Genomic DNA, 57671 nt, shown 5'->3' on the forward strand with positions numbered 1-57671 from the left:
TGCTTTCTCTCTATTTTGTGGGACAGCAGGAGCCAATGGATGTCACGCCCCTGATTCATGTGGATCGTTTTGCGATGTTCTATACAGCACTTGTGCTGATTGCGAGCCTTGCAACGACGACATTTGCCTACTCATGGCTGGAGAACTACCCCGATAATAAAGAAGAGTTTTATCTACTGGTGCTGATTGCTGCTGTCGGGGGAATTCTGCTCTCTTCGGCTAACCACATGGCATCGTTGTTTATCGGAATTGAATTGATCACTTTGCCGTTGTTTGGCTTAGTAGGCTATGCGTATCGCCAGAAACGTTCGTTGGAAGCGGCTATCAAATATATGCTACTGTCTGCCGCCGCATCTTCATTCCTGTTATTTGGTATTGCACTATTGTATGCAGAATCCGGTGACTTGTCTTTTGCATCATTGGGTAAGAGCCTGAGTGACAGCAAACTGCATGAGCCATTGGTTTTGGCTGGATTGGGCATGATGATAGTGGGACTGGGCTTTAAACTTTCCCTTGTGCCTTTCCAACTGTGGACACCTGATGTTTATCAAGGCGCTCCGGCACCAGTATCAACCTTTCTGGCGACGGCAAGTAAAGTTGCTATCTTCGCCGTGGTCATGCGTTTATTCCTTGAAGCACCAGTGACGGATAGCGCAACGCTGCGTATTGCGCTGACGGTAATTGCTATTGCCTCTATTCTGTTTGGTAACTTGCTGGCATTGACACAAAGTAATATCAAACGCCTGCTGGGTTACTCATCCATAGCACATCTGGGATATTTGCTGGTGGTATTGGTTGCCATCAAAGATCACACTCTGGCAGAAGAGACAGCAGGTGTTTATCTGGTCGGTTATTTACTTGCCAGCATTGGCGCGTTTGGCATTGTCAGCCTGATGTCCAGCCCATACAGAGGGCCGGATGCAGATTCATTGTTCTCATATCGAGGCCTGTTCTGGCATAAACCGATTCTGTCAGCAGTTATGACTATCATGATGCTGTCATTGGCGGGAATACCATTAACCTTTGGTTTCATCGGTAAATTCTACGTTATCGCAACAGGTGTTGAAGCAGAGTTATGGTGGTTGACCGGCGCAGTAGTTTTGGGTAGTGCCATTGGCCTTTATTACTATCTGCGTGTGATGGTGAGTTTGTACCTGCCGGCACCAAAGGCACTGAACCGCGATACACCAAGCAATTGGGCATTCACCTCTGGCGGGATTGTTGTGCTACTCACTGCGTTGTTGGTGTTGATCCTTGGTGTTTGGCCACAGCCATTGATTGATATTGTTCAACAGGCAAAAAGCGCCTTGTAAGACAATAAGCTAAAGAAGCTATTTTGAAGACCCAGTCATTGTTGGCTGGGTTTTTTTATTGGATTCTACGTTGACTCACCTGTAATAATATGGCTGAGAAAAAACAGAAGAAAAATGATAAAACCAATAACAGATAAGAAAACGCAGAGCTTACTAAATTGGTAAAAAGGGTGTGAATTTCCCCATGAATTAGTCAGTTCGCGCATACCTTTTCCCTTAAGTTGATTAGAGAACTTGCGAAACATCCGTATATAAATAAGGCTATAAACAGGCCAGATAATAAAAAGAACTTTAGCTATTTTTTTATCGAAGATAAGAACAACCATCAGAGTGATAGCAATAAATCCTAAAGAGAAACGCTTATCTAGTATGTCCAAATAATCAAAAATTTTCTGGTCATATTTTTTTGTTTTATATTTAGACAAAACAGTGACACCTAACGAGTTTAAGTCAATACAAATATTGAATGGGCAATGTAACTAACTAATTTTTGTAATTCCAGATTCAATACACATTTCTGTGATATCGATAATTACTGTATGTATTTACTTCGTTGTGTAAATAATATTTTTATTGCCAGTCTATATACTCATCTGTAAGTACAGTTACTTTTGCTTTTATGGTAAGGTTGCTTCTTATGCAGGTTGTGTAAATTCTAGACACAAGATGCTTGTGAGGCATGTGATTCTTTATCAGAGTCATATGTAATATTATGAAATCCCTATGAAATATTGCTTATTGGAGTAAATAGGAGATAGTGTCGAACACTAATATTGAAGGATAATTATGAGTCAAGATAATACTGGTCAGGTAAAGACTAAAACTTACATTAACCCACCAGTTTTTTTCTTCTCAGCGTTTTTAGTCATTGCACTGGTGACATTCGCTGGTTTGAAACCCGAACTTGCCGACCGATGGTTTAAGGCCTTACAGCAGGACATATTTGTTAATGCCAGTTGGTTTTATATCCTTACTGTTGCTTTAATTTTACTTGCGGTCACCTATCTGGGCTTGTCCAGATACGGCAATATAAAACTCGGCCCCGACCATGCTGAACCAGATTTCAGTTATTTTTCTTGGTTTGCCATGCTTTTTTCTGCGGGCATGGGGATCGGGCTTATGTTTTTTGGCGTGGCTGAACCTGCCATGCACTATTTATCCCCTCCGGTAGGGACGCCTGAAAGCATTGCTGCTGCCAAACAAGCGATGAAATTGACTTTCTTCCATTGGGGGCTTCATGCCTGGGCAATTTATGCGATTGTGGCCTTAATTCTGGCATTTTTTAGTTATCGACACGGTTTACCTTTGACACTGCGCTCTGCTTTGTATCCGATTATCGGCGATAAAATTTATGGGCCGATTGGTCATGCCGTGGATATCTTTGCTGTTATTGGTACTGTATTTGGTGTTGCCACCTCTTTGGGGTATGGCGTTCTTCAGGTCAATGCGGGCCTTAACCATCTGTTTGATTTGCCTATCAATGAAACAGTGCAGGTGGTATTGATTATTCTGATTACCGCACTGGCTACTCTTTCCGTTGTTTCCGGTCTGGACAAAGGCATTCGCATTTTATCTGAATTGAATTTGGGCCTGGCGTTTTTATTGTTAGTTCTGGTTGTGGCATTGGGGCCAACAGTACTTTTGCTGAAATCCTTTGTGGAAAACACAGGCGGCTACCTTTCGGAAATTGTCAGCAAAACGTTTAATCTTTATGCCTATGAACCTAAATCCAGTAATTGGTTAGGGGGCTGGACATTGCTGTATTGGGGATGGTGGTTATCTTGGTCTCCATTCGTTGGCATGTTTATCGCAAGGGTTTCCCGGGGCCGGACAATCAGAGAATTTGTGACAGGTGTTCTGTTTGTACCCAGTGGGTTCACGCTGATGTGGATGACGGCATTTGGTAATAGCGCCATCGATCTGATTGCCAATAAAGGAGCAAAGGAGTTAGCCCATATCGTGCAGACAGATGTCTCTCTGGCGCTATTTAACTTTTTGGAACATTTCCCGTTTCCTGCTGTTCTGTCATTCATTGCTATGGCCATGGTGGTTATGTTTTTTGTTACCTCAGAGGATTCAGGCGCAATGGTAGTTGATACACTGGCTTCTGGTGGCGCTAAGCATACACCAGTCTGGCAAAGGATCTTTTGGGCAGGGTTGATGGGGGTTGTTGCCATTGCATTATTGGTTGCAGGGGGCTTGTCAGCCTTGCAAACCGTCACGATTGCCAGTGCGCTTCCTTTCTCGGCCATCTTATTGATATCCATCTATGGCTTACTCAAAGCATTACGGATTGACGCATACAAGAAAGATAGCCAACAAATGACCACAATCGCGCCGCCGGCCAGCCGCAATCCGATTCCGTGGCAACGGAGATTGAGAAACATCGTCTATTATCCTAAATGCTCGCAGGTGAAACGTTTTATGAACGAAATCATTAAGAAAGCAATGGAAATGGTCGCCAAAGAGTTGGAGAAGCAGAACAAAGTCGTTGTGATCAATGATGAAATGGACGATCGCATTCATTTTGAAGTGGATTTTGGCGAAAACCTCAATTTTGTGTATGAAGTGCGTCTAAGGGGTTATATCCAGCCTGCATTCGCCCTTGCTGGTTTTGAAGATGGTGAAAGAAGCGAGGAGCAAAAATATTATCGTGCGGAAGTTTACCTTAAAGAAGGTGGGCAGGATTACGATTTGATGAGCTGGACTCAGGAGCAGATCATCCATGATATTTTGGATCAATATGAGAAACATATTCACTTTTTGCATTTGGTTCGTTAATAAAATCGATCATTAATAAAAAAGCCTGCAATCCCCAGACTTTTCAGTCTGGGGATTTTTTATCCGATACTTAACAAAGCATCGGCTTGTCAGATGGGAAAATATCAAAATGTGATTTACCCGCTTTACCGTGCTTTTTATCGCTTTCCATCGGTTCAGTGACTATCCTTTTTATACATTGGGCTATTTCTCTGAGGGAAACTGAGTGCTGAAAACTTTACTGACTTCTGACGTTATCCAATGGGTTTCCTGTGCAAAAGATTGGCGTGAAGCTATTGCGATAGCATGCCAGCCACTAATTGATAACCGTGCGATTGAACCGAGCTATATTGAAGCCATTTACCGTTCCCATGAAGAAATTGGCCCGTATTACGTCGTTGGCCCGAGTATTGCGATCCCACATGCAAGGCCCGAACAGGGGGCTAATCGCCTTGCTTTAAGTTTAACCGTATTTCATCAAGGTGTTGCGTTCGGCTCTGAAAGTAATGACCCCATTAAGTTATTGATCGTATTCGCGACAACAAACAGCAACAGCCACATTGAAGTGTTGGCTGAGCTGGCTGAACTTTTTGATGACCAACAAGAAATCAATCAATTAATTCATTCCAGTAGCCGGGACGAAATTTTTTCTATCGTTCAAGGTTACTGACCCATATCTACCCACATGGTGGACAATATCATGAAAATTACAGTCGTTTGCGGTAATGGTTTAGGCACGAGCTTGATAATGGAAATGAGCATCAAAAATATCCTGCAAGAATTGGGTGTAGAAGCCAGTGTTGAACATGTTGATTTAGGCTCAGCCAAAGGAACCGTGAGTGATATTTTTGTTGGCACGAAAGATATTGCGGAGCAACTGATTATTCAGAATGCGGATAGAAAAATCATTGCGCTGGAAAATATGCTGGATAAATCTGCGATGAGAGTGCGTTTATCTGCGGCATTGGCTGAGTTGGGCAAATTGTAATTGGAGGCAAGTATGGATTTCTTCCGCTTCCTGATGAACGATGTATTGTCAGAGCCTGCTGTTCTGGTCGGATTGATTGCCCTGGTCGGTTTAGCCGTTCAGAAAAAACCGGTGACAGAATGTATCACCGGAACAGTAAAAACGATTCTGGGATTTGTCATTTTAGGTGCAGGTGCGGGGTTAGTTGTTAATGCGTTGGGAGGATTTGCGACTATCTTCCAACATGCTTTTGGGATTCAGGGGGTAATACCTAACAATGAAGCGATTGTATCGATCGCTCAGAAAAGTTTTGGCAGAGAAATGGCGTTGATCATGTTCTTTGCCATGATGATCAATATCCTGATTGCTCGTTTCACACCGTGGAAATTTATTTTCCTGACGGGTCACCATACCTTATTTATGTCGATGATGGTGGCCGTTATCCTTTCCGTAGCCGGAATAAAGGGGATGACGTTAGTCGTTATCGGTTCGCTTGTCGTTGGGATTTCAATGGTCTTTTTTCCCGCCATTATCCATCCTTACATGAAAAAGGTTACAGGCTCTGATGATGTGGCACTTGGGCATTTCTCGACACTCTCTTATGTTTTGGCGGGTTTTATCGGCAGTAAACTGGGGAATAAAGCGCATTCTACAGAAGAAATGAACGTACCGAAAAGTCTATTGTTTCTGCGTGATACGCCTGTTGCGATCTCTTTTACCATGGCGATTATCTTTATCATCACTTGCCTGTTTGCTGGTGATGATTTTGTCCGGCAAGTCAGCGGTGGGAAAAATAGCTTCATGTTTGCGGTAATGCAATCCATCACATTTGCGGCGGGAGTTTATATCATCTTACAAGGTGTCAGAATGGTGATTGCCGAGATTGTACCTGCATTTAAGGGGATCTCTGATAAATTGGTGCCAAATGCCAGGCCCGCATTGGATTGCCCGGTCGTTTTTCCTTATGCACCTAATGCTGTACTGATTGGTTTCTTGAGTAGCTTTGCAGCCGGTATTACTGGCATGTTTATTCTTTACATACTGAACATGACGGTCATTATTCCGGGTGTCGTGCCGCATTTCTTTGTTGGCGCAACCGCAGGTGTTTTTGGCAATGCGATGGGAGGGAAAAGAGGGGCGATACTGGGGGCTTTTACACAAGGCATGTTAATCACTTTTTTGCCCGTATTCCTGTTACCGGTATTAGGAAACATCGGTATTGCCAACACCACATTTAGCGACGCTGATTTTGGGATGGTGGGAATTTTATTGGGCATTATTGTGACTCACTGAATTTCGGGAAAATATCCTGTTTTTTAATTCTGTTTGTCAGGAAAACCAGAGATACTTCTGGTTTTCCTGACGTGTTATGACAACTTATCCCAATAGATTTTTAATCTTTTTTACTGGAATAAGAGCGAACATATTTCATAATGTAGCGGGTTTGAATGAGCGGAAATTAAAAGGGGGATTTCGTGCCATTGTTTTCCGTACTTTCCACCAATATCTGGAAAACGTTTGTATAACTACGGCTGAAGATTTATTGAAGAAAGGAATGAGTGTCATTGAAGTCGCTGTCGCAGTGGGTTATTCTAGCCCAAGTCATTTTTCCAAGCATTTCCGGCAACATTATTTGATCAGCCCCAAAGCATGGCAGTCGAAATATGCTGTCAGCCACACATCACTGGCAGAAAATATTGTAGTGAAAAGTCAGTGAAAGTTTCAGTGATGACAATGGCTTATTGATTGATGAAGTCGGGTAAGCATAGATAGAGGAAAAATGATTCAGGATGGAAAAAACTGAGTCAGAATATTCTGACTTATTTTAAATAAACATCAAAATGAAGGGAATAATATGGCAAAAGGAAATTTTCTGACAGTTGGTGATAAAACAACGTGTGGCGGTGCAATTCTTACTGGAACCGGCAACATTAAATTTTATGGAAAACAAGCAGCTATTGAAGGTTCTACTGTGACTTGTGGCAGGTACTCAGGAAATTATGCCATTGTCGGAGGTGTTGCTTCTTTTCTGGATAAAGGAACAAAATTGGCGGGAACGTTGGATAGTCGGACGACTTGTCCTTGTCATGCCGGTCTTATACATTCCATTCCTGATAGTTATGAAAGTTAAGTAATTCAATTTAATAGCCTCTACTTACCCCACTTTGACGTCACTTGAAATTTCTGGTGATAAATTTGTGTCAAGGGTAGTGGTGGAAGGGCAAAAATGATAAAAAGCACTAAGCGAAAATTATTATTTTTATAATTATCATTAGTGTTTTTTACATATTCTATCTCTTATTTAGAACTGTAGAAATAAATGGCGTCCATAGCCTGAATCCTAAAATTGGACTGAGTTCTCTTCACGTTATTTACTATTTCGAAAACTTATTTATAAATATTTGTAATTTTAATTGTCACGATAATAATCTTGGGTTAATGTCGCAGTCTGTAAGGATTATAAATCCCCTCTTCCTCAACTCATTGATAGTCTAATTGATAATATGTATAGGAAATCGAATCGGGATGGTCATTCCAGAATTAAATATATCCATAGCCCATATAATCCAAGGTATTACTTAACCGATGAAGCTGTTAGGTAAATTTTATTGCATTTGTTAGTATAATATCTTTCTTATTTTTAAATAGTAAGATGATATTATTTGGTGAAAGAATTTTGATTATTCTTGAAGCGCTGATTCTATGCGTTTAAATAAAGCCAAAAATGCCTTTAAATAAGGTGGAAAGGTCAGATTATTTTATGTATTGTTAATTAATATATTGGAAAAGCCAAAGGTAAGTAGTATGGGAAGCTATAAAAAATATACAATGGATAAAGCTGATTTGATATTACATCCTATTATTGGTGGAGAATTGATATTACTAAATTACGTCGGGCTTGCACAAGAAAGCAGGTTTGAATTTTTGAGCAAGATAGACAATTGGGATAAGATGGAGGATTCAGAAATACTGGATCTAATCAATTTCAGGAAATACCTTTCCGGTGATATTTTTATCGTCAATGAAGATTCCTATACAAAAGACCAAGTCTATCTAATGGATACTAATCATATTGATGATTTTGTTGGGAATTACTTAAAGTTAAATTTGAGTTGTTTTTTTGATGGCGATACTTTTTTCATATCTTCTTCCAATAAAATTATGATTGAATTTCAACATGATGGTTATGTGTTTTTACATAAATTGCCAATCATGTTGAATAAACACGGTAATTTATTAACTTCTAATAAAACAGCGTGTTATATTTGATTTTTCATACCATTCAGGATTTGGATAGTTAGTTTTATTTTCGTAAGCTTAAGCCTGATATAAAAAAGTTACTATAGTGGCAATTTTATCGTGAATTTACTATATTATTGTCATAATAGTAACAGAGGCTATTCTCATGTTTTCTCTCTATACTGCCTATGATGTGCAGCATGAATTAAAAGATTTTATCAAGCGGCAACGTAAACAACAAAAAATGTCCGTCGAAGACTTAGCTAAGCGTTCCGGCGTACCCTATAGCACCATTCGGAAATTTGAGCGTACAGGTAATATCTCATTACGGCAGTTTCTTATGTTATTGGAAGCAATGGGTGAGTTACAGCCACTCCATGAACTCACTAAAGAGCGTAAGCGAGAACCCACCACGATTGCTGAGGTATTGAAAAATGCTTAATACTTCGCTGAATGTTAAAAGAAGATTTTCTGATGGAAGCAGTGTATTTGTAGGCCAATTGGCGGAGAATAAAGAGGGGGTTTATTTTCAGTATGATGATTCATATCTTGTAACTCATCCGAAATCACTTTCTCCTTTTCTGATTAAAGCGGATACTTCTTTACAAAAAGCGCCTAAAGAACCTCATTACGGATTACACGGGGTTTTCGGTGACAGTCTGCCTGATGGTTGGGGGCTGTATTTAATGGATCGTATGTTTCGCGCAAATGGCTACAATCCCAAAATGGTGACAGCCTTAGAACGGCTTGCTTATATTGGTGAGCGATGTTCTGGCGCGCTCTACTATGAGCCTGTAATGCCTTTTACCGATACTAATAAGCGAGATATCGATCTCATTACGCTTGGTAAAGAAGCAGTTAAAGAATTTGAAGGCACACAATCTGATTTTCTCAACTCTCTGATGGATGCCAGTGGCTCTGGTGGTGCTCGCCCCAAACTCAATGTGACAAAATGTGCTGATGGGCGATTCTCAACCCGTGCTGATGCTATCGGTGAAAAACTGATTATTAAATTGACGTCTGATCGATTTTCTTTGAAGCATTCTGAAAGCCTCGTTGAATACGCCTATATGACAATGGCCAGAAATGTTGGGATTGAAGTGCCTGATTTTGAGTTAGTGGAGGCGAAAAATGGGCGTTTCTGGCTACAGCAAACGCGGTTTGATTGTTCGGTACAAGGCCGCTACCATATGATTTCTGCTTGTGGGTTGTTGGATGCGCCATTTAGAGAACCTTCCTTGGATTATATTGATTTGGTCAAAGCCACAAGACACTTGTGTGGTGTAAAAGAAGCTCAAAAATTGGTGAAGCGGGCTTTGTTTAACTATCTAACTGTTAATCAGGATGATCACGCTAAAAATTTTGCTTATTTGGCTGATGATGCTGATAACTGGCAGCTTTCCCCATTCTATGATGTGGTATATATGCCATCACCTTATAACGAACATATGACCTCATTTAATGGCAATAGCAAAGTGATTACCTCCATAGCGTTGGAGCAATTAGCCGGTCAGGCGGGGTTCTCCAGCATTACACCTTTATTGAATATGCTAGAAGAAATTTATGACGAAACCCGTCGTTTTCAATCGATTGCCAATGATTTGGGAATTGATAAATCATTAGCGACGACCATTGCTCAGCATATGGAGCAGAAATGGTTGGATCTAAAAATTTGACACAATAATATCAATAATGACGATAAATCGCTAAAAATTGTCACTATAATAACCGTATTTTGAAATCTGAAAGTATTGGAAGATTGTTTTTGCAGGAGAAACCCCCGTTATAGCCATTTCCTGACAAACTCTTCCAACGGCATCGGACGGTCAAAATAGTACCCCTATAAATAATCGACAGAATAGTTTTTGAGTTGATTTAGTTGTGTTTCTGCCTTCTGGGCGCAAATGAAATTGGTTGTTACCACATAATACTTTTTCTGACATGCCAAATAACCAGCCTTCATCGTGCTGTATCAGCGGCGTACCAGCCGCCGCCTCGTTGTTTAATGTGGTACATAGCTGCATCAGCTTCTGACAAAAGTTGTTCCGCTGTTAACTCACCGTTGGATAAGGCAATACCAATACTGAGAGTGATTCGTAGGTGTTGGCCGTTAGGGAGAAGGATGGGGGTGTCCATGGCATGAATGATATTTTTTGCAACGCGTTCTGCATCTTTCAAATCAGCGGAAGGCAATAAGATAGCGAACTCATCCCCGCCAAGTCGGGCGACGGTATCTGTTTTCCTTACCCTTCTTTTTAAAGTGGCTGCGATAGTGACAAGAACGTGATCACCGGCTGCATGCCCATAGATATCGTTGACATATTTAAGTCTGTTGCCATCGATAAACAAGATTGCTGCACTTTCGCGCATGAACTTATCATTCATGACGGTTGAAAGTACGCGTTCAAAGGTGGCCCGGTTTGGTAAGCCGGTCAGGGAATCATGTTGTGCCTGCCAGGTTAAAACCGATTTTTCTGTTTGTAAATGGTGTTGCCACTCTTCTAATTCTTCGAGCAGGTGGTTAAAAACCTGACTTAATTCATGCAGTTCAGCAATGTGGGCAGAAGGCACTCGCTGTGAAAACGCTCTCCGCTGACGAACGTCATGGGCGACGAGGATAATATTCTGCAATGCCCTGACAATACCATCGTGCATGCGTAAGGAGAGGTAAAGGGAAATCACGGCACTGAACAATAGACAGGCGAACAGCACCAACAATGCCTGATAAATAAATTGGATGATATGGTCGCTGTTACCAACTAACCAGATTGATCCTACTTTTTGTTGATGATGATAGATTGGCAGGATAAGAGGTTCAGGAAAAAGCCAACGTTCGACCAACATTTTAAAATTACCCGTGCTGGATTCCTGATCTGCTTGCCAACTGGCCAATACTTGCTGTTTGGCATCAAAAATCTTGGCCTCGGTAAAACCATTATGAACCGCTATCATTTCTAATATTTCTGTTGCGGCAGTTTTATCCTGAAAAACCACGGCAGCTTGTGTTGTATGAGCGATGGTTGTGGCGATCAGTTTCAGGTTGTTTTCGGCATATTTTTGCATGGCAAGCAGTGCCAATAAAGACAGGAATAATCCCACGACCGACAATATGATGAATGTAATGGTCAGGTGGATCCTGTGAAAAGCCTGGCGTAAGGTAGGACGTGATGACATCAGTGAATAGCGCTTTTTCATACCGATTATTCCACCTTACGCGCCAATTGCAGGACATTCGGATTTATGCGCACTCCGCTGCGCGCCAGAATATCAAGGTTAAGGCCGAATGTTGCCTGAGTACTGGTTATATTGAGGCAAAATGCGCTACCGATTTCACAGTGTGGGTTATTTTCAGCAATCGTAAGCAGGGGTTTGTCATTTTTCTTGCTAATCACTTGTTGTTGAAGCTTCGGATCGACCAGACCATAATAAATAATGTCACATTTTTCTATTAATTGTCCTACGTTGAAATTCAGTGTTTCTATTTGTAATTCGGTGTAATCAGAAATCATATTAATGTGAGTTAACACGTTAATGTAATTGGATGGGGGAACCAGACATAAATGCAGCGTCGTCGGTGTAGCAGGCCAGTGTGTATAGCTGATGATTCCAGAAACTACCCGCGCAACATTTTCGTTGATTTTCTCATTGACCTCAGGCATAGCCATTGCGACTGAATTATATATTACGTTAATTAAGAACAAGGTCGTCAGCACCCGTAGAAATAATCTGGAAACACAATGTTTAAAAACAATACGTCGTCTAAAAAAAATACGTCTAAAAACAATACGCTTACAAAGATGATGAGTCCTTTCAATCATTTGCATAACGAGTTCCAGTATTTGCCTTTCATATAGTCTAAATAATAGTGTTGAGAATATTAATAAAGTAACAGCCTGTCCCATCATGGTATTAGTAACACCAGTTGAGACAGGCTGTGAAATCTATTGCTAACCAAATACTGCATTTGGCATTAATTTAATAACTAAAAGGTATAATATCTTTGGTTATTAATAGATTGCTATCTCTATGTTGATGGTTTTTCATTGATACCTATTATATGTCCATGATTGTCATAAGTGATACTGGAAACTTTGCTTTGTCTTAAGACATCTAATAATTTTTGTTTCAAAGTAAGACTTTTTGCCACTTCTGCATGGGTTAGGTAGGGCGAAGGTGGTTAAAAAAACCTCATAAACGATAAGTGCTTTCATAATTTTTGATGGTTCGTATAATTCTTTTTTTATCATGTCGTTAATGGGGAAAGGTGTGAATCAAACTGCTGATGTCATCGCGGGTGTATGCGAATATCTTAATGCCGGAAATGTTAGTGAAACTGGCATTCAATCATTTTCCTTCACATTGCCGGCTGGCAGTAGCGTTCACTGGCTGGCATGGCTCTCTGTCCAGCCCCATTATCCGCAGTTTTATTGGCAACACCGGGATGGTCATGAAGAGGTTGTCGCATGTGGGAAAATTCGTTCGTTCAGCAATATTGCTGGTGCCGAAAAATTTCTACAGCAATATCACCCAGTTTCGCAAATGCGGCTGTGGGGGCTGAATGCGTGGGATAAGATGGATTCTGAACATTGTCACCATAGTTATTTTTGTCATGACAATGTATGGCAGGGTAAGTGCGAAAATCAGGATCACCACGAAAATATCGCTGGTGGAGAAAGCTATCTGTTTTTGCCGAGGCTGGAATTGCGTCGCCATCGCGGTGAAAATCGGTTATACATTAATGTTGATGGAAGAGCCGATATTAAAAATGCCTGCCGGTTTCTCCGCCAACTTCTTCCGCACCAACCTTTCCTGCCGCTACAAACGACCATTTTAAAGGCAAAACATGTGCCTGAAAGTGAGCAGTGGAATATTCTGTTGAAACAGGCACTGGAGGCCATCACCAAGAGTAAAATGGAAAAAGTGGTCATTGCACGAAAAACTGAACTGACGTTAAATTCTCCATTGCAGGCAGCACAATTCATGGCTGCCAGTCGTGGAGTAAACCATCGTTGTTATCATTTCATGCTTGCATTTAGTGCCAACCATGCTTTTCTTGCTTCGACACCTGAGCGGCTCTACTACCGAAATCAATTGCAGTTTTGTACCGAAGCATTGGCAGGGACCGTTGCAAATTCTGAAGATGATCAGGAAGCCGCTAAATTGGCGCAATGGTTATTGGAAGATAAAAAAAACCAGCACGAAAATTTGATTGTTGTTGATGATATTTGTCAGCGCCTGCAAGGCGGCGTTGCTTTAGTGGATGTCACTCCGCCTGATGTGATCCGCTTAAGAAAAGTCCAACATCTGCGCAGGCACATTCGTGGCGTATTGAGCCATGTATGTGATAGTGATTGCCTGCGTCGTTTGCAGCCAACAGCCGCGGTTGCAGGTTTACCCCGTGAAGCAGCCCGGCAATTTCTGTCAGACAATGAACCTTTCAATCGTGGCTGGTACGCTGGATCTGCGGGATATTTATGTCTGGAACAGAGTGAATTTGCCGTTTCGTTACGTTGCGCGCATATTTATGACAATCTGCTGTCGTTATATGCAGGTGCGGGTATTGTTGCTGGTTCTGATCCGGAACAGGAATGGATCGAAATAGAAAACAAGGCCGCTGGATTACGTACATTGTTGGTCAATTGAAATCCATCGTGCACATCGACAAATCTTGGATTTATTTTAATCAAACGGAGCCAGATTCTTAGCAAAAGAATTTGGTTTCCAGCGTTATTGCAATCACTGATTTAATCAATTAAGAAATGAATTATTTGATATCCAATCATCCAGAAAATATTTTTCTGATGATTTTTAAATCAAATAATTGGTTTGTTTTTATGTATAGAGTTCTTTCTTCTTGTTAATACTTGGTTGAATTAAAAGGAACAAATTAATTTTGAAGGTATTTTGTAATATGTGTTAAATATAACTATGTAAATTATTCCGGCTTGAAAAATAAATCATAGTCAAAATCGATAGAATGATAATAATTATTAGTTTGCTAATTATATATTATTTTTTAATTTCTTAATTTTTAGCATGATATTCATTAATTTCATCTATATATAATGTCAATTAGTAAACATTTGGGAAAATTACAGAATAAAACTCCGAATCAATATGCAATTTAGTTTATTATGTTGATCTATATCAGATAACCGCTATTATGATCTCGTCTTATCCAAAATGTGCGAACAAACCTTACAAGGCCACGTAAGGGGGTAAAGCCTGTTTTATTTGGATACAAGACAATTGCTGTAGATGCGTGATGTATCGCATTGAAACGGTCTATCAAGTAAGTGAACTTATTTCCATATCGTCTGTAATCAGTCGAGGGGATTTTTTTGTATATTGACTAATGGGGTTTAATTTAAATGAAATCTAAGCTGCTTATTTCTTCTCTTTTTGTATCTTCATTATTTGCTGCAACCGCAAATGCAGCTAATGGGACAATTAAATTTGAAGGAGAAGTAATACAGAATGCTTGTAAGGTTCATGGTGATTCTGCTGATCAAACTGTTGAGATGGGCGTCGTTAGTGCAGATGCCTTTAAAAAGGTAAATGACACTGCTGCACCAACAAGCTTCCAGATTAAATTGGTTGATTGTCCGGCAGATATGAAAGAAAAGAATGTCACTATTAAGTTTGATGGCCCAAGTGATAGTGATAACAGGGATCTGTTATCTTTGACTAAAGTAGATAACGCTGCAACGGGTGTCGCTATTGGTATTTATGAAGCTGATACTCAAGCTCGTGTTTCTGTTGCGGGAGCTTCTGAGCAAAATCTCCTTCATAAAGGCGCTGATCAAGAATTAAGATTTATTGCTAAGTATGTTGCTACTAAAGAAAAAGTAGGCCCGGGATCTGCTAATGCAGTGACTAACTTTACCGTAGTTTATAATTAATAGTCCGATATTCTTAATATTATTTATCCACAATATTTCAAGTCGCGGAACTGTCAATGAATCTGCAACCTGGAAAATGAAGAGTATAAAAACCTAGCAAGGATGCTCGGTTATTTAATTGAATATGACTAATCATGATTGGGCGGAGAAAAGACCGTGTCGTGTTATCGTTTGTTTTTTTATGTTTTTTTATATTTTCTTGGTTGTAATGTTTCTGGTTATAATGTTGCAATGGCAGGCGTCATTGTTGGTGGAACCCGCATTGTTTATTTAAGTGATAAAAAAGAAGTTTCTATTTCTATTAATAACCCTGAAAAAGAAGCTGCTTATCTCATTCAAAGCTGGATACAAGATGAGAATGATAAAACAAAAACTCCTTTTGTTGTGACACCGCCTCTATTTCAACTTCCGGCAAATAATGAAAATATTTTACGTATTGTCAAAGTTGGCAATCAATTGCCGATGGATAGGGAATCTGTATTTTGGCTTAATATTAAGTCTATTCCTGAAACGTCTATTCCCGAAACGAAAAGCTCCGATCCAACCGTAAACCAGTTGCAGATTGTCGTTAACTCACGTTTAAAGCTGTTTTATCGCCCCGCAGAACTGAAAGAAAAGGCAGCAACTGCCTATAAAGAAATAAAATTCAGGCAAGAAAATGGCTTATTATTGGCCGAAAATCCGACCCCTTATTTTATCTCTCTTTCATCTCTTAATGTGGATAACCATGATATCAAGCATGCAGGCATGATTAAGCCGTTCAGCCAATCAAGTTGGCCTTTGTCATTCAAAAATGCCAAAAAAGTGAGCTGGAAAGTTATCAATGATTATGGCGGCATAACGCAGGCTGAGTTTGCTGATCTTTAGTTTGTTAATGACCTCTTCATATTGTTAGAAAATAAAATATGTCAAAGAATATTAATCGTAATCCTGCGAGAATATTATATTGTGGCAGGAAGGGTAAATTTTTACTTTTCATGTTGGTAATAGCCGGGAATTTTCTTTGTTATTTCACTGCGTATGCAGAACATAAATTTAATATCCATGCTCTGAAAATTGGTGGAAACTTGCCTGATGATGTTGATCTCTCAGTTTTCCAATCTGGTTTCCAGCCATCTGGTATTTATTGGGTGAATATCTTTCTGAATAAAAAAGAGGTAAGTGAAGAACATATTGATTTTATTTTACAAGATGGCAGGCTACAACCAAAAATCACACTCAGGCAATGGAAGGACATGGGAATTAAGGTTGATTCTTTCCCTGAATTAGCTGAGTTATCCCCGGATACAGTGATTACAGATATCGGTAAATACATTCCGTCGGCCAGTACAGATTTTGATTTTAATCGACAGAGGTTGAATATCAGTATTCCCCAGGCAGCATTGAATTATCGCTACAGAGATTATGTTTCCCCTGAATTGTGGGATCAGGGGTTAACTACGTTGTTGATTAATTACAGTTATAGTGGTTCTACAAGTTGGCAGGGTCAACGCAATTCAGCACAGAATAATTATCTGAATTTAAGATCAGGAATTAATTGGGGAGCCTGGCGTTTACGTAATAATTCGACTTATTCTGATCCAAACCAGAGCTGGAAAAGCCTCAGCACATATTTGCAGCGTGATATTCATCCTCTTAAAGGGCAATTGACGATGGGTGATAGTTTCACCTCTGGTGATCTGTTTGATAATGTTGAGTTTCGTGGTTTTTTACTTACGTCTGATGAGAATATGTTGCCGGATAGCCAGAGAGGTTTTGCTCCTATTATACGGGGTATTGCGCAAAGTAATGCGCAAGTGACGGTTAAACAAAATGGTTATGTCATTTACCAGACCTATGTCCCTTCTGGAGCATTTGAAATTAGCGATCTCTATCCAACCGTTTCCAGTGGTGATCTGGACGTTATCATCAAAGAAGCTGATGGTCGGGAGCGTAAGTTTATTCAGGCAATTACAACTGCACCTATTATGTTACGGGAAGGGAACGTCAGGTATTCACTGGCAATGGGACGCTATCGCTCTGCCGGTCGTCACAGCCGCAAACCTCATTTTTCTCAGGGTACGTTGACCTATGGCCTTCACAATAGGCTCACGGCTTACGGTGGTACTATTTTATCCCCTGATTATCAATCGGCTTTGTTAGGTTCTGGTGTGGATTTGGGAAATATCGGGGCGGTTTCTTTTGATATTACCCATGCCAAAGCTGAATTGGCATCCGGCAAACAGTCCACCGGGAAATCTTATCGCTTGCGGTATGAGAAAGATTTTTCACTGACCGGGACACATTTGACGTTGACGAGTTATCGCTATTCAACGGAAGGGTTTTATGATTTTGCTGATGCTAATCGCTTTGGGGATGCCCGCCGATTGTCTGCGCGTTTTAATCCCAGAAGTAAGTTGCAGCTGCAATTTAACCAAACATTAGGCCATTTGGGTGAGATTTATGTTATGGCGTTGCAGCAGGATTATTGGCAACAAAATGGTCGTGAGCGTTCACTGAATGCGGCTTATTACGTTAGTCATCAAGGGATCAATTATGGGCTGAATTATTCTTATAGCTTGCGGCCACATGCTGATGAACGTGATCAAATATTCGCATTCAGTATCCATGTGCCTCTTGATCGTTGGCTGAAAAACAGCTGGGCTAATTATAGCGTCAATCTCAACAGGAATGACCGTGTTTCCCAGCAAGTCAGCCTGAATGGGGCAGCGCTTGAAGATAATAACTTGTTTTACAGTTTGCAACAGAGCCATATCAATAAAGGAGAAGGCGGAAGTGGCAATATTCATGGGGAATATAAGGGAGCTTATGGCCGGATTAATGCTGGCTATAATTATCAATATGCTAACAAGCAGCAATATGATAGCAAACAGCTAAACTACGGCATTCATGGGGGCATTGTCGTTCACCCTTATGGGGTGACCCTATCGCAAGAATTCGGTGATGCTGCGGTATTGGTTCAGGCAGAAGGGGCAAAAGGCATCAAAGTTACTAACAATACTGCGGTAGCCACCGACTGGAATGGTTATGCGATTGTACCGTATGTGAGTAGTTATCGTAAAAACCGGGTCGCACTGGAACCACACTCATTTGCCGATGATGTTGATATTGATGTGAATACACAATCTGTCGTGCCAACAAAAGGCGCTCTTGTGCTCGCCCGCTTTCAGACACGAATGGGAAATAGGGCATTGATGTACCTGACTTATCGTGGCAGGCCAGTACCTTTTGGTGCTAAGGCCACTCTGGGAAAATCAAATGAAGGTGGTGAAGACAATAGCGCGATTGTCAGCAATGAAGGGCAGGTTTATCTCACGGCACTGCCGGATAGTGGCAGGTTACGGGTCAAATGGGGCGTGTTGGATACCAAAATCTGTACGGTCAATTACACTTTGCCGAAAGAAAGACCCCAATCTGGCGTGTACACCTTGAACATGAATTGCGAGTAGGATCAGGCTTATCTATGCTTATCACCCATAAAACATTCACCTATAAAACATTAACTTATAAAATATTCACCCATAAAAAATATCGGTTGCTATTGGCAGTCAGCAGTATGCTGATAATTCTGTCAACTAATGCTTACAGTCACGCAAATTCCTGTCGTTTTGACATTAAACCTGTGGCTGAAAGTATTCCCATCAGTGAAGGCCAATTCCTGGTGAACCGGGAAATTAGGATTGGTGAGGTCATTGGCGCTTATCCCGTCAGGCAAGTGAACAGGAGTGAATTCCATTGTGATAACTCGGAGAAGATAGAATGGGAGTTCACGGGATATCCCTTTAGCTTGACGAGTATCAGCGGGGGTATTCATGATTCGGGCGTACCCGGTATAGGAATCAGGTTCAATGACCAACCGAATGAAACCAAGATAGAGTTTGTGAAAACAAAATCTGAAACGGGTTCTGGCATGATAAAAAATGGTGTGATCACGGCACGTCTGGCAGGAACAGCGATATATTCCTATTCTCTCAGTAAAATACGCTTTATTACGCCCGCTTGTTCTCTGCAAGAAAAGAATATTCGTATTTCAATGGGCAAGATAGGAAGCTCACAGTTTTCAGGGATTAACAGCACGGCGGGAGAACGTCATTTTGATATCGATTTGGCATGCAATGCCAATGTCCCTATTGAATTGGTCTGGAGCCCGATTATTCAGGGCAAGGCGGGTGATGTTTTGGGACTTGACCACGACAGAAACTCAGCGAGTGGGATTGGCCTTCAGGTTTTGTATCAGGATCAACCTATCGTATTCAACACATCAGTCAAATTAGGTAACAGTATGAATGGAATTTACTCTATTCCTTTCAAGGCGCGTTATATCCAGACCGATAATCACATTACGGCTGGTAAGGCCAATGCAACTGCAACATTGAATCTCGTCTACCCTTAAATCTTCCCAATCAGAAAACCAGTCATAATTTTTTTATGGCTGGCTTTATCTTTTTTGTTACGCAATTGCACTTTTAATGCGGAAATCTCTTTCCCTGTTGCCAGCTAAATGACAATTCCTTGAACTAAGATAAGGAAATCGTTTTTACAGGCATTAGTATTAAAGAATACTTATATAATATCTTTTAATTATTACATTTTTTGAAAAGACGTTCTTGAGCATCATATGTCAAACAGCGCACTGAACCGCCGTTGGGCGGAACTTTTATTGGAAGCATTGACCCGCCACGGATTACGTCATGTTTGTATCGCCCCTGGTTCCCGTTCAACACCATTGACATTGGCCGCTGCAAAAAATCATAAGTTGATCCACCATACGCATTTCGATGAACGTGGGTTGGGGCATTTGGCTTTGGGATTAGCAAAAGCAAGTAAAGAACCCGTAGCCGTGATTGTCACATCGGGAACAGCGGTGGCTAATTTGTATCCTTCCTTGATTGAAGCTGGATTGACGGGAGAACGATTGGTGTTTCTCACTGCGGATCGACCGCCAGAATTGATCGATTGTGGCGCGAATCAGGCGATTCGTCAGATAGGCATTTTTGCTTCCTATCCTGACCAAACCCTTGCATTGCCACGCCCAACTACAGAAATTCCCGCCAATTGGCTGGTTTCTGCCATCGATAATGGGATGTCAAATCTGAAACAAGGGGTACTGCATATTAATTGCCCGTTTGCTGAACCCTTGTATGGTAATGATATGACGGCATATCAGGATTGGCAGCAAACATTGGGGAAATGGTGGCAGGGACATGAACCTTGGCTGACCCAGACAGAGATGCTTACTACAGCACAGGTAGCAGATTGGGATCACTGGCGACAAAAGAAAGGAATTATACTGGCTGGCAGGATGAGCGCTGAAGAGGGCGAATTTGTCGCACAGTGGGCAAAAGAAATGGGCTGGCCATTGATTGGCGATGTGCTGTCTCAAACAGGGCAACCTTTACCGTGCGCTGATTTGTGGTTGAATCATCAACGAGCACAGGAGATTTTGTCTCAGGGGCAATTGGTGATTCAATTTGGTGCCAGCCTGACAGGAAAACGGCTGTTGCAATGGCAGAGTCACTGCCAACCGGAACAGTATTGGATTGTTGATCCGGTCGCAGGCCGGCTTGATCCGGCAAATCACCAAGGCCGTAAATTTAATTGCCACGTGGCTGATTGGTTGCGGGAGCATCCGGCATATTGCCGAACACCTTGGGCTGATGAATTAAATTTATGGTCAAAAAAAGCGCTTAAATGTGTTGAAACAAAATTAGCAGGAAAATTCAGTGAGGCGGCAGTGGCGCATCAACTGCATCAATTATTACCGGAGCAGGGACAATTATTTGTCGGCAATAGTTTGGTTGTCCGCTTGATTGATGCCCTGGGGCAGCTACCAGCGGGTTACCCTGTTTACAGTAACCGTGGTGCAAGTGGGATTGATGGGTTAATCGCGACCGCAGCAGGGGTACAACGGGCGGCCAACAAACCGACACTGGCAATTGTCGGCGATCTTTCCGCTCTCTATGATCTGAATAGCCTGGCCTTATTGCGCCATCTTTCCGCTCCCATGCTGTTAATTATCGTGAATAATAATGGCGGGCAGATTTTTTCATTGCTACCAACACCACAGGAAGAACACCAGCGTTTCTATTGTATGCCGCAAAATGTTAATTTTGACCATGCTGCTGCCATGTTTGGCCTGAACTATGCTGCGCCAGAAAATTGGTCGGAATTAAAGCAATACGCTAAGCAGGCATGGGAGAGTGAAGGAACAACATTGATTGAATTAAAAGTCGCGGGTAGTGATGGAGCGCTGAATTTACAAGCGCTGCTGGAACAGGTGGCTATGCTGTGAAACTGAATTGTCAGACGTTTCATTCAGATAATCAGGGAACATGGTTGGTTTGGTTGCATGGTCTATTGGGTAAAGGTGACGATTGGTTACCTACAGTGGATGCTTGTGAGCACTATCCTTCATTGATTATTGATCTACCGGGCCACGGTCATTCTGCCGGTATTACGGTGGCGGGAGGTTTTACTGAGATGGAGGAATTGCTGAGTGCAACCTTATCTGAGTATCAGATTGATGATTATTGCCTGATAGGTTACTCGTTGGGAGGACGTATTGCTATGTATCATGCGACTCACGGTAACCATAACGGGTTGAGGGGATTGCTGGTGGAAGGGGGAAACCCCGGATTACTTTCCCAAAAAGATCGCGATGTGAGGTTACAGCATGATCAGTATTGGGCACAACGTTTTCGTCAGGAACCGATAGAGGCTGTCTTGGCGGATTGGTATCAACAACCCGTATTCGCTGATTTAACGGTGGCACAACGTAAGCAACTTATTCATCGTCGCAGTAAAAACAGAGGAAAAAACATTGCTGACATGCTGGAAAATACTTCTTTGGGTGTTCAACCTTACTTGATTCCTGATTTACAGCAAATGACAATACCTTTCTCCTATTTGTGTGGGGAAAATGATCATAAATTTCAGAGCATAGCCAGACAATATACATTGCCAGTAAAAATCATCCCACAGGTTGGACATAATGCCCATTATGGCAACCCTGCGGCTTTTTCTGCCGCAGTGAACCATTTTTTATCACTCTTTGGTTAAGGAAATTCAATAATGCGTTATCCAAGCGAAGAAAAACTATACGCTCCGGTTGAATGGCGAGATTGTTCTCAAGGGCTTGAAGATATTCTCTACCATAAATCTACAGATGGGATTGCTAAGATTACAATTAATCGCCCGCAGGTACGCAATGCGTTCCGTCCTCTGACTGTCAAAGAGATGATGCAGGCGCTGGCAGATGCCCGTTATGATGAGGAAATTGGCACTATCATTCTGACGGGAATGGGAGAAAAGGCTTTTTGTGCCGGAGGGGATCAGAAAATTCGCGGTGATTACGGTGGTTATCAAGATGACAGCGGAGTTCATCACCTGAACGTATTGGATTTTCAGCGCCAAATCCGTACCTGTCCAAAACCGGTTGTTGCTATGGTCGCAGGTTATGCCATTGGCGGTGGGCATGTGCTGCATTTGATGTGTGACCTGACTATTGCAGCGGATAATGCCATTTTCGGCCAAACCGGCCCTAAAGTCGGCTCCTTTGATGGCGGTTGGGGCGCCTCTTATATGGCGCGGATCGTAGGCCAGAAAAAAGCCCGCGAAATTTGGTTCCTTTGCCGTCAGTACAATGCCGAGGAAGCATTAAATATGGGGCTGGTTAACACGGTTGTGCCTTATGCCGAGTTGGAAAAAGAGACAGTGCGCTGGTGCCGTGAAATGCTTGAAAACAGCCCAATGGCATTGCGTTGCCTGAAAGCGGCACTGAATGCCGATTGTGATGGTCAGGCTGGTTTGCAGGAATTGGCGGGGAACGCCACCATGTTGTTCTACATGACAGAAGAAGGGCAGGAAGGGCGCAATGCCTTCAACGAAAAACGCCACCCTGATTTTGGTAAATTCAAGCGTAATCCATAATGCGTAAAGCGACTTTATATCGATTCAGCCTGCCAATGGAGGCAGGTGTTATCTTGCGTTATCAACGCCTAAAGACCCGTGATGGATTTCTGGTTCATTTACAGGAAAACGGGCGGGATGGTTGGGGGGAAATATCCCCGTTACCAGAATTTAGCCATGAAACCCTCGAACAGGCGAAAACCGCTGTCGTAGAATGGTTGCAACAATGGTGCCTGAATCGGTGCCTGAACCAGAGCCAAAGTGCGCAGCCAGAAGAAAGCGTACTTCCATCCGTTGCTTTTGGTCTCAGTTGTGCATTAGCTGAATTGCGGGGAGAATTGCCAGAGGAAGCCGATTATCGTAAGGCGCCGTTATGCACAGGCGATCCCGACGATGTGATTCTACGACTGGGAAATATGGCAGGTCAAAAGATTGCCAAAATCAAGGTTGGCTTATATGAAGCGGTACGCGATGGCATGGTAGTGAATGTGATGCTGGAAGCGGTTCCCGAACTTCAGCTACGGCTGGATGCTAATCGCAGTTGGACACCGGCCAAAGCAGAGGGTTTCGCTAAATATGTCAATCCCGATTATCGTCAGAGGATTGCTTTCCTTGAAGAGCCTTGCAAAACCCGTGAAGAATCTTTGGCGTTTGCCCGTGAAACCGGTATCGCTATTGCATGGGATGAAAGTGTACGGGAAGACAATTTCATCGTGGAGGCACAAGAAGGTGTTTCTGCCATCATCATTAAACCGACATTGGTAGGTAGTATCGCCCGCTGTCGGCAGTTGATCTCTGAAGCGCATCGGCTCGGTTTAGACGCAGTGATTAGCTCCAGTATTGAAACCAGTTTTGGTTTGACGCAGTTGGCTCGTCTGGCGCATTGGCTGACGCCAGATACACTTCCGGGTTTGGATACATTGGATCTGATCCAATCACAACTCATTCGTTGTTGGCCTGATAGCGCAATTCCTTGTGTGACGCTGGATAAGCTGGAAACAGTGTGGAGTCATGAATGTCAGTCATAGAATGGACTCGGTGGCCGTGGCAGCATTGGGCGGCTATCCATCCCCAAAAGCAAGCTATTCAGTTATATGATGAGCAATTAAACTGGCAGCAATTAACCAAGAGAATCAATGCCATTGCTACCCGTTTTCACCAACAGGGGCTTTCTGAAAGCAGTGGTGTGATCCTGAGGGGAAAAAACAGTGGCGGGCTTCTTTTGTGTTATCTGGCCGCCTTACAATGTGGGGCAAGGGTCTTGCCCCTTAATCCTCAACTTCCCGATCGGTTGTTGGCAGAATTATTGCCTCACCTCAACATCTCTTATGGCGTGGATTTTACAGGCTTACCTTCTCCGGTTATTCAGGCTCCGGTTATTCAGATCAAGGAACTCGATTGGCAACAAAAACGGTCACCCATACCCGAACAACCGATATTATGGGAAACCGTATCATGGAAAATTGAACGTCCCGCCAGCATGATTCTGACCTCAGGGTCGTCCGGATTGCCCAAAGCCGCAGTACATTCCATCGGTGCTAATCTTGCCAGCGCACAAGGTATTCTTTCCTGCATGGATTTTCAGCCAGATGATAGCTGGTTACTTTCTCTACCCTTATTTCATGTTTCCGGTCAGGGAATTCTTTGGCGTTGGTTGCAGAAAGGGGCAAAACTGGTGGTGCGGGACTTACATCCATTGGAGCGTGCGCTATCTGGTTGTACCCATGCCTCACTTGTCCCGACTCAGCTTTGGCGTTTATTGGAACAGCCTCTTAAGCATCCATTAACATTAAAAGAAGTCCTGTTGGGAGGCGCTGTGATACCAACAACCCTGACCCAACGAGCTGAACAGTTAGGCATACGCTGTTGGTGTGGTTATGGGCTGACCGAAATGGCTTCAACTGTCTGCGTAAAACGAGCTGATGGTTTGTCTGGTGTCGGGAATCCGCTTCCGGGAAAATCTGTTCGTCTGGTGGATGAAGAAATACAGATCCGTGCTGACAGTATTGCAAGTGGTTATTGGTTTGATGGGAAATTGAATCCACTGACAAATAAAGAAGGATGGTTTTCTACTCGTGACAGAGGCGTATTTGAGCAGGGAGAGTTACGGATCCTGGGACGTCTCGACAACCAATTTTTCAGTGGCGGTGAAGGCATCCAGCCAGAAGATATTGAGAAGATCATTAATCAGCATCCAAAAATAGAACAAAGCTTTGTTGTTCCCATTCCTGATGTTGAATTCGGTCATCGCCCTGTGGCTGTTATTGAAACAAAATATCCTGAACTGACAGAAACTCTGAGTGGCTGGCTTTCGGATAAACTCGCTGCTTTCCAAATCCCTGTAGCTTACTATTTGTTACCGTCACAGTTAAAAGATGGCGGGATAAAAATTTCACGCCAACAGGTTAAACAATGGATAGCGGAAAAAATCACTACCTTCAATAATGCAAATAATAAATAGTCGCAATGTTTACATATCTTGATAAATCTAGAGATTTCATTGCTTCCGCTATCTATAGGCGTCTCTCTGATTTCAGTAAAATATCTTAAGTGGTATTGGCATTCACCAATTGAGAAGAGAGAAGAAAAATATGAAAGGTCTTATTGCTATCAGCGCAGCCAGTTTGCTCTTTTTGACTGGTGCAGCAAACGCTATTTCCATGGATGTACAAATGGGAAAGCACAACACCAGTACATCTGTAGGGATTGGTGATAAAAATGCGGGTCTATCTTTTAATGGCAACTGGACTCGCAGTGACCATAATGGTCAACTTGGTAGTTTAGGTGCCGCTTTCGGCTTACCGGTTGGGCCATTTACGGCAAGTGTTGGTGGTAAGGCACTCTATCTGTCGCCAAAAGAGGGCAAAGATGGGGCCGCATTGGCTGGTGGTGTTGGCCTCAGCTGGGCGGTAATACCTTCTTTGTCCCTGTATGGTGAGGCGTATGGTGCTCCATCAAGCTTAACGTCGGGAGTGGACTCTTACACTGAGGCCGCAGGGGGAGCGCGTGTTACGCTTATTAAGCCATTGACGGTTGATGTAGGTTATCGTGTCATTGATATAAAAGGAAAAAATGGTAACCGTAGTAATAAAGTCTCTGATGGTTTTTACATTGGGGCAGGTTTAAGCTTCTAAATCAGTATCATCAAGATTATCCGCCTCTGCTATATTGAGGCGGATAATCTTAAACAGGATAGAAGTTATCCGACTTTGGGCAATATTCCTGCCACAATGCCAATTTGAATTGCAATGACCGCAATCCCACACAAGAAGACAAGGACTAAAGCCGGTTTCCCTCCCCTGACACGATATCCCCCCTCATTTTCCTGACGACTACGCCAAACCAGCAGGCAAGGTAATAACAGCGCCAGAATGGAAAGGGCAACGGCAGCATACGTCAGTGCCATAACAAAATTAGGGTAATACAGCGCGCATAGCAATGGAGGAACAAACGTTATCAATCCTGTTTGTAACCGCCCTTTTGCATGATTGCTGCGTTTCAGAAGGTCAGCAAGGTAATCAAACAGACCTAAAGCAACCCCGAGGAATGAAGTTGCCAGTGCGAGATCTGCGAAAAGATGGACGGCAAGGACGATTTTGGGGGATACGACAACTTCTTTGACTGCTGCCAACAGGCCATTGAGCCCAGACTGCTGTGCAAGAATACCAACAAAGGTATTTGAAGAAATTGCACCAAGAGTCACTAATTGCCACAGGATATAGGCGCTCAGAGGAATAGCGCTGCCGATAATAAAGATCTTCCGTAGCTTGTTGGTATCTCCCCCCATATAGGCAACAATGCTTGGTATACTTCCGTGAAAGCCGAATGAAGTAAAAATGACCGGAATGGCAGATAATATTAGCCCTTGTTCAACGGGCATGGACATCAGGTTGATTTTATCAACATGGGGCATCATCACACCAAGTACAACTACCAGAAAAACGATTTTGGCGGTAAACAGTAAGCGGTTAATTAAATCGACGGAGTGGGTACCGATACAGACGATCCCGCCAGCAATAACGGTAAAAATGATAATGCCAGCAGAGATAGAAATCGGCTTATCTAACCATGAAGAAAGACTGGCTGACAGTAATTCTCCTGCGCCACTAATATAGGCTGTTGTCAGGGCATACATCAGGAAAAGCATACTGAAACCCGTTAATGCTTTCCCGCCAACACCAAGATAGCGTTTTGCGATGGTTCCCAATCCAGTATTAAACTTATTATATTGATAAACTTCTACGAGCAGGAGCGCGGTATAACTCATTAATGCCCAAAGGGCGATCAGCATAACAAATATGGTTCCGAACCCCACACCTGCCGCTGCCAATGGCATTGCCAGCATCCCTGCTCCAATCGTCGTTCCTGCAACGATAAAAATACTGCCAACAGTGCGATTTTTCACGCGACCCTCGTTTCTGAATATGTTGAAAAAATAGTTATAAGATTAGCAGGTTAAATGAATGACTTATGACTGTCAAATCAGTGATACACATGATGTAAATAAATAATTACACTTAGTTTATTATCAGATGTGGGTAAAATAACTTCATACCTCAATCTTGTTCTATCTAAAAGACACAACTATGCCCAACAGACTTTAATTTGTAGTGGGGGAATAAGGAAGTAAATTCCATAGCGTATAGAAAATATGTGATTAGACAGACAGCAAGTACAGCCGCAGCCTAAAAGATGAAAAGGAAGCGTATTCAGCAGGGCGTTAAATTGCCTGAAAATGAAAAGTAAAAACCCGCTATCTCACCGGATGGTTACGGGAGATAACGGGTTCTTGTATGGTGCCGGCTACCGGAATCGAACTGGTGACCTACTGATTACAAGTCAGTTGCTCTACCAACTGAGCTAAGCCGGCGAAATTTGGCGGAAGGATAGAGATTCGAACTCTAGGATGGTTTCCCATCGGCGGTTTTCAAGACCGCTGCCTTCGACCGCTCGGCCATCCTTCCATGGCGCGAGATTATGCCTATATCGATTTAATGTGTCTAGCCCCTAAAGAAAAAAAATGGCTTTTTTCTTACTGATTGCTCAATCTTTGATCTTTAATGGTCTTTTGACTTGCTAACCTGCTAGTATAAACTAGGTATTCTGGCTTATTTATCTACGGGTTGATGTTGCATTGACCAAAATATATTCATACTAAAGGCAATTAATCCAAGAATGTATAAACAACCACCTATCAAGCCTTCAACTATTCCTCGTTTTTACACGCTATTTGTTACTTTGCTTTTTACGTCTCTATTTTTATTCGGGTATAACTATTTTGATATTTGGCTGATGGAGAAAAAATATGCTATCAGTAGTGTAACAGAGAAGATGAGATTGCAGATTAAAGATTATCGCTACTACACAAATCATATCTTTGAACAGTCTAATACTTTACCAATCTCCTCTCAGGAGACACCATCGTTGCTAAAACTAGGTCCAGATGTCTATTGGTTAGAAAATCGCTATCAGGCCGTTGATGCAATTATTTTTGGTCAATACAGCGATTTTAGTATTCGACTGGCTCAGCAATTGTCTAACTATCTGGAAATTCTCTGGGGGCCTCGCAATGAATACTTGTCGATGTATTATCTTAATGGGAAGGAGAATAATTTATTATTGATAACGAACCACTCACTCTTAAAACCGGAAATAAGGTTCAAGGACAGTTATCTGACCCTGAATTATGATGCCAGACGCACTGAGATGTTAGACCAGTTCATCACATTGGATGAAAAAGAGAATATATCACCCATCAGTGTATTACGCGGTGAGAATATTTATTTTTATACTTATAAAGCTGGGTTTAATGTAACTGGTCAATTAACCACCATTATTGCCTTTGATTTGCCTATCAATAATCTTTTGTCGGTTGATATGCTGCCAGCAAATTTTCGGCTGAATGCGATTAGCTCACACGAGGCTGATAACTCAGATAAAGTTGAGGTTTCATGGAACGGATTTTGGCTGGAGTTCTCCCAGTCCCTTAATATCGTGCCATATAAATTATCTTATCAAGTTCCATTGAAGACTCTGATTGTAGATTTATTGTTCAGAAATTCCTGGCTTCTGCTTTCAATATTGCTTTTCTTTTTATTCTCGTTAAATGGGTTATTTTATATCCGTCGGCGATATATTGCACCAAATGCCTCTATGAGTAATGAGTTAAAAATTAAGGACTCTTTGAATAACGATATTATTTCTAATATTCCCACCGGATTGGTGCTTTACGATTTTGCTGCGAACCAAATAATAATGAGTAATAAAATCGCAGAGCGGTTGATGCCTCATATAGATTTGAATAAAGTTAGAATCATGGCGCAACAGCATCATGGTGTAATTCAAACATCCATTGATGAGGCGATTTATGAAGTGAAAATGTATAGCAACAGCTTATTACCAGAGTCTTACCTGTTTTTACTACAAGACAAAGATCAGGAAGTCATGGCAAATAAGCGATTACAATTTGCTCATCAGGAATATGAGAGAAGCATTCAGGCCAGAAGGTCAATGCTTTCGAATATTAATAAAGAAATAAAGCATCCGGTTAAGAACTTAAATGATATTGCTGATCAATTGAAACAGCTATCACAAGATGAGAATGAGCAGAAGTTGCTGGAGAAGTTATTAGCCAAATCCAAATATATTACTGAATGGATCGAAAACATTTCATTGCTCAATAGCTTGGAGTTTAATGATTGGCAGCCAGCGAATGAAGTATTTTCTCTGTCTTCACGTTTGGAAGATATTCTGAAAATTTCTCTGCCGACTTTGAATGCTAAGGGACTGAGAATTTATTATCATTTTAATATATCCCGTGAATCTTTATTCATTGGGGATGGAGTCGCGTTAAGTAAAGTGGTCACGTTGTTATTTAACTATGCAGTGACAACGACCAGCTATGGAAAAATATCGTTGACCGTTAATAGTTCTGGTAAATATGACAACCATATTCAAATTGAGCTCATGGATAGTGGCTCTGGTTTGGGTGAAAAAGATTTGACCAGTTTGAATTATCCTTTCCTATACAAATCAACAGAAGATAAGTACTCTACCAATTCAGGCATGGCTTTTTATTTATGTAACCAGTTATGCAAAAGAATGGGAGGAAGTCTTGATATTAAAAGTAAGTTGGGTTTAGGCACTCATTATGTTATCGATCTGCCTTTATCGCAGTATGATGATGAAAATGGTGAAACCCCTCAGCTTTTGGAAGGGATTACGATCTTAATTGATATCAATAACCCCGAGATCAGCAAAATCATCCATACTTATCTCAGTAATTACGGTGCAACTTATTTCGATAAAAGCAAAGGGAACATTACGGAAGAATACGATATTATCCTTACGGATAAACAGTACAAAGAGGAAAAACCAACTATATTATTAGTGGGCAATTTACTAGAGTTCAAGCAGATGAAGCCCGGTTTGGTTCAGTGCAATTACAATCTTGTTGATGCTGTTATCAATGCAATATCGTTTCTGATTGAAGAGAATTTCAGTTTAGAAGAGTCAGAAGAAATTTTTCATAGCTCTGAACCAGTATGCAAACTCACTGAAGATGTTGATTCATGTGGGGATATTGATAGTGATATCTGCAATATTCTCAAAAATTATCAAATTCAGTTGGGAAACAGTGATTACAGGAAATTATTTATAGAGACGGTACCTATGGATATTACTAAACTGTATACTGATATGGAACGACATGATTTGGTATCACTTTCGCAAACGGTACACCGCCTTAAGGGTGCGTTTGCTATGTTAGATTTAGAGTTTCTTAGGTCATCATGTGAGGCATTGGAAAAACACATAGCAGACAATAATGAAGTAGAAATCAAAAGTAGCATCAGCCTCATTGATTCTTTTATCACAAAGCTGTTGCAACAAGGTAACCAATAATATGAATAACCTTAATGTCATTATTGCCGATGACCATCCCATTGTTTTGTTTGGCATCCGCAAGTCTCTTGAACAGATTGAGTGGATTAATGTGGTGGGGGAATTTGAAAATTCAACTACGCTCATTAATAGCTTGCCACATATAGAGGCAGATGTTCTGATAACGGATTTGTCAATGCCTGGGGATAAATACGGTGATGGCATCACCCTGATAAAATATATTAAACGCCATTACCCAACATTGGCAGTTATTGTCCTTACAATGAACAATAACCCGGCTATTTTAAGCGCTATACTTGAGCTTGATATTGAGGGAATAGTGTTAAAACAAGGAGCACCAACTGATTTGCCCAGAGCTCTTTCTGCTTTGCAGAAGGGGAAACAATTCACACCTGAGAGTGTTTCTAAGTTACTGGAAAAAGTAAATGCCAATGGTTACGGGGATAAACGTTTATCTCCTAAAGAGAGTGAGGTTCTGCGCTTATTTGCCGAAGGTTTTCTTGTTACTGATATTGCTAAAAAACTTAATCGTAGTATTAAAACTATCAGTAGCCAGAAGAAATCAGCGATGCTAAAACTGGGAGTTGATAACGATATTGCGTTACTTAACTATTTATCCTCTGTCACGATTGACAAAGATTTTGGTAAATAACCAATTGGTTATCTTTTCTGGTAGAAAATCGGTAGTTGACGTTACCGATTTTCTACCTTTCGGCAAGCCAATATAGTATTTAATGAGTCAATGTATTTGTCTTTGAATATTACTATATTCTATTATTACTTCTTTTAGTATTGCCAGTGATACAGGTTTCGATAAACAGTTATCCATGCCCACATTAGTACAACGTTGTTTTTCTTCTGCCAATGCGTTGGCAGTAATACCAATAATGGGTTTGGTATAGCCTCTGTTTCGCAAGTATTGTGTCAGTTCATACCCATCCATATTGGGCATATTAACGTCTGTCAAAAGAATATCTGTTGAATTATTTTTTAGATACTCAATCGCATCAATGCCATCATTTGCCATGGATACGCTAAACCCTATTGAGGTTAATTGATCGACCAATAAATGACGATTAATGGGATGGTCATCAACAACTAATACTTTTACTGTATTAAGGCTGCTGTTAGTTTGCATCACTTTTGTTGGAGTAAGCGGTGATGACAGCGAAATAGGCAAAGTTGATGCGAGAGAGTGTTCTGCCAGCAGAGTATCCAGCACACTACCCAATTCACTCAGCTCATAAGTATTATGCAGCCAATAATTTTCTCGGATTTGTTCTGGTGGACCAATATGTTTTTCTGATATTTCTATCTGATAATGTACCGAAATAGTTGGCTCGTTAGGTCGATCACTGATGAGTAATTCTGTGCCATCTATTTTTTCTTCGTCGTATAGAGTGACTTGAAAATGATTCTGTGAAAGTAAATTCTGTAAATATCTTTCAAGGAAGTCATTGCAAATAGCCAACACTATCTTTTGCTGATGACGTTGATTAGATACTTCTTTTGCATAAAACTTAACGCCATAAAAAGGAATGCGGATGGAAAAGATACTGCCAATATGTTTTTGTGAAACGAATTCAATATCACCATCCATCAAATTGATGAGTTTTTCACAAATAGCCAGCCCTAACCCTGTGCCTTGTATAGAACTTTCTTTATTGGCGCTGATCTGGAAAAACGGCTCGAATAATTGAAATTGTAATTTATCCTCAATACCAAGCCCTGTATCTTTGATACTAATATATAAGTAACCATATTTTGATGTAACTTCAATAACGACACAGCCAGAGGCTGTGAATTTGATGGCATTGTTTAATAAATTAGAGATGATTTGTTGTAATCTTACAGGATCATTGCGGATGATATCAGGAACATCCGCATCAATATAGCAATATAACCCCAATCCTTTTTTTGTAATTAGAGGAAGATAGTTTGAAATTACATGTGATATTACTTCCCGACAACTAAAATCCCTGGGTTCAATTTTTAATTGTTTGGATTCTATTTTAGAAAAGTCGAGAATATCGCTGATAATTTTCAACAATAGCGATGATGAATTATTCATTGTTGCCAGCAATCGTGCGGATTCTGATGGCAATGAATGAGATTGGATAAGTTCTAGGTTACCAATAATACCATAGAGTGGTGTTCTTAATTCATGGCTAACTGTTGCAAGGAACATCGATTTCGCCTGGTTGGCTTGCTCTGCAGCTGAAGCCATTTCTTGCAAGGATTTCTCCATTTTTACGCGGGTGCTGACATCTATCAACACACAAATTGCAACTTCTTCATTACGATAGCGTGAATGTACAAAACTAATTTGCAGGTGATTATTATCGCTGGTGACGACATCAATATAGCTGCTGGTTTTATCGCAAATGATATCGACAATACGTTTTTGATCTTCATAGGTTAGCATTCGGGTGTAATTATGTGCCAGTTCATTACTTAGAATATTGACACCATCACTGACTCTTAAAATACTAATTCCCACCGGGGCCGAAGCAACAATTTTATGGTTAAACTGTTCATGTTCTTCAAGGCGGATTGCATTGTCTTCGGCCGGAGCAAACATTTTACGTTCAAACCTCCAGACAAAAAAAGTAATAGCGATTGCAGAAATAATATTCAATATGGCGCTATTAATTAGGCTGGCTTTGAGTTCAATGTAAATTTGTTTTATTGGTATTGAATAAGCAACGTATAATGAAGCGGGTGATAATCGTCGCAACAGCAACAAACTGGTAAAATTATCATCGTAACCGAAGTAAGTCGATTGCATATTGAAATTTATAGTGGTCTGTTTATTGATACTTTTTGTCGGATAGAATAATTCGGGCTGTTTAAACTCGTTTAACAGAGTGATATGTAGAGGTCTATATGTCGCTTGTTTAAAGTATTCCAGAGTAAGGTATTGGTCAATAATGATGATCCCTTTAATGTGTCCATCAATATAAAGGGGTGAAAAAATATAAAAATTCCCCCCATCCGCTCTTGAGTCGGGTTGTATCGTAAAGATGGCTCGTTCTCTTCCCTGATCTTTCATATTGATTACCCTCAGGCTACTTTCATAGATCATTTTCTTAACTGCGTCAGAGTCTACGACGTTGCCACGATAAGCTAATTTCACCATGCACATGCTTTTCGCATCAACAAAAAGAATTTGGGTTACATGATGTATAGGAGAGGTATTATCATTCCGAAATGATAACGATTGATCCAATGACTCTAAATGATTATGTGAGCTTTTGTGTAAAAGCTCACAATCGGAATTTGAATTCAAAGGAATGTACGGCAGAATATTGTCATATTGCGGTAGAGTAATTGTTGGATCTTTATCATTCTTTGATGAAAATTCTTTCTCCACAATTACTTGAATATCTCGCAAGATACCGGAAAGGATCCGCACATTAGCAAATGCAACATCAAAATTAGAATTAAATTCTTGTCGCATATCTGCTTTGACTGTATTGAAAAGATTTATCAAATAAAAGCTAGTTAACAAGGCGCCGAGTGCCCATAACATAAATCCGAGCACCCGAAAAAGATAACGGGATATCTTTAATGACGTCCGAAAAGAAGATAGATATCTCAAGAGATCGCCTGACGAAAAACATGATTAATATTAACTGTTCACAGCATATACTAGTGTAGCAGGGAATACAAAGCAGCATTTGACTCTTTAATGCTTCGTCAAAATATCATGCAAAAAAGCAGACACCGAAGTGCCTGCTCTATTATTGATGGTATGCAGCAAGAATAAAATTAAAATGTATTACTCTTTATCTTCTGGCTCAGCATGCCCTTCAACAGAAGGGGCTGCTGTATTGTCATCCTCATCATCGTCATCAGGTTCAGCTACACGTTGTAAGCCAACCACTTTTTCGTCTTCTGATGTACGGATCAGGGTGACGCCTTGCGTATTACGACCAACAGTGCTGACTTCAGAAACACGGGTTCGTACCAATGTTCCTGCATTAGTAATCATCATGATCTGATCAGTCGGTTCAACTTGAATCGCGCCGATCACGTTACCGTTACGTTCGCTGACCTTGATGGAAATAACACCTTGTGTAGCACGGGATTTTGTTGGGTACTCTTTTTCAGCAGTACGTTTGCCGTAACCATTCTCGGTGACGGTCAGGATTTCTCCTTCGCCACGAGGAATGATCAGTGAAACAACTTTATCGCCTTCTCCAAGTTTGATACCACGAACCCCAGTTGCGGTGCGTCCCATCGCACGAACACCTTTCACGCGAACAGTACCATCTTCCAGCATTTCTTCCTCTTCTTCGAGGAAACGAACGACTTTGCCCTGAGCGGAGAACAGCATAACTTCATTGCTGCCATCTGTCAGGTCAACGCCGATCAACTCATCACCTTCATTCAGGTTCACTGCAATGATGCCGGCACTGCGCGGGCGGCTGAATTCGCTGAGTTTAGTCTTCTTAACAATACCGCTTGCGGTTGCCATGAAGATATTCAGCCCATCTTCATATTCACGCACTGGTAAAATGGCTGTAATGCGTTCGTTCTGATCCAATGGCAACAGATTGACAATTGGACGACCACGGGCACCACGGCTTGCTTCCGGCAACTGGTATACTTTCATCCAGTACATCTTGCCCTTATTTGAGAAGCAGAGAATGGTATCGTGAGTATTAGCCACCAGCAAACGCTCAATGAAGTCTTCTTCTTTGGTGCGCGCGGCTGATTTTCCTTTGCCGCCACGACGCTGAGCTTCGTAGTCGGACAATGGTTGGTATTTAACGTACCCCTGATGGGACAGTGTTACCACAACATCTTCTTGATTGATCAGATCTTCAATATTGATATCTGCTGAGTTTTCAGTCAATTCAGTCCGGCGGACATCATTATATTGTTCTTTAATGGCCAGCAATTCTTCACGAATGACTTCCATCAAACGTTCAGGGCTTTCCAAAATGAACAGCAGCTCCGCGATGACTTTCAGCAGGTCACGATATTCATCAAGCAGTTTTTCATGCTCTAGTCCGGTCAGTTTTTGCAGGCGCAGATCTAAAATGGACTGTGCTTGCTGTTCGGTCAGGTAATATTTACCATCACGAATGCCATACTGTGGTTCCAGCCATTCAGGACGAGCAGCATCGTTACCTGCCTGCGCCAGCATGGTAGCAACATTGCCCAATTCCCACGGCTGAGAAATCAGACTGGCTTTGGCCTCCGAAGGCGTGGAAGCACGGCGGATCAATTCAATGACAGGATCGATATTAGCCAGTGCAACAGCCAGTGCTTCAAGAATATGCGCACGTTCGCGGGCTTTTCTCAGTTCAAAGATAGTCCGGCGCGTGACAACTTCACGGCGATGGCAAACAAACGCAGAAAGAATGTCTTTCAGGTTAAGTAACTTGGGTTGTCCTTGGTGCAGGGCAACCATGTTGATACCGAATGAAACTTGCAACTGAGTCAGTGAATACAGGTTATTCAGGACAACTTCACCAACGGCATCCCGTTTTACTTCGATAACGATGCGCATTCCATCTTTATCGGATTCGTCACGTAATGCACTGATCCCCTCAATCCGCTTCTCTTTTACCAGTTCAGCTATTTTTTCGATCAGTCGGGCTTTATTGACCTGATAAGGTATTTCACTGACGATAATGGTTTCGCGGCCATTTTTTTCATCAGTTTCAACTTCTGCGCGGGCACGGAGATAAATTTTGCCGCGACCTGTGCGGTAGGCTTCCTGAATGCCGCGACGCCCATTGATAATGGCGGCTGTCGGGAAATCAGGGCCAGGAATGTATTCCATCAGGCCTTCAATACTGATGTTTTCATCATCAATATAAGCCAGACAGCCATCAATCACCTCAGATAAATTATGAGGTGGAATGTTGGTTGCCATACCTACCGCAATCCCTGATGAGCCATTCACCAACAGGTTGGGTATACGGGTTGGCATGACCTCGGGGATTTGTTCTGTGCCATCATAGTTAGGCACAAAGTCGACAGTTTCTTTTTCCAAGTCCGCCAGCAATTCATGGGCAATTTTCGCCATGCGTACTTCGGTATAACGCATCGCAGCCGCAGAATCGCCGTCTACTGATCCAAAGTTCCCCTGACCGTCAACCAGCATGTAACGCATGGAGAAGGGTTGAGCCAGACGAACAATAGTGTCATAAACAGCGCTGTCACCATGCGGATGGTATTTACCAATAACATCCCCAACAACGCGGGCAGATTTCTTATAGGGTTTATTCCAATCATTTCCCAATACATTCATCGCGAAAAGTACGCGGCGGTGTACCGGCTTCAGTCCATCCCGAACATCTGGCAGTGCACGTCCAACAATAACGGACATCGCATAATCCAGATACGAGCTCTTCAGCTCTTCTTCGATATTGACCGGTGTGATTTCTCTGGCAATGTCGCTCATGGAGCCACTGTCCCTCATACTCCGAATTCAAAGGCTTAAATTATACCACAAATTGACAGTTTTATAAAAACCAGATGCGGGTATTTCGAGATTAAGGCATGTATAATAGCTTTCTGTCACACATCCCCATAATACTGTTACATTTTCTGTGAATCAGTTTTCTGTGAACCAGTTTTCTGTGAAGCAGTTCCTAGGAGCGATATTGCTGATGAACATAAAAACCCCCGATTCACCTATGCCGGCCCATGCTAATGTGGATCAACAGGAAATCGAAAAATTTGAAGCCGTTGCTTCCCGTTGGTGGGATCTTGAAGGTGAATTCAAGCCATTGCACCGTATCAATCCACTGCGTTTGAACTACATCCTGCAACATGCTGACGGCCTTTTTGGTAAAAAAGTATTGGATGTTGGATGTGGTGGAGGCATTTTGTCAGAAAGCATGGCGCGTGAAGGTGCGGAAGTGACAGGGTTGGATATGGGGTTTGAGCCCCTTGAGGTTGCCCGCCTGCATGCACTGGAGTCCGGCATTTCCGTCGCTTATGTTCAGGAAACAGTTGAAAACCACGCTGAACAGCATCAGCACGCTTATGATGTCGTGACATGTATGGAGATGCTTGAGCATGTACCTGATCCTGAATCTGTGGTTCGGGCCTGTGCCAAACTGGTAAAACCTGGCGGTCATGTTTTCTTCTCAACCATTAACCGTAACCGGAAAGCTTGGTTAGTGGCTGTTGTTGGCGCTGAATATATTTTGAACATGGTGCCAAAAGGCACACATGACGCGAAAAAATTCATTCGTCCTTCTGAATTGATTAATTGGATTGATAAGACCCCTCTGAAAGATCAACATATTATTGGTTTACATTACAATCCGTTAACAGATAAATTTCGACTTGGACACAATGTAGACGTGAACTATATGCTGCACACTCAATCAGTCTGACTGAAGTAACGAAGGGATTAATAAAGCGGCAACTAAATATTATTTTTAAGATTTTATTTTCCCTGTTTCGCCGATAGCCTTATGAAAGTAACATCAAGTAACTACGCAGGTTATCGGCTTTTTGGCAAAATTAATCCTCAAGTTATCCACAAAACTTCCCGATTTTGTACACTTGATAAAACGCGAAATTAACATTATCTTGTTATTACCGTTTTAATCACCCCCTATATATTGTGTTTCTTACCATCTGACACTAACAATACAGTTGCGATAGAGCAAAGGAAAAGTAACAACGTACCCAAGCTGACCCTTGGTCATTCTGGGCGTATCGTGCTGTCAATAGGTCAGACCAGGAAAAACGATATAGGCGAGATACGAAAAGAGAGAAGGTGTATTTCCCCATGAACCAGAGTCTGCTAGTTACCAAACGTGATGGACATAAAGAACGAATTGATCTTGATAAAATTCACCGGGTTGTTACCTGGGCTGCCGAAGGTCTGAAAAATGTCTCAGTGTCACAAGTAGAACTGCGTTCCCAGATTCAATTTTACGATGGCATCAAAACTTCCGACATCCACGAAACCATGATCAAAGCTGCGGCTGACTTGATCTCTGGCGATGCACCTGATTACCAGTATCTGGCTGCGCGTCTGGCGATCTTTAATCTGCGTAAAAAGGCTTATGGTCAGTTTGAACCCCCTGCACTGCATGATCATGTTGTACGCATGGTAGATTTGGGTAAATACGACAAACATTTGCTGGAAGACTATTCCAAAGAAGAATTCGAGCAAATGGACAGTTTTATTAACCACTTGCGTGATATGAATTTCTCCTATGCGGCAGTCAAACAGCTGGAAGGGAAGTACTTGGTACAAAACCGTGTTACCGGTGAAATTTACGAAAGCGCCCAGTTTCTCTACATGCTGGTTGCTGCGTGCCTGTTTTCCACTTATCCAAAAGAAACGCGCCTGGATTATATCCGTCGTTTCTATGATGCGGTTTCCACCTTTAAAATTTCACTGCCAACGCCAATTATGGCGGGGGTTCGCACACCAACTCGCCAATTCAGCTCTTGTGTGCTGATTGAGTGTGGTGACAGTCTGGATTCTATCAATGCGACATCCAGTGCGATTGTTAAATATGTTTCCCAGCGTGCCGGCATTGGCGTAAACGCGGGCCGTATCCGTGCCTTGGGTAGCCCAATCCGTGGTGGTGAAGCTTTCCACACGGGCTGTATCCCATTTTATAAACACTTCCAGACTGCGGTGAAATCCTGTTCTCAGGGTGGCGTTCGCGGTGGTGCAGCAACATTGTTCTATCCGTTGTGGCATTTGGAAGTAGAAAGCCTGCTGGTACTGAAAAATAACCGTGGTGTTGAAGGCAACCGCGTTCGTCACATGGACTACGGTGTACAAGTTAACAAACTGATGTATGAACGCCTGATCAAAGGGGAAGAAATTTCTCTGTTCAGCCCGTCTGATGTTCCTGGATTGTATGATGCCTTCTTTGCCGATCAGGATGAATTTGAACGTCTGTATACGCAGTATGAAAATGACAGCAACATCCGTAAAGAGCGTATTAAAGCCGTTGAATTATTCTCACTGATGATGCAGGAACGAGCTTCCACTGGCCGTATTTATATCCAGAATGTTGACCACTGCAATACACATAGCCCGTTTGATCCGGCTGTTGCACCTGTGCGTCAGTCAAACCTGTGTTTGGAAATTGCACTGCCAACCAAGCCATTGAACAACATTAACGATGAAAATGGCGAAATTGCACTGTGTACACTGTCTGCTTTCAATCTGGGTGTTATCGAAAATCTGACTGAATTGGAAGAACTGGCGGAATTAGCCGTCCGTGCCCTGGATTCTCTGTTGGATTATCAAGATTACCCGATCATTGCCGCGAAACAAGGTTCAATGGGGCGTCGTACTCTGGGTATCGGTGTGATTAACTTCGCTTATTATCTGGCGAAAAACGGCGTGCATTATTCCGATGGCAGTGCAAATAATTTAACTCATAAAACATTTGAAGCCATTCAGTATTACCTGCTGAAAGCCTCAAATATATTGGCGAAAGAGAAGGGTGCTTGCCCGTGGTTTAGTGAAACCACTTATTCACAAGGTATCCTGCCGATTGATACTTATAAGAAGACACTGGATACATTGACCAACGAACCGCTGCATATGGATTGGGAAGCTCTGCGCCGTGATATCCAACAACATGGCCTGCGTAACTCGACATTGTCTGCATTGATGCCATCAGAGACTTCTTCGCAAATCTCTAATGCGACCAATGGCATTGAGCCACCACGTGGTTATATCAGTGTCAAGGCATCGAAAGACGGTATTTTGCGTCAAGTTGTACCGGATTATGATCTTCTGAAAGGTGCTTATGAGCTGCTGTGGCAGATGCCGAGCAACGATGGTTACTTACAGTTAGTCGGGATCATGCAGAAATTCATCGATCAGTCGATTTCTGCCAATACCAACTATGATCCGGCACGTTTCCCTAATGGCAAAGTTCCGATGAACCAATTGCTGAAAGATTTACTGCTCGCTTATAAATATGGTGTGAAGACACTGTATTACCATAACACCCGTGACGGTGCGGAAGATGTTCAGGGTGATTTGGAAGAAGTCGTTGAATCTTCTGATTCCGACTGTGAAGGCGGCGCGTGTAAGATTTAATTTGAGGAAGCTATGTCCTATACCACTTTTTCGCAAGTAAAAAATAACCAATTACAGGAGCCGATGTTTTTCGGCCAGTCTGTTAACGTGGCGCGTTTTGATCAGCAGAAATACCCTATTTTTGAAAAGCTGATTGAAAAACAACTCTCCTTCTTCTGGCGTCCGGAAGAAGTAGACGTTTCCCGTGATCGCATCGACTATAATGCGCTGCCGGATCATGAGAAACACATTTTCATCAGCAACCTGAAATATCAGACGCTGCTGGATTCCATTCAGGGCCGTAGTCCGAATGTGGCTTTCCTGCCGTTGATTTCCATTCCAGAATTGGAAACATGGGTTGAAACATGGTCGTTTTCGGAAACGATTCACTCGCGTTCTTACACGCATATTATCCGTAACATTGTGAATGATCCTTCTGTCGTGTTTGACGATATTGTGGAAAACGAACAGATTTTAAAGCGCGCCAAAGATATTTCTGCGTATTACGACGATCTGATCGAAATGACCAACTACTATCATCTGTTGGGCGAAGGGGTACACGATGTTGCTGGTAAAACAGTGACAATTAACCTGCGTGCATTGAAAAAGCAGCTTTACTTGTGCCTGATGAGCGTTAACGCCCTGGAAGCTATTCGCTTCTATGTCAGCTTTGCGTGTTCATTTGCCTTTGCTGAACGTGAGCTGATGGAAGGTAACGCCAAAATAATTAAACTGATTGCCCGTGATGAAGCGCTGCATCTAACGGGAACCCAGCACATGTTGAATTTGCTGCGTTCTGGTCAAGATGATCCTGAAATGGCGGACATTGCCAAAGAGTGTGAGCAGGAATGTTACGATCTGTTTGTACAGGCAGCAGAACAGGAAAAAGAGTGGGCTGACTATCTGTTTAAAGACGGCTCCATGATTGGTTTGAACAAAGATATTCTGTGCCAATATGTTGAATACATTACCAATATTCGCATGCAGGCAGTTGGCTTGAAATTACCGTTTGAAACTCGCTCCAATCCGATTCCATGGATCAATGCGTGGCTGGTTTCTGATAACGTTCAGGTGGCTCCACAGGAAGTCGAAGTCAGTTCTTATTTGGTTGGTCAGATTGATTCGGAAGTCAATACTGAGGATCTCAGCGGTTTCGAACTCTGATATGGCTGATTATAAAGTTACCCTGCCGTCAAGGCAGGGTTTATCCGTCCATTATTCTTCAGGTTTCCACGGCAATTTGCTGGAAGCACTAGAACACGGCAAAGTGCAACTTGAGTACCAATGCCGCCAAGGATACTGCGGTTCTTGCCGTGTTCGCCTGGTTAAAGGGAAGGTGGGATACCCTTGTAAACCACTGGCATTTGTTAATGAAGGGGAAATTTTGCCTTGTAGCTGTCATCCGCTGACAGATATTGAAATTGAACCGTAATTTCTCGCTTCGCAATTTGAATACTGTGGGGATTAGACTAATTGTCAACAGATTTTACCGTTGTTTCTGATCTGATTTTTATCAGATGAAAATATGTGAGCTATATTTAAATGACTTATCTCCACCATTGAGGTAGTAACGAATGAACAGCATCCTTATCGTTATGTTTGTTCTTTTTACTTTTCTGGCAACACAAGCTTATGCTGTTGAAGAACAAACGACATCGGTGGGATATACTTCTGGTCACTTCGATAAAGTGGGTGAAGAAATACCTCGTAGCATGAATTTCAATCGCTATTATCAAATGAGTCCTGATTGGGGAGTTGTAGGATCATTTTCTTGGCTAAAAGGTGACAAAAACTGGGATCGTGCCCAGCCCTTACTGGCAGGCCCGGCTTATCGAATTAACCATTATTTCAGCCTGTATGGAATCGTGGGTATTGCACGTTTGAAATGGGGTAATGAGGGGAAAAAAGGCACTTACATTGATGCGTATACTTATTCTGATAAAAATATAGCCTTAGCTTGGGGAACTGGAATACTAATTAACCCATTAGAAAATCTCGGTTTTTATATCAGCTATAAAGAGACACCAATCCAACCTGAAAATAAAAATTATCATGTCAATGGCCTTAATATTGAGATTGGGTATCATTTTTGAATATGCCATATTTGTTTAAGTAATCATGATAATTTAATAAATTTATATCTATTTAAAATGCTATAAAATAATAATCATTTCATGAAATTTATCTGTAGTTAAGCTCCTCTTTATATCTATATATCTATATATCTATATATCTATCTCTAATAAAATCATTCCGAAACTAGAAATTTGTTAATAATGGTTTTTTATTGGCATGTTGTTTACTATTTCGCATATCTTACCACAGTGAGCTATTTATCAAAAACAAGAGACATTTATATTAGTGATTTTATAGGTTAAGATTATTTTTTATGCTTTAATCATTTGCCTGATAAGTGTTTTTTTGTTGATTTATCATACCAGCAATATGGAATGCGTTTTTTACAGCGATTTGATATTCACTGCGTTACATCGCAAAACCAATGGAGTAACAATAATGTATAAAATTGATTATGTTTCATATCGTTCAATCAAAAGCTTTAATCGACGTTCCCGCTTTTTAGTTATGCATTACACCGCCCTGAATTTCGAAAGATCCATTCAGGCATTGACAGGGAATCTGGTCAGTGCTCATTACTTAGTTCCGAACCCTGATGATCCGACTTATCAGGCCGCTGGATTTAGAGAAATTCATATTTTCAATCTCGTAGATGAACTTGAAAGAGCTTGGCATGCTGGAGTGAGTTATTGGGCAGGAAGAGAAAGCCTAAATGATACTTCTATTGGTATTGAGATTGTGAATGAAGCTAGTGATGAAAGTGGTGTGCTGACTTTTCCCCCTTACCATCCCGATCAAATTGACGCGGTTAAGGTACTGGCCATTAATATAGTCCAGCGTTATCCAGATATTCATCCAACCCATGTAGTAGGGCATTCAGATATTGCCTGGCAGAGAAAAACAGATCCGGGCCCAGCTTTCCCATGGAAAGAGTTATATGATGCAGGTGTTGGGGCATGGTATGACGAAGAGACTAAACAAAAATATATCGAACAATTTTCTTATTGCTTGCCTGATACCGCTGCGATTTTAGAACAACTTAAGGGTTATGGTTATGATATTTCAGGTGCAGAAGAAAATGAGAACTTTCGGTCCTTAATTATGGCATTCCAAATGCACTTCCGTCCATCATCTTATGATGGTGTGCCTGATATAGAAACCATTGCCATTTTATATGCTTTAGTCGAAAAGTATTTTGGATAATAAATAACGATTTTCCATGAAGTATATCAAATAAGTTTTGAGTTGCGGCACAGCCAAAAAAGCCGCAACTTGAAGCTTATTGTATAGAAATAATAAATTCTCATATGAGAATAAAAGCTTATGATGTAGTTGCCAGATTATTCGTTCAGATGCCTTGAGAATCTATTCAATGATTACTCATCAATAAACTTTTCCTGATTGAAAACTAAAAAATTGATGATTAATTGATTTATTTCTTTTGGTGATACATTTATTCTATTTATAATTAAGAATTATTAAAGGACAAAGTGTCAACTAATTACACATTGCATTATTTTAATACTAGGAAATATCCTAATATTATAAATAAATTGTTTTTTCTTAACCATTTGATAAATAAATGTTTTTATAAATTGTGTACTTTTATTTATATGAGTTTATGGGTGGTTTTGGGACATCTAAAACAGATGTTTTTCTATGTAATAATTTGAATTTAAATAAAATTTATCATCATTGTTATTTTGTTGGTGTAATTTTTGGGGATAAATTGATGTTCTTCCGCTTATAGTTGAATTCCTGATATAAGATCTGTATATTCCGAAAGCTTTTCTTGGTAAGACGAATACATCAAACGTAAATGACAGAGAATTTTTATTTATGAAAACAACACTATTAACAGCTTCTATCGCTGTGGGATTATCTATGCTTACTTTTAATGCCTGCGCAAGCAATAGTAATAAAAGTACTATTTCTGTAGGGTATGCTCAGAGTAACGCATCATTGAATAATGGTAAGGAAATCTACCATAATGATGAGAAATTAAGTACAAACCAGTATGGATTAAATCTAAAATATCGTTATGAGTTTAATGAAAAACTTGGTGTTATCGGTTCATTAACTTATACCCAATATGTGCATGAGTATAATTATTTTGGTTCATCATCAAAATTCAGGTGGAGAAATACATCTTTGATGGCTGGCCCAACCTACCGTTTTAACGATTATATCAGTGCATATGGTCTGATTGGTGCGATTCGCAGTGAAGCTGGTTTTTCTGCATCAGGAGATAAAGATAATCATAAAAAAACCGCATTATCTTACGGCGCGGGTTTACAATTTAACCTTACTCCTAGCTGGGCTATTGATGCTTCATATTCATATGCAAATTTAAAAGAAGCCAAACTTGGAACTTGGGTATTGGGTGTAGGTTATCGTTTCTAAATTTTCATTTACCCATATTCGTTATGTCTCTTTATATATCACTTATTTTTTAAACTAATTTATCTATTGGCGATCATTGTATGAATGATCATTTCGCCTGAACTCTTTGTTTTATAAGGTTCAGGCTTTTTGTTGTGTATTTAACCACGATCTATTCAGAAATTACTCGTGTATGATTAATGCAATGCACGATGATTTTGTAAAGGTATACAAAATATAAAACCCCAAATGTAATAAAAGAGAGAATAGCCCAAATGATGACGTAACCCAGTATTTGAACTAAGTTGATATCACAATCTAATTTACCGATAATTTTCCCACTATCTCGGTCAATAACATGCGTTTTACTAATGATAAAACGAGTCATATAGTAAGGAAATACAAAAGCACCTAATCCTACGGTAAGTAATATAATCAAAAGCCAGATAATAAGGTGTAAGAGAATCTCAAGTATTCCCAATTCTGATTTTAACTTCAAACTATGAAAATCCATTAAATTCATAAAATTATCTCAGTATTAAAGTGAATTCTGAAAGCTGGTTGCTATAGAAATAATAATTATGGTCTGTGTAAAGCAAACTTCTCGGAATGATAGTTCAATTAAAAGAGAATGGATAGTGATATGGAATAGAAAATATTTACATTAGGTCTGAACAGGCGATAAAAAAGCCAGTTTTATGAATAACTGGCTTATCTCTGTCTGCACAGTGCGTTATATAAGGTGAGTGCTTACATAAAGCGAGTTGCTGATAAGCGAATAACAACACAGTGTACGTTCGAGAGGAAAGATTTTACAGATTTCATGATGATGTCCTTGAGGGTTATAAATTGTGATTTACTTCACGAAAATCTAAATTCTGGGGAAGATTTTATGCTCAAAACAAAAAGAGTCAAGATATTTATTAAATTATTTTTTTAAAATTTAAAAAAAATTTGCAAGTTTCATCATCTATTTGAAATTTATGTATATTTTTGTTGTTGGTGCTTTGTGAGAATTCTATAACTTGTCTATTATAGCGCCTTTACTGATTTTTTTTTCGTCTATACTTTATGTTTAGATTGTTTTTTATACTGACCTTGACTTGGTGTTCGATGCTCGACCTAGCAAGCGGAGAAAATGAATGGAAATCAGTGAAAATGGTATTAATAAACTCAAAAGCTATGAAGGATTGAAATTGAAAGCATATCCAGATCCCGCCACTGGAGCCGAACCGTGGACAATTGGATATGGTCATACAAAGGGAGTCAAACCTGGACAAGTGATTACCGCGCAACAAGCAGAAGCATTTTTGTATCAAGATCTTCTCCCGATTTATGATGCTATCCATCGATTAGTTAAAGTATCTCTAACACAGGGTCAATTTGATGCTTTATGCTCGTTTATTTTCAATCTGGGGATTGGTAATTTTACCTATTCAACGTTGTTAAAAAAATTGAATGTAGGTGATTATCAAGGCGCTGCCAGAGAATTTTTGAAATGGGATCGAGCTGATGGACGAAAAATACCGGATCTACTCCGTAGAAGGGAGTCAGAACAGCAAACATTCCTTTCATAAGCAGATTTAAACTTAAAATGCTATATACCCGTCATCTTCCAAGTTGCATCTTTGTTGGATTTGCTCACTTACCTCAGCCGCATAGTTAATTATGCTTTTGGGGATTCGTTTCCTTACCATCGCGATGTAACTTGAAATCTGTTGGGTATAAGTGATTAATATTAAAATAAATAATTTTTAGCATTAAACTAACTATGAAATTGCTTAAACTTCTGAAGCACTATTTTGTAATACAACGCGATAGCCATCAATATCTTCAAATGTCTTTCCATGCTTATCCCAATAAGGATTATAAGAAGGCACGAGAGTAAAACCGGCTTCTTGCATTGATTTTATTTGTGCTTGCCATTCAAGTTCATCTTCAATATAAAATGCTAATAAATTATCTTTCGTCGGTGCTTTTCCAACATATGTATTGTGATGATGCGTGAATTCCAGATGCCAAGAATGATTAGAATGCCCTAACATAATACCATCAAAACCATCATGATCTTTGAATTCACCCAATATGGTGAAATTTAAACCCTGACAATACATATCCGCAATTTTAACAAGGTTATCTGTTGGTCTGGCAATTCTAAGAATAGTTGATTTTTTCATATTTTTTAAAAGAGTAGGGTTGAGTTGGAAAATAAATATTACCTGAAAATATTTTGTTTTTTTAGATAAAAGTGCTGGTGATTGCCCAGCACTTTTTAATTTAAAAATATTATTTAATATCAGCATCAATAACTTGATAGAAAGCATTATTGGTGTCGTCAATTGTCCATGTACCGAGAATAACATGATATCCTGAGCGTTCCGGAATATTACAGGTTATTTTGACTTTTTCGGCAGGTCTTTTCCCACTATCAAAACGCTCACAGAAGGGTTTTAAATCAAACTGTGCGCGAGTTAGTGGCTTATTTGGGTCCCAATCAGGTTTAGTAATGAAATATTGCCATGAAGTGGAGCTATGCCGGGCTGTTAATACCCATATAAATTCATTAGAACCTTTATTGAGGTTGACATGATGCCAGCGATCAGCACTTTGTTCATTGAGTTGATTGAACTGACCAACGCCACCACTGGCAATTTGTCCGTCAGGTGGGCCGCCTTGTGGAAAGCCTTTGACGCCTTCAACAGATTGTGGCTCATACATGATGGGACCACACTCTTTGTTAACGCGTTTAGAGCATAGAAGTGCTCTGCTTGGTGGTGTATCGATATATCCATGACGAGAGGAAGGCTCGGCAATACTAAAGAATGGGGTTGCACTAACAGCGGTCAATCCCACTAAAAATAATGACTTTTTAATGTTCATGTGGAGTTCCTATTTTTTCCGTACTTGACTGTAAAATAAGTAACTTTAATTAGTGTTATAATATTAATCGGTATGTATGAAATTTAATTCATTTTTTATGGAAAGGCATAAAGATATTTATAACAAAATTAGTCAATTATAAATTCTTAATTTATGATAAGGGTGTGATAGAAATATCTTCCTAAGAAAATGATGGTTGTTGGACTGATGGGATTATGCCGATAGGTTAAATATTATTGTGGTGCAGCATCGATCAAGAAAAACCCCTCCCTGTATGTAGGGAGGGAAAGAGCGAAATAAGAAGCAAATGAGGGTGTACTAAACAAGTAGGGTATTCAGTACACGTAAATAAAGTAGACCTAAATGGTAAAATATGCAATAAACCAACCTTAAACAAAAGGTGGTAATGATATCTTTAGGGTATATGATTATCTGGAAATGGGTTTAGATTTTAGAGAATAGATTAGAGGGATGTTTTAACTGAGTAAGTAAAAAATAATCATGATGTATAAAAAATTTTTATGATGCGAATTCACTAAACATTATTAGTTTAACTGGTTTCATCTAAAATATAAGGAAAACGTATGATCAAAATAGGTGAAGATAAATATTGGACTCAATCGGCACTCGTTGAACAGATCCTAAAGATGGGTATAAAACCGGGTGATGTTGTTATGTCCCACGTTTCTATGCGCTCTGTCGGGTATTGTTTAAATGGTGCAGATGATCTTATTCAGGCGATTTTAACTGCTATAGGGGAGAAAGGGACATTATTATGTTATACAAACTGGGAACAAAATTACGAAGATAGTATGGATGAAAATGGCTGTGTGCCGCTTGAACTAAAAACTGAAATTATGCCGTATGACCCATTATTTTCACGAGCAAGCAGAGATCATGGCGTATTTGCTGAGAGTGTCAGAACAACAAGAGGAGCAGTTCGAAGTCAAAATCCTGGCGCATCTGTAGTTGCTATTGGAAATGATGCCAACCACTTCGTAGAGAATCATTCAATAAATTATGGATATGGTAATAACTCACCATTTGCGAAATTTGTAGCCTGTCAGGGGAAAATTCTTATGATTGGTGCTCCATATGAAACAATGAGCTTATTACATCATGCTGAACACTTGGCAAATATTCCAAATAAACATATTCGTAAAATGGAAATTCCTCTGTTTCAAAATGGTTATGTAGAATGGATTAAACTAGAAGAATTTGACACGATAGATCCGGTTTGTGAATTATTTCCTGAAGGCTATTTTAAAGATATTGTTGAGCAATTTTGTCATTCCCATTCAGAGTCTCTTAAAGGTGTTATTGGTTCTGCTAATACACTACTTATTCCTGCTAAAGAAATACTGGATTATGCAATCCGCTGGATGGAAAATTATCATAAAAAATCATTATTGGCATTATCGTAGTTCCTAATATATCGATAGATTAGGGAAATAATCAATAGAGGAGTATTATTCTTTTATCATAGAGAATCTTCATGGATTGATCGTTTTTTCTTTTCTCAGTTGGTGAGGTAAATATTCCAAGAATAGAAAATATATTATCAAAGTGACCACTAAACTTTGATTTCATTAACACTACCTTAGTTAGTGTGGCTATTTTCTCAAATCACTGTGATTTATTGATATGGCGTGACCATATTAATGCCTGCTAAATTTACCATTAACCACAACACTCTTGGAAAGGGCGGAATGTGGCTATAACTTTCTGTAATCAAAAAAATAGATGTTTTGGTTATTTCTTAAATAAAAGAGAGGACTGTATATGGCTGCTTATCTGGTTCGTGTAGAGCTTTTTGGTGCAGGCTCAAGGGAGCACAATTCACTTCATGAATTAATGGGGTTAATTGATTTTAGGAGAACAATTACTTATGCCAATGGTGAAGTAATGGCTCTACCTACAGGGACTTATGTTGGAAACTCGTTAAACTCCGCTTCAGAGATCAGAGAAAAAGTTAGGAAATTAGCAAACCCATTATCATCAAAAGCTGTTTCTGTGTTTGTTTGCCAGTATAGCGAATGGTCTGCTTACCTTTATTCAGCTTCTGTATCTGCATTATCATCTGAATCATAATATTATTTTTTAGTAAGCTGGTTCTCCAACAAATAGTTTGGAGGCTGGCTTTACTGCGGCATCACGATTGAAACTTTCTATAGTCAGCATATCCATTTGTCTGAACTGGTTTCAAAATTGGCGGATAAAATCTATCGTGGACGGAGAAAAGGTTTACTATGCCGATGGAGAGTTTTGTGATATTCCAGAAGGTCAGTGAGACGCCTGTGTCCAGATGCCGGAGGATTCGAGGTGGAACTTGTGGCAGGGGGAACGTAGGTTAATAAAAAATGCTAACTTATTTTAGTGGGAGTTCCTTCACAGAGTTAAGGAAAGGGCAGGTAAGAAAAGAGGATATTCTGGTTAAGACAAGCGCATGCTAAGAATACGAGATTGCATTATTTTTTGCCGTGGATTTTTCCCTAGTTTTTACTCAAGTAAATTTCAGATATAAAAAAACCAACCATAACAGGTTGGTTTTTCTGGGGAAATTTGGTCGGCATGATAGGATTTGAACCTACGACCCCCGACACCCCATGACGGTGCGCTACCAGGCTGCGCTACATGCCGACGACTGTTCCTATAGTACCGTTTTTTATTTTCAAAGCAAGCCCTTAATTTGGTGAGTGATTGATTTTTAAACGATTAGTTTGCTAAAAAACGTTTCACTTCAGTTAGTATCTGTAATAGTTGGGCAAGATTTGGTTTGGAACCCTGAATTTCATTACCGTCTAAATCATACAGGTAATATTCCCCATCTCTGGAAAGATAGATCGTATTTTTAGCCGTCGTAATTATCAATGAACCATTATCACCAGTAATAAGCCACGGGTTTTCTCTCTGGGCGTTAAAAAGATCTTCACCTTGTGAGTAATCTTCTGGAGAGTTGCCAACGTGCAGTAAACGTTGCATTAGTGTGGTCATGACATCCTGATGACTGGTCAGTTTGTCGATAACTTGTGCAGGTGTACCCGGCCAGTGAATTATCAGAGGAACGTGAATTTGTTCGCGGTTGAATTTGTTATCAGTAATCCATTGCGGAGAGCGATTTATTGTCTCTTCACTCTGCTTGGCTGTAATCACAACGATGGTTTTATCTAGAACGCCTTTATTTTTCAAGGAGTCTAAAATGTTGTGGATTTCAGTATCCAGCGCTTTCTTGTCGAATTTACCCGATGTATGAGTAACGCCATTAATATCCAGAAATGAGAACCATGGTGCAGAATCGTTGCGTAGATTCAGCCATTGACGCCATTGTGTCACGGCTAAGTTATCGTCTTGCTTACCTGTGTTTGGCAGTGAGTAATCAGTCAATATCGCTTGACGATAAAGCGGGGTTTGGAATCCATCGGAAGAGAACAGGCCAAATTGATATCCTTGATGCGTCAGTGCATCAACAAGTGCGGATGGTTTCCTCGCATTAAGAACACCGTCTAGATAACCCGATGATATGCCATAGAATAAACCAAACAATGCAGTGTCGTCCTGAATACCCGTGCTGAAATGTTGAGTAAACTGGATGTTGTTTTTTGCAAATTGTTCCAGGGCCGGCATATCATTGATGATATCTTGGTTATCCAGCCCATCCACAACGAGTAGCAGTAGGTTATAGCCGCGCCCAGTATCCTGATAGGATAAGTTATTCAATGGATAGTTGATGCTCAAGGCGGCAGGGTTTCCTTGCTGATTAATGCGGCGTTGGTATTCTTGATGATCCAATAGGCCATGTTTTTCAAGGAACTTACGTGCGGTCATTGGATAAGAAAGCGGTAGGTTTGACCGTTGCATGGTAATGGGACGGTAAAAATTGGCGTCTGCCCAGATATACATGAGATGGGAAGCGACAAAAGCGGTGATAAATACCGCTGCCAGTGGTTTTCCGAATCGTTGGCGATTGAGGCTACGCAACTTTTGCCAACTCCATGTACCGAAGAGCATCTGTATCAAGAAAATGATGGGGATACAGATGAACATCAGTTGCCATTCCCTTGTTAATTCCCCTTGTTCCGGGTTAGTGACTAAATCCCAGACTAATGGAGTTAAGTGCAGGTGAAAACGAACATAGACAGAAGAGTCGAATATCAGCAGCGTTAGGCCCGCCGTTGCCAGTGCGGCTGAAAGAAACCTGAGTAACCGCTGGGATATAACGACGAATGTCAGCGGAAATAAAATAAGTAAGTAGATAGCAAAGATAATAAAGCTGAAATGACCGAGCCAACTGACTAGCGCGTAGATACGCCCAAACAGTGAACCCGGCCAGTCAGATGCAAATAAATAGCGACTGCCCAGCACAAGACTGAACATGATGTTGAACAGGGCGAACCAGTGTCCCCAACTGATCATCTGAGAAACTTTTTCGCGGTAATGCTGACGGCTAGTCACCATATTTTCTTTACATTAAGGTATTAATTGAAATTAGTGCGCTTTATCTTCGTTAATTGAAGATTGTAATGCGCGTGCAAACGAGTCTGCGATATGTCTGCGTTGTGCAGGAGCAATGCTCGTATTGATCAAATTCGTTACCATATTGCCCAATACCATCAGAGTAAGGTCAGTTGGCGCATGATTTTTCTCGAAAACATTTATTAATTCAGTTAATAAATGTTCAACTTTTTCATCGCTATAGCGAGACGACTGTGGCATAAATCAAATATCCTGAATGTACAAAGCCCTATATCTTACCGTATAGAGGAGTAATTTTCTGCTTTTTTATGACAAATTAATTCCCTATCGTGGGTATTGTTGTAATTATCTAATCTGCTGCATCGTTTTAGCCTTCGATATATTGAGCATTAGCCATTAAATTTTGAACACTTTTTAATCATTGGGGTTTTTGGTTGCAGCAAAGAGGCAACGGTGTTTGAATACGCCGCTAATCGCAAGGTTCCATAGGTAGCCAAAGCTGCAAAAGGAGTATAAATAATGAGTCTGGACATTACCCAGATCGCGTTACATCGGCTGATTAAACGTGATGAACAAACGTTGGAAGTCATTTTGCGTGATTCTCTGCTAGAGACTAATCAAGTGGTTGAAGAGATGATGGCTGAATTACATCGTGTATATAGTGCAAAAAGTAAAGCCTATGGTTTGTTCAATGAAGAGAGTGAATTGGCGGAATCTCTCCGTCATATGCGTAAAGGTGATGACGATTTTCTCGGTTTTAGTCGGGCTGCAACGGTTCGCCTGAAAGATGAGCTGGCAAAGTATCCTTTTGCGGAGGGTGGAACGGTTCTGTTTTGCCAATATCGATATCTTGCCGTGGAATATTTGCTGATTGCAGTTCTGAATAGTTGTAACAGTATGTCCGTCAATGAAGAGTTGGATGTGAACACAACGCAGTACCTTGATATTCCTCATGCAGATATCGTAGCAAGAATTGATCTGACTGAATGGGAAACTAATCCTGAATCCAGCCGTTATCTGACTTTCCTGAAAGGACGGGTAGGGCGCAAAGTTTCTGACTTCTTTATGGATTTCCTTGCTGCCAGTGAAGGTATGAATGCGAAAGTACAGAATAAAGGATTATTGCAGGCGGTGGATGATTATTGCGAATCGGCGCAATTGGATAAAAATGAACGCCAGGCTTATCGTCAACAAGTCTATGGTTATTGTAATGAACAGTTACAGGCCGGTGAGGAGATTAAGCTTGAAGAATTATCCCAGGAATTACCGCCATTGGGTGAGAAAAATTTTCAGCAGTTCTCGCAGGAACAAGGGTATGAATTGGAAGATAGTTTTCCAGCCGATCGTGGGACATTGCGTCAGTTGACAAAATTCGCGGGCAGTGGTGGAGGATTAACCATCAATTTTGATGCCATGTTAATGGGAGAGCGGATTTTTTGGGATCCAGTAACGGATACGCTGACGATTAAAGGTACACCACCAAATTTACGTGACCAATTGCAACGTCGTGGTAACCGCTAATTTCTGCATTAACCAAAGAATAAACCGTAGAAATAAATAACGCCGCAATTGCGGCGTTATTTACTCGGCGTCCCGATAAAAGCTCGACTGTGGCTAATTAAGCACGCAGGAAATCGATGTGCGTCAGTTTAGGTTTAAACGGATGACGCTGTACTGCCTGCACTTTAACTTTAGTTTCTTTACCATCAACAACCAGAGTCATAACTTCGTAGAATTCTGGTTTGCTTTCGTGGTTGATAACTGCGTCATGATCCAGTTCAATAGAAACTGGCTCTTGGTTACCACCGTAGATGATTGCTGGAAACTTGTTAGCTCTGCGCAGGCGGCGGCTCGCACCCTTACCCTGCTCTTTACGTACTTCTGCATTAATAGTTAACATTATTTTTTCTCTGTAAAAGAAGAAAATAAATCCTGCTACAGGCGACCCAGCAGCAGGTTCGATACTTGGCTTAACGTTATATATTACGCTAAGCGGGCGGCATTCTAACGAAAAACCGCTATGACAGCAAATAGAAATGCACTATCTGGCTGGTTAGCAGGCAGGTTATTTGGCAAGCCTAGTACAGATCATCAGCCCGTCTAAACCGCCCCTGATAGTCAAAAATTTTTTCCCGGATTTGCCAGAATTGCCCTTTTTTGCGTGCAACAACAAAATCAGGATGGCGTAATAAAGGGCGTTGGTGAGCTATGTCTGCTGCTGTTTTCCACCGGAAAGTGGTTCCCGGCGCACGTTGATGTTGACGAATGAACTGAAGTTCAAATACTTTCTTCTGAGCAGGAGTGGATAAGCGGAACAGTTCTGAGACATCCGCACCATCTTCATCATAATAGGTGATCTTCAACCACTCTCCTTTGTTATCATGACCAGGAGTTAATTGCATTCCACCACAACGCAGTACCAGCGCATCTTTAAGTTTTAAGGCTGCTTTCAGCATATCATCAGGATCGACTAATACTTCTTCACAGCGGTTACAGCGTCGGGCCGCGATATCATTTTCTGCTCCACAGTGGGGGCATGATTTGAAACGAAAACGGAAATCACATTGTTGCCGTTTTCCATTTTCATCCTCTTCCCAACCTTGGCAACGCCTCCCAAAATGCTCAATGAGTTCTCCGTCTGCTGTACATGTTCCCCAAAACGTATTAGCAAATTGGCAGATGGGACAAAATACCTGTACCGGCTGGCTTTGTGAATTAGGTTTGCTGTTACCGACTTCGGGTGTGTAGAGATCGTGGGGGTTACCTGCATAATCCAGGATCAGGCAATCTTTTTTATCAGGAAATAAACGCAGTCCACGCCCGACGATTTGCTGATAGAGGCTAACAGATTCCGTAGGCCGTAATATGGCAATTAAATCTACATGCGGCGCATCAAATCCTGTTGTCAGTACGGCGACGTTAACCATATAGCGAAGTCGTTGTTCCTTGAATGCGTTGATCAAGAGATCCCGTTCAGATGTGGGGGTATCTGCGCTGACTAATGCAGCTTGCCCAGTAGGTAATAGCTGGAAAATTTCTTTGGCGTGTTCGACCGTAGCGGCGAAAATCATCACACCTTTTCGGCCTTGGGCATAATCGATAATCTGTTTAATAATATGGGGCGTAATGCGCTTTTGGCGTTTTATCTCCCGGTTTAGCTCAGATTCGTTGAATATTCCTTGCTGGCTGGTACGAACCTGACTGAAATCATATTGAACTATTGGCATGTCCAGTCTTTCCGGAGAAACCAGAAAGTGATGTTTAATCATATAACGCAACGGAAGTTCATAAATACAATCGCGAAAAAAACAGCGTTCATCACCGCGTATCATGCCATGATAATGGTATTGGTATATCCAGCCATAACCCAGACGATAAGGCGTTGCGGTTAGCCCCAGAATACGTATTTGAGAATTGTTTTTCTGGAGTTGTTGGATAATTTGCTGGTATTGGCTATTTTCATCATCACTGATGCGATGGCATTCATCAATAATTAGCAGTGAAAAATGGTGATCAAAACGCTCCAGATTACGGGCAATGGACTGGATGCTGCCAAAAACGACTTTTCCTTCGCTTTGTTTTTGATTTAATCCGGCAGAAAAAATATCCGCGTTTAACCCATAAGCACAATATTTACTATGGTTCTGTGCAACAAGTTCCTTAACATGCGCCAATACTAAAACACGGCCGTGAGCTAACTTTGCCAATTCAGCGATAACGAGGCTTTTACCTGCACCTGTTGGTAAAACAATCACTGCCGGCTCTTTGTGTTGGCGAAAATAGTGAATGGTAGCATCTACCGCTTCTTGTTGATAAGGGCGTAAAGTAAAGGCCATTTTTATGTTACTGTCACAGGTATCAGGTAAAAGAGAATTGGTGTAGAGAATAACATTTTTCATTTAGCCTTGCTGCTGAGAAAATATTTGTCATTCTTTCTTTTTCTAGGATTAGACGGGCTATAACGAGCGATTTATTATTGTTATAGTTACTTTGGTGATGATTATTATGGTAATTATCTGTTTAACCTAGTATCACAGTAGTAGCCTTGAAAATGTTTGCAATATCAGAGGCATATTTACGTGTATTTATTTTTATCAGGGACATCTATTCATGCGATTGGATAAGTTTTTATCTCAACAGTTAGGTATTAGCCGTAATGATGTGGGGCGTGAGTTACGAGCAAGGCTGGTTACCGTCGATGGTGAAGTCATCAGAACAGGCACCTATAAATTGAAACCCGACCAACAAGTTGCTTATGACGGAACAATATTGCAACAATTAAATGGCCCACGCTATTTTATGCTGAACAAGCCACAAGGATATGTGTGTTCGACAGATGATCCGTCAAATCCGACGATTTTATATTTTATTGATGAACCTGTTGCCCATAAATTACATTCGGCCGGGCGCTTGGATATTGATACTACCGGGTTGGTTTTGCTGACGGATGATGGGCAGTGGTCACATCGTATTACGTCTCCTAAACATCATTGCGAAAAAACTTATCTTGTTACATTAGAACACCCGATATCGGAGGATATTGAACAAAAATTTCTGGCAGGAGTCCAGTTGAATGGTGAGAAAACACTGACAAAACCAGCAAAGTTAGAAATTATCGAACCCCAAATTGTACGTCTGACCATCAGTGAAGGGCGTTACCACCAAGTAAAACGAATGTTTGCAGCAGTGGGTAACCATGTTGTTGAACTTCATCGGGAAAGAATTGGTGAAATTTATCTCGATCCTGAATTAGCGCAGGGAGAGTACCGAGCGCTAACTGATAGCGAGATTAATAGCATACAAATGCCAACACTTTAACTGCTTATCCTTCA

At 40.9% G+C, this 57671-nt stretch carries 48 protein-coding genes, 3 tRNA genes and 1 pseudogene (1 of these 52 only partly in view); 35 read left to right on the forward strand and 17 right to left on the reverse strand.

Translation table 11 applies throughout. From position 1 onward, the window contains the following. Positions 1–1313, forward strand: partial view of an NADH-quinone oxidoreductase subunit NuoN gene (gene nuoN / locus Xmir_RS04045; protein WP_099113151.1) — the 3' portion only. It extends 145 nt beyond the left edge of the window; 1313 of the gene's 1458 nt are visible here — the last part of the coding sequence; its start codon lies beyond the left edge, outside the window; the stop codon is at positions 1311–1313. A gap of 65 nt (positions 1314–1378) precedes the next feature. On the opposite strand, the gene Xmir_RS04050 is transcribed toward nuoN, so the two are convergent. Beyond that, positions 1379–1738, reverse strand: a complete 360-nt coding sequence (locus Xmir_RS04050) for a hypothetical protein (RefSeq protein WP_099113152.1) — start codon at positions 1736–1738, stop codon at positions 1379–1381. A 361-nt stretch (positions 1739–2099) separates the two neighbouring features. Between Xmir_RS04050 and Xmir_RS04055 the strand changes: the two genes are divergently transcribed. The 9 genes from Xmir_RS04055 to Xmir_RS04095 all read left to right on the forward strand — a co-directional run bounded on the left by Xmir_RS04055 (position 2100) and on the right by Xmir_RS04095 (position 9956). Beyond that, positions 2100–4094, forward strand: coding sequence for a BCCT family transporter (locus Xmir_RS04055; RefSeq protein WP_099113153.1), 1995 nt, complete (start codon positions 2100–2102; stop codon positions 4092–4094). Between the two features lie 205 nt (positions 4095–4299). Continuing rightward, the gene (locus Xmir_RS04060) at positions 4300–4743 is read left to right on the forward strand and encodes a PTS sugar transporter subunit IIA (RefSeq protein WP_099113154.1); all 444 of its coding nucleotides are present in this window, start codon (positions 4300–4302) and stop codon (positions 4741–4743) included. 30 nt (positions 4744–4773) lie between these two features. Continuing rightward, a complete protein-coding gene (locus tag Xmir_RS04065) occupies positions 4774–5061 on the forward strand; it encodes a PTS sugar transporter subunit IIB (RefSeq protein ID WP_099113155.1) in 288 nt (95 codons plus the stop codon). 12 nt (positions 5062–5073) lie between these two features. Next, positions 5074–6333 (forward strand): PTS ascorbate transporter subunit IIC, encoded by a 1260-nt coding sequence (locus Xmir_RS04070; RefSeq protein WP_099113156.1) that lies wholly within the window; start codon positions 5074–5076, stop codon positions 6331–6333. Positions 6334–6484: 151 nt separating this feature from the next. Beyond that, the gene (locus Xmir_RS04075) at positions 6485–6757 is read left to right on the forward strand and encodes a helix-turn-helix transcriptional regulator (protein WP_244170848.1); all 273 of its coding nucleotides are present in this window, start codon (positions 6485–6487) and stop codon (positions 6755–6757) included. Positions 6758–6895: 138 nt separating this feature from the next. Continuing rightward, a complete protein-coding gene (locus tag Xmir_RS04080) occupies positions 6896–7171 on the forward strand; it encodes a PAAR domain-containing protein (protein WP_099113157.1) in 276 nt (91 codons plus the stop codon). A 674-nt stretch (positions 7172–7845) separates the two neighbouring features. Beyond that, positions 7846–8310 carry a hypothetical protein gene (locus tag Xmir_RS04085; protein WP_099113158.1) on the forward strand — a complete coding sequence of 155 codons (465 nt, stop codon included), beginning with the start codon at positions 7846–7848 and terminating at the stop codon, positions 8308–8310. 136 nt (positions 8311–8446) lie between these two features. After that, positions 8447–8722 carry a helix-turn-helix domain-containing protein gene (locus Xmir_RS04090; protein ID WP_099113159.1) on the forward strand — a complete coding sequence of 92 codons (276 nt, stop codon included), beginning with the start codon at positions 8447–8449 and terminating at the stop codon, positions 8720–8722. Next, positions 8715–9956, forward strand: coding sequence for a type II toxin-antitoxin system HipA family toxin (locus Xmir_RS04095; RefSeq protein WP_099113160.1), 1242 nt, complete (start codon positions 8715–8717; stop codon positions 9954–9956). Before Xmir_RS04090 ends, Xmir_RS04095 begins: the two co-directional genes overlap by 8 nt. 283 nt (positions 9957–10239) lie before the next feature. On the opposite strand, the gene dgcN is transcribed toward Xmir_RS04095, so the two are convergent. From dgcN to Xmir_RS30000, 3 genes and pseudogenes are all read right to left on the reverse strand, one after another. Continuing rightward, complete coding sequence (gene dgcN, locus Xmir_RS04105; protein WP_099113161.1) at positions 10240–11475, reverse strand: diguanylate cyclase DgcN/YfiN; 1236 nt, start codon at positions 11473–11475, stop codon at positions 10240–10242. 5 nt (positions 11476–11480) lie between these two features. Further along, positions 11481–11945, reverse strand: coding sequence for a regulatory sequestration protein YfiR (gene yfiR / locus Xmir_RS04110; RefSeq protein ID WP_244170849.1), 465 nt, complete (start codon positions 11943–11945; stop codon positions 11481–11483). A 359-nt stretch (positions 11946–12304) separates the two neighbouring features. Beyond that, positions 12305–12436 (reverse strand): annotated as a pseudogene (locus Xmir_RS30000) (PgaD family protein); the annotation flags it as partial. A 110-nt stretch (positions 12437–12546) separates the two neighbouring features. On the opposite strand from Xmir_RS30000, the gene Xmir_RS04120 reads away from it, so the two are divergent. The 11 genes from Xmir_RS04120 to Xmir_RS04170 all read left to right on the forward strand — a co-directional run bounded on the left by Xmir_RS04120 (position 12547) and on the right by Xmir_RS04170 (position 26224). Next, positions 12547–13923, forward strand: coding sequence for an isochorismate synthase (locus Xmir_RS04120; RefSeq protein WP_244170850.1), 1377 nt, complete (start codon positions 12547–12549; stop codon positions 13921–13923). Between the two features lie 728 nt (positions 13924–14651). After that, entirely contained in the window at positions 14652–15182 is a 531-nt protein-coding gene (locus Xmir_RS04125; RefSeq protein ID WP_099113164.1) for a fimbrial protein, read from the forward strand. Positions 15183–15353: 171 nt separating this feature from the next. After that, entirely contained in the window at positions 15354–16049 is a 696-nt protein-coding gene (locus tag Xmir_RS04130) for a fimbrial biogenesis chaperone (RefSeq protein WP_244170851.1), read from the forward strand. A 110-nt stretch (positions 16050–16159) separates the two neighbouring features. Further along, complete coding sequence (locus Xmir_RS04135; protein ID WP_244170852.1) at positions 16160–18631, forward strand: fimbria/pilus outer membrane usher protein; 2472 nt, start codon at positions 16160–16162, stop codon at positions 18629–18631. Positions 18632–18738: 107 nt separating this feature from the next. Then, on the forward strand, positions 18739–19575 hold the full coding sequence (locus Xmir_RS04140; RefSeq protein WP_167385938.1) for a fimbrial protein: 837 nt from the start codon (positions 18739–18741) through the stop codon (positions 19573–19575). A 225-nt stretch (positions 19576–19800) separates the two neighbouring features. Then, complete coding sequence (menD, locus tag Xmir_RS04145; RefSeq protein ID WP_099113166.1) at positions 19801–21474, forward strand: 2-succinyl-5-enolpyruvyl-6-hydroxy-3-cyclohexene-1-carboxylic-acid synthase; 1674 nt, start codon at positions 19801–19803, stop codon at positions 21472–21474. Further along, positions 21471–22241, forward strand: coding sequence for a 2-succinyl-6-hydroxy-2,4-cyclohexadiene-1-carboxylate synthase (gene menH / locus Xmir_RS04150; RefSeq protein WP_099113167.1), 771 nt, complete (start codon positions 21471–21473; stop codon positions 22239–22241). Before menD ends, menH begins: the two co-directional genes overlap by 4 nt. 12 nt (positions 22242–22253) lie before the next feature. Then, positions 22254–23111 (forward strand): 1,4-dihydroxy-2-naphthoyl-CoA synthase, encoded by an 858-nt coding sequence (gene menB, locus Xmir_RS04155; RefSeq protein WP_099113168.1) that lies wholly within the window; start codon positions 22254–22256, stop codon positions 23109–23111. Then, complete coding sequence (gene menC / locus Xmir_RS04160) at positions 23111–24118, forward strand: o-succinylbenzoate synthase (protein ID WP_099113169.1); 1008 nt, start codon at positions 23111–23113, stop codon at positions 24116–24118. Before menB ends, menC begins: the two co-directional genes overlap by 1 nt. Further along, on the forward strand, positions 24106–25551 hold the full coding sequence (menE, locus tag Xmir_RS04165; RefSeq protein ID WP_099113170.1) for an o-succinylbenzoate--CoA ligase: 1446 nt from the start codon (positions 24106–24108) through the stop codon (positions 25549–25551). Before menC ends, menE begins: the two co-directional genes overlap by 13 nt. 130 nt (positions 25552–25681) lie before the next feature. After that, a complete protein-coding gene (locus tag Xmir_RS04170) occupies positions 25682–26224 on the forward strand; it encodes a YfaZ family outer membrane protein (protein ID WP_099113171.1) in 543 nt (180 codons plus the stop codon). A gap of 65 nt (positions 26225–26289) precedes the next feature. On the opposite strand, the gene tyrP is transcribed toward Xmir_RS04170, so the two are convergent. The 3 genes from tyrP to Xmir_RS04185 all read right to left on the reverse strand — a co-directional run bounded on the left by tyrP (position 26290) and on the right by Xmir_RS04185 (position 28054). Further along, positions 26290–27495, reverse strand: coding sequence for a tyrosine transporter TyrP (tyrP, locus tag Xmir_RS04175; protein WP_099113172.1), 1206 nt, complete (start codon positions 27493–27495; stop codon positions 26290–26292). A 389-nt stretch (positions 27496–27884) separates the two neighbouring features. After that, positions 27885–27960 (reverse strand) — tRNA-Thr (locus Xmir_RS04180). Positions 27961–27966: 6 nt separating this feature from the next. Next, positions 27967–28054, reverse strand: a tRNA-Ser gene (locus Xmir_RS04185). 211 nt (positions 28055–28265) lie between these two features. Here Xmir_RS04185 and rcsD point away from each other — a divergent pair. Both rcsD and rcsB read left to right on the forward strand, forming a co-directional pair. Continuing rightward, positions 28266–30992: a phosphotransferase RcsD gene (gene rcsD / locus Xmir_RS04190; RefSeq protein ID WP_099113173.1), complete on the forward strand. Its 2727-nt coding sequence runs from the start codon at positions 28266–28268 to the stop codon at positions 30990–30992. 1 nt (position 30993) lies between these two features. Then, on the forward strand, positions 30994–31644 hold the full coding sequence (rcsB, locus tag Xmir_RS04195) for a response regulator transcription factor RcsB (protein WP_099113174.1): 651 nt from the start codon (positions 30994–30996) through the stop codon (positions 31642–31644). Between the two features lie 87 nt (positions 31645–31731). Here rcsB and rcsC read toward each other — a convergent pair whose 3' ends face one another. Both rcsC and gyrA read right to left on the reverse strand, forming a co-directional pair. Further along, positions 31732–34593 (reverse strand): two-component system sensor histidine kinase RcsC, encoded by a 2862-nt coding sequence (gene rcsC / locus Xmir_RS04200; RefSeq protein ID WP_099113175.1) that lies wholly within the window; start codon positions 34591–34593, stop codon positions 31732–31734. 180 nt (positions 34594–34773) lie between these two features. After that, positions 34774–37413, reverse strand: a complete 2640-nt coding sequence (gene gyrA / locus Xmir_RS04205) for a DNA topoisomerase (ATP-hydrolyzing) subunit A (protein ID WP_099113176.1) — start codon at positions 37411–37413, stop codon at positions 34774–34776. A 208-nt stretch (positions 37414–37621) separates the two neighbouring features. On the opposite strand from gyrA, the gene ubiG reads away from it, so the two are divergent. The 7 genes from ubiG to Xmir_RS04240 all read left to right on the forward strand — a co-directional run bounded on the left by ubiG (position 37622) and on the right by Xmir_RS04240 (position 45507). Beyond that, entirely contained in the window at positions 37622–38356 is a 735-nt protein-coding gene (gene ubiG, locus Xmir_RS04210; protein WP_167385939.1) for a bifunctional 2-polyprenyl-6-hydroxyphenol methylase/3-demethylubiquinol 3-O-methyltransferase UbiG, read from the forward strand. A gap of 401 nt (positions 38357–38757) precedes the next feature. Beyond that, the gene (gene nrdA / locus Xmir_RS04215) at positions 38758–41049 is read left to right on the forward strand and encodes a class 1a ribonucleoside-diphosphate reductase subunit alpha (RefSeq protein WP_099113177.1); all 2292 of its coding nucleotides are present in this window, start codon (positions 38758–38760) and stop codon (positions 41047–41049) included. Between the two features lie 12 nt (positions 41050–41061). Then, a complete protein-coding gene (gene nrdB, locus Xmir_RS04220; RefSeq protein ID WP_099113178.1) occupies positions 41062–42192 on the forward strand; it encodes a class Ia ribonucleoside-diphosphate reductase subunit beta in 1131 nt (376 codons plus the stop codon). A gap of 1 nt (position 42193) precedes the next feature. After that, a complete protein-coding gene (yfaE, locus tag Xmir_RS04225; protein ID WP_099113179.1) occupies positions 42194–42460 on the forward strand; it encodes a class I ribonucleotide reductase maintenance protein YfaE in 267 nt (88 codons plus the stop codon). A gap of 142 nt (positions 42461–42602) precedes the next feature. Further along, on the forward strand, positions 42603–43121 hold the full coding sequence (locus Xmir_RS04230) for an Ail/Lom family outer membrane beta-barrel protein (protein WP_099113180.1): 519 nt from the start codon (positions 42603–42605) through the stop codon (positions 43119–43121). Between the two features lie 421 nt (positions 43122–43542). Continuing rightward, a complete protein-coding gene (locus Xmir_RS04235) occupies positions 43543–44307 on the forward strand; it encodes an N-acetylmuramoyl-L-alanine amidase (protein WP_099113181.1) in 765 nt (254 codons plus the stop codon). Between the two features lie 636 nt (positions 44308–44943). Then, positions 44944–45507, forward strand: a complete 564-nt coding sequence (locus tag Xmir_RS04240) for an Ail/Lom family outer membrane beta-barrel protein (RefSeq protein ID WP_099113182.1) — start codon at positions 44944–44946, stop codon at positions 45505–45507. Positions 45508–45658: 151 nt separating this feature from the next. On the opposite strand, the gene Xmir_RS33290 is transcribed toward Xmir_RS04240, so the two are convergent. Beyond that, on the reverse strand, positions 45659–46009 hold the full coding sequence (locus tag Xmir_RS33290; RefSeq protein ID WP_422646028.1) for a DUF6693 family protein: 351 nt from the start codon (positions 46007–46009) through the stop codon (positions 45659–45661). Positions 46010–46628: 619 nt separating this feature from the next. On the opposite strand from Xmir_RS33290, the gene Xmir_RS04250 reads away from it, so the two are divergent. After that, complete coding sequence (locus Xmir_RS04250) at positions 46629–47063, forward strand: lysozyme (RefSeq protein WP_099113183.1); 435 nt, start codon at positions 46629–46631, stop codon at positions 47061–47063. Between the two features lie 204 nt (positions 47064–47267). Here the strand turns inward: Xmir_RS04250 and Xmir_RS04255 are convergent, their stop codons facing one another. Next, a complete protein-coding gene (locus tag Xmir_RS04255) occupies positions 47268–47663 on the reverse strand; it encodes a VOC family protein (protein ID WP_099113338.1) in 396 nt (131 codons plus the stop codon). 109 nt (positions 47664–47772) lie between these two features. Further along, the gene (locus tag Xmir_RS04260; RefSeq protein ID WP_099113184.1) at positions 47773–48366 is read right to left on the reverse strand and encodes a lytic polysaccharide monooxygenase; all 594 of its coding nucleotides are present in this window, start codon (positions 48364–48366) and stop codon (positions 47773–47775) included. 584 nt (positions 48367–48950) lie between these two features. On the opposite strand from Xmir_RS04260, the gene aac(3) reads away from it, so the two are divergent. Both aac(3) and ghoS read left to right on the forward strand, forming a co-directional pair. After that, positions 48951–49790, forward strand: coding sequence for an aminoglycoside 3-N-acetyltransferase (aac(3), locus tag Xmir_RS04265; RefSeq protein ID WP_099113185.1), 840 nt, complete (start codon positions 48951–48953; stop codon positions 49788–49790). Positions 49791–50148: 358 nt separating this feature from the next. Further along, complete coding sequence (ghoS, locus tag Xmir_RS04270; protein WP_099113186.1) at positions 50149–50457, forward strand: type V toxin-antitoxin system endoribonuclease antitoxin GhoS; 309 nt, start codon at positions 50149–50151, stop codon at positions 50455–50457. A gap of 472 nt (positions 50458–50929) precedes the next feature. Here ghoS and Xmir_RS04275 read toward each other — a convergent pair. From Xmir_RS04275 to Xmir_RS04285, 3 genes are all read right to left on the reverse strand, one after another. After that, a tRNA-Pro gene (locus Xmir_RS04275) sits at positions 50930–51006 on the reverse strand. A 75-nt stretch (positions 51007–51081) separates the two neighbouring features. Then, positions 51082–52821 (reverse strand): LPS biosynthesis-modulating metalloenzyme YejM, encoded by a 1740-nt coding sequence (yejM, locus tag Xmir_RS04280; protein ID WP_099113187.1) that lies wholly within the window; start codon positions 52819–52821, stop codon positions 51082–51084. Between the two features lie 30 nt (positions 52822–52851). After that, positions 52852–53079: a YejL family protein gene (locus Xmir_RS04285; protein ID WP_047964219.1), complete on the reverse strand. Its 228-nt coding sequence runs from the start codon at positions 53077–53079 to the stop codon at positions 52852–52854. A gap of 279 nt (positions 53080–53358) precedes the next feature. On the opposite strand from Xmir_RS04285, the gene yejK reads away from it, so the two are divergent. After that, the gene (gene yejK, locus Xmir_RS04290) at positions 53359–54360 is read left to right on the forward strand and encodes a nucleoid-associated protein YejK (RefSeq protein WP_099113188.1); all 1002 of its coding nucleotides are present in this window, start codon (positions 53359–53361) and stop codon (positions 54358–54360) included. A 97-nt stretch (positions 54361–54457) separates the two neighbouring features. On the opposite strand, the gene rplY is transcribed toward yejK, so the two are convergent. After that, the gene (gene rplY, locus Xmir_RS04295; RefSeq protein ID WP_038235979.1) at positions 54458–54739 is read right to left on the reverse strand and encodes a 50S ribosomal protein L25; all 282 of its coding nucleotides are present in this window, start codon (positions 54737–54739) and stop codon (positions 54458–54460) included. A gap of 178 nt (positions 54740–54917) precedes the next feature. After that, positions 54918–56675 (reverse strand): DNA repair helicase RadD, encoded by a 1758-nt coding sequence (gene radD / locus Xmir_RS04300; RefSeq protein ID WP_099113339.1) that lies wholly within the window; start codon positions 56673–56675, stop codon positions 54918–54920. Between the two features lie 274 nt (positions 56676–56949). On the opposite strand from radD, the gene rsuA reads away from it, so the two are divergent. Further along, positions 56950–57657: a 16S rRNA pseudouridine(516) synthase RsuA gene (gene rsuA, locus Xmir_RS04305; protein ID WP_099113189.1), complete on the forward strand. Its 708-nt coding sequence runs from the start codon at positions 56950–56952 to the stop codon at positions 57655–57657. Positions 57658–57671: the final 14 nt, after the last annotated feature.

This window comes from Xenorhabdus miraniensis, assembly GCF_002632615.1.

Bases quoted from the DNA above. Each gene is read 5' to 3' on its own strand.
- menB (WP_099113168.1), top strand. From the start codon at position 22,254: ATGCGTTATCCAAGCGAAGAAAAACTATACGCTCCGGTTGAATGGCGA.
- Xmir_RS04285 (WP_047964219.1), bottom strand. From the start codon at position 53,079: ATGCCACAGTCGTCTCGCTATAGCGATGAAAAAGTTGAACATTTATTA.
- rcsD (WP_099113173.1), top strand. From the start codon at position 28,266: ATGTATAAACAACCACCTATCAAGCCTTCAACTATTCCTCGTTTTTAC.
- Xmir_RS04070 (WP_099113156.1), top strand. From the start codon at position 5,074: ATGGATTTCTTCCGCTTCCTGATGAACGATGTATTGTCAGAGCCTGCT.
- ubiG (WP_167385939.1), top strand. From the start codon at position 37,622: ATGAACATAAAAACCCCCGATTCACCTATGCCGGCCCATGCTAATGTG.
- rcsB (WP_099113174.1), top strand. From the start codon at position 30,994: ATGAATAACCTTAATGTCATTATTGCCGATGACCATCCCATTGTTTTG.
- gyrA (WP_099113176.1), bottom strand. From the start codon at position 37,413: ATGAGCGACATTGCCAGAGAAATCACACCGGTCAATATCGAAGAAGAG.
- Xmir_RS04170 (WP_099113171.1), top strand. From the start codon at position 25,682: ATGAAAGGTCTTATTGCTATCAGCGCAGCCAGTTTGCTCTTTTTGACT.
- Xmir_RS04255 (WP_099113338.1), bottom strand. From the start codon at position 47,663: ATGAAAAAATCAACTATTCTTAGAATTGCCAGACCAACAGATAACCTT.
- Xmir_RS04260 (WP_099113184.1), bottom strand. From the start codon at position 48,366: ATGAACATTAAAAAGTCATTATTTTTAGTGGGATTGACCGCTGTTAGT.
- Xmir_RS04240 (WP_099113182.1), top strand. From the start codon at position 44,944: ATGAAAACAACACTATTAACAGCTTCTATCGCTGTGGGATTATCTATG.
- Xmir_RS04230 (WP_099113180.1), top strand. From the start codon at position 42,603: ATGAACAGCATCCTTATCGTTATGTTTGTTCTTTTTACTTTTCTGGCA.
- Xmir_RS04235 (WP_099113181.1), top strand. From the start codon at position 43,543: ATGTATAAAATTGATTATGTTTCATATCGTTCAATCAAAAGCTTTAAT.
- Xmir_RS04080 (WP_099113157.1), top strand. From the start codon at position 6,896: ATGGCAAAAGGAAATTTTCTGACAGTTGGTGATAAAACAACGTGTGGC.
- Xmir_RS04055 (WP_099113153.1), top strand. From the start codon at position 2,100: ATGAGTCAAGATAATACTGGTCAGGTAAAGACTAAAACTTACATTAAC.
- Xmir_RS04095 (WP_099113160.1), top strand. From the start codon at position 8,715: ATGCTTAATACTTCGCTGAATGTTAAAAGAAGATTTTCTGATGGAAGC.
- ghoS (WP_099113186.1), top strand. From the start codon at position 50,149: ATGGCTGCTTATCTGGTTCGTGTAGAGCTTTTTGGTGCAGGCTCAAGG.
- dgcN (WP_099113161.1), bottom strand. From the start codon at position 11,475: ATGAAAAAGCGCTATTCACTGATGTCATCACGTCCTACCTTACGCCAG.
- menE (WP_099113170.1), top strand. From the start codon at position 24,106: ATGTCAGTCATAGAATGGACTCGGTGGCCGTGGCAGCATTGGGCGGCT.
- Xmir_RS04125 (WP_099113164.1), top strand. From the start codon at position 14,652: ATGAAATCTAAGCTGCTTATTTCTTCTCTTTTTGTATCTTCATTATTT.
- Xmir_RS33290 (WP_422646028.1), bottom strand. From the start codon at position 46,009: ATGAATTTAATGGATTTTCATAGTTTGAAGTTAAAATCAGAATTGGGA.
- rplY (WP_038235979.1), bottom strand. From the start codon at position 54,739: ATGTTAACTATTAATGCAGAAGTACGTAAAGAGCAGGGTAAGGGTGCG.
- yfiR (WP_244170849.1), bottom strand. From the start codon at position 11,945: ATGGCTATGCCTGAGGTCAATGAGAAAATCAACGAAAATGTTGCGCGG.
- rsuA (WP_099113189.1), top strand. From the start codon at position 56,950: ATGCGATTGGATAAGTTTTTATCTCAACAGTTAGGTATTAGCCGTAAT.
- yejM (WP_099113187.1), bottom strand. From the start codon at position 52,821: ATGGTGACTAGCCGTCAGCATTACCGCGAAAAAGTTTCTCAGATGATC.
- menD (WP_099113166.1), top strand. From the start codon at position 19,801: ATGTCAAACAGCGCACTGAACCGCCGTTGGGCGGAACTTTTATTGGAA.
- Xmir_RS04135 (WP_244170852.1), top strand. From the start codon at position 16,160: ATGTTGGTAATAGCCGGGAATTTTCTTTGTTATTTCACTGCGTATGCA.
- Xmir_RS04090 (WP_099113159.1), top strand. From the start codon at position 8,447: ATGTTTTCTCTCTATACTGCCTATGATGTGCAGCATGAATTAAAAGAT.
- nrdA (WP_099113177.1), top strand. From the start codon at position 38,758: ATGAACCAGAGTCTGCTAGTTACCAAACGTGATGGACATAAAGAACGA.
- yfaE (WP_099113179.1), top strand. From the start codon at position 42,194: ATGGCTGATTATAAAGTTACCCTGCCGTCAAGGCAGGGTTTATCCGTC.
- Xmir_RS04250 (WP_099113183.1), top strand. From the start codon at position 46,629: ATGGAAATCAGTGAAAATGGTATTAATAAACTCAAAAGCTATGAAGGA.
- Xmir_RS04140 (WP_167385938.1), top strand. From the start codon at position 18,739: ATGCTGATAATTCTGTCAACTAATGCTTACAGTCACGCAAATTCCTGT.
- nrdB (WP_099113178.1), top strand. From the start codon at position 41,062: ATGTCCTATACCACTTTTTCGCAAGTAAAAAATAACCAATTACAGGAG.
- yejK (WP_099113188.1), top strand. From the start codon at position 53,359: ATGAGTCTGGACATTACCCAGATCGCGTTACATCGGCTGATTAAACGT.
- radD (WP_099113339.1), bottom strand. From the start codon at position 56,675: ATGGCCTTTACTTTACGCCCTTATCAACAAGAAGCGGTAGATGCTACC.
- Xmir_RS04085 (WP_099113158.1), top strand. From the start codon at position 7,846: ATGGGAAGCTATAAAAAATATACAATGGATAAAGCTGATTTGATATTA.
- Xmir_RS04065 (WP_099113155.1), top strand. From the start codon at position 4,774: ATGAAAATTACAGTCGTTTGCGGTAATGGTTTAGGCACGAGCTTGATA.
- menC (WP_099113169.1), top strand. From the start codon at position 23,111: ATGCGTAAAGCGACTTTATATCGATTCAGCCTGCCAATGGAGGCAGGT.